49 protein-coding genes (2 of these 49 cut by a window edge) are annotated in these 57,671 nt (G+C 33.2%); 40 read left to right on the top strand and 9 right to left on the bottom strand.

Annotation, left to right across the window (positions count from 1 at the left end; all coding sequences use genetic code 11):
• From ACU68U_RS02425 to ACU68U_RS02380, 10 genes are all read left to right on the top strand, one after another.
• Positions 1–1,421: the 3' portion of a Tex family protein gene (locus tag ACU68U_RS02425; RefSeq protein ID WP_446762657.1), read on the top strand. Its footprint begins 673 nt before the window's first position; only the last 1,421 of its 2,094 coding nucleotides appear in the window; its start codon lies beyond the left edge, outside the window; the stop codon is at positions 1,419–1,421.
• Positions 1,422–1,508: 87 nt separating this feature from the next.
• A complete protein-coding gene (locus tag ACU68U_RS02420) occupies positions 1,509–1,871 on the top strand; it encodes a type II toxin-antitoxin system RelE/ParE family toxin (protein WP_316103135.1) in 363 nt (120 codons plus the stop codon).
• Positions 1,858–2,154: a helix-turn-helix domain-containing protein gene (locus ACU68U_RS02415; protein WP_316514446.1), complete on the top strand. Its 297-nt coding sequence runs from the start codon at positions 1,858–1,860 to the stop codon at positions 2,152–2,154. Before ACU68U_RS02420 ends, ACU68U_RS02415 begins: the two co-directional genes overlap by 14 nt.
• Positions 2,155–2,240: 86 nt before the next feature.
• A complete protein-coding gene (locus ACU68U_RS02410; protein WP_316514447.1) occupies positions 2,241–2,651 on the top strand; it encodes a GNAT family N-acetyltransferase in 411 nt (136 codons plus the stop codon).
• 135 nt (positions 2,652–2,786) lie between these two features.
• On the top strand, positions 2,787–3,410 hold the full coding sequence (locus ACU68U_RS02405; protein ID WP_110058408.1) for an ECF transporter S component: 624 nt from the start codon (positions 2,787–2,789) through the stop codon (positions 3,408–3,410).
• The gene (locus ACU68U_RS02400) at positions 3,407–4,138 is read left to right on the top strand and encodes an energy-coupling factor transporter transmembrane component T family protein (protein WP_446762656.1); all 732 of its coding nucleotides are present in this window, start codon (positions 3,407–3,409) and stop codon (positions 4,136–4,138) included. Before ACU68U_RS02405 ends, ACU68U_RS02400 begins: the two co-directional genes overlap by 4 nt.
• A complete protein-coding gene (locus tag ACU68U_RS02395; RefSeq protein WP_446762655.1) occupies positions 4,138–4,974 on the top strand; it encodes an energy-coupling factor ABC transporter ATP-binding protein in 837 nt (278 codons plus the stop codon). The genes ACU68U_RS02400 and ACU68U_RS02395 overlap by 1 nt, the downstream gene beginning before the upstream one ends.
• Complete coding sequence (locus ACU68U_RS02390) at positions 4,974–5,792, top strand: energy-coupling factor ABC transporter ATP-binding protein (protein ID WP_446762654.1); 819 nt, start codon at positions 4,974–4,976, stop codon at positions 5,790–5,792. Before ACU68U_RS02395 ends, ACU68U_RS02390 begins: the two co-directional genes overlap by 1 nt.
• Positions 5,785–6,687: a nucleoside hydrolase gene (locus tag ACU68U_RS02385; RefSeq protein ID WP_446762653.1), complete on the top strand. Its 903-nt coding sequence runs from the start codon at positions 5,785–5,787 to the stop codon at positions 6,685–6,687. The genes ACU68U_RS02390 and ACU68U_RS02385 overlap by 8 nt, the downstream gene beginning before the upstream one ends.
• A 203-nt stretch (positions 6,688–6,890) precedes the next feature.
• Positions 6,891–12,125 carry a Rib/alpha-like domain-containing protein gene (locus tag ACU68U_RS02380; protein WP_446762652.1) on the top strand — a complete coding sequence of 1,745 codons (5,235 nt, stop codon included), beginning with the start codon at positions 6,891–6,893 and terminating at the stop codon, positions 12,123–12,125.
• Between the two features lie 42 nt (positions 12,126–12,167).
• Here ACU68U_RS02380 and ACU68U_RS02375 read toward each other — a convergent pair whose 3' ends face one another.
• Together ACU68U_RS02375 and ACU68U_RS02370 are read right to left on the bottom strand one after the other, a co-directional pair.
• Positions 12,168–13,493 (bottom strand): Na+/H+ antiporter NhaC family protein, encoded by a 1,326-nt coding sequence (locus ACU68U_RS02375; RefSeq protein WP_316524752.1) that lies wholly within the window; start codon positions 13,491–13,493, stop codon positions 12,168–12,170.
• Entirely contained in the window at positions 13,480–14,553 is a 1,074-nt protein-coding gene (locus ACU68U_RS02370; protein ID WP_316524755.1) for a uroporphyrinogen decarboxylase family protein, read from the bottom strand. The genes ACU68U_RS02375 and ACU68U_RS02370 overlap by 14 nt, the downstream gene beginning before the upstream one ends.
• Before the next feature lie 381 nt (positions 14,554–14,934).
• On the opposite strand from ACU68U_RS02370, the gene ACU68U_RS02365 reads away from it, so the two are divergent.
• The 13 genes from ACU68U_RS02365 to ACU68U_RS02305 all read left to right on the top strand — a co-directional run bounded on the left by ACU68U_RS02365 (position 14,935) and on the right by ACU68U_RS02305 (position 27,608).
• Positions 14,935–15,813, top strand: coding sequence for a GTP-binding protein (locus ACU68U_RS02365; RefSeq protein ID WP_316524757.1), 879 nt, complete (start codon positions 14,935–14,937; stop codon positions 15,811–15,813).
• Complete coding sequence (locus ACU68U_RS02360; RefSeq protein ID WP_446762651.1) at positions 15,806–16,588, top strand: uroporphyrinogen decarboxylase family protein; 783 nt, start codon at positions 15,806–15,808, stop codon at positions 16,586–16,588. Before ACU68U_RS02365 ends, ACU68U_RS02360 begins: the two co-directional genes overlap by 8 nt.
• Position 16,589: 1 nt before the next feature.
• Positions 16,590–17,243, top strand: a complete 654-nt coding sequence (locus tag ACU68U_RS02355) for a corrinoid protein (protein WP_446762650.1) — start codon at positions 16,590–16,592, stop codon at positions 17,241–17,243.
• A 7-nt stretch (positions 17,244–17,250) separates the two neighbouring features.
• Positions 17,251–18,276 (top strand): MtaA/CmuA family methyltransferase, encoded by a 1,026-nt coding sequence (locus tag ACU68U_RS02350; protein WP_094208156.1) that lies wholly within the window; start codon positions 17,251–17,253, stop codon positions 18,274–18,276.
• Positions 18,260–19,837, top strand: coding sequence for an ASKHA domain-containing protein (locus ACU68U_RS02345; RefSeq protein ID WP_446762649.1), 1,578 nt, complete (start codon positions 18,260–18,262; stop codon positions 19,835–19,837). Before ACU68U_RS02350 ends, ACU68U_RS02345 begins: the two co-directional genes overlap by 17 nt.
• 2 nt (positions 19,838–19,839) lie before the next feature.
• Positions 19,840–20,286 carry a DUF4430 domain-containing protein gene (locus tag ACU68U_RS02340; RefSeq protein ID WP_225559912.1) on the top strand — a complete coding sequence of 149 codons (447 nt, stop codon included), beginning with the start codon at positions 19,840–19,842 and terminating at the stop codon, positions 20,284–20,286.
• Positions 20,286–20,795, top strand: a complete 510-nt coding sequence (locus ACU68U_RS02335; RefSeq protein ID WP_227904678.1) for a hypothetical protein — start codon at positions 20,286–20,288, stop codon at positions 20,793–20,795. Before ACU68U_RS02340 ends, ACU68U_RS02335 begins: the two co-directional genes overlap by 1 nt.
• A gap of 98 nt (positions 20,796–20,893) precedes the next feature.
• Positions 20,894–21,634, top strand: a complete 741-nt coding sequence (locus tag ACU68U_RS02330) for a YdjY domain-containing protein (RefSeq protein ID WP_446762648.1) — start codon at positions 20,894–20,896, stop codon at positions 21,632–21,634.
• Between the two features lie 12 nt (positions 21,635–21,646).
• Positions 21,647–22,831: a TVP38/TMEM64 family protein gene (locus tag ACU68U_RS02325; protein WP_394371392.1), complete on the top strand. Its 1,185-nt coding sequence runs from the start codon at positions 21,647–21,649 to the stop codon at positions 22,829–22,831.
• Positions 22,832–23,010: 179 nt separating this feature from the next.
• Complete coding sequence (gene brnQ, locus ACU68U_RS02320) at positions 23,011–24,306, top strand: branched-chain amino acid transport system II carrier protein (protein ID WP_154253926.1); 1,296 nt, start codon at positions 23,011–23,013, stop codon at positions 24,304–24,306.
• Positions 24,307–24,471: 165 nt separating this feature from the next.
• Positions 24,472–25,410, top strand: coding sequence for an ABC transporter ATP-binding protein (locus tag ACU68U_RS02315; protein ID WP_094207601.1), 939 nt, complete (start codon positions 24,472–24,474; stop codon positions 25,408–25,410).
• Between the two features lies 1 nt (position 25,411).
• Positions 25,412–26,509, top strand: coding sequence for an ABC transporter permease (locus tag ACU68U_RS02310; RefSeq protein ID WP_304112212.1), 1,098 nt, complete (start codon positions 25,412–25,414; stop codon positions 26,507–26,509).
• Positions 26,496–27,608 (top strand): ABC transporter permease, encoded by a 1,113-nt coding sequence (locus ACU68U_RS02305; protein WP_446762647.1) that lies wholly within the window; start codon positions 26,496–26,498, stop codon positions 27,606–27,608. The genes ACU68U_RS02310 and ACU68U_RS02305 overlap by 14 nt, the downstream gene beginning before the upstream one ends.
• Positions 27,609–27,656: 48 nt before the next feature.
• Here the strand turns inward: ACU68U_RS02305 and ACU68U_RS02300 are convergent, their stop codons facing one another.
• Positions 27,657–28,922, bottom strand: a complete 1,266-nt coding sequence (locus tag ACU68U_RS02300) for a GntP family permease (protein WP_094208166.1) — start codon at positions 28,920–28,922, stop codon at positions 27,657–27,659.
• 1 nt (position 28,923) lies between these two features.
• Positions 28,924–30,054, bottom strand: coding sequence for a glycerate kinase family protein (locus tag ACU68U_RS02295; RefSeq protein WP_278725219.1), 1,131 nt, complete (start codon positions 30,052–30,054; stop codon positions 28,924–28,926).
• Positions 30,055–30,157: 103 nt separating this feature from the next.
• On the opposite strand from ACU68U_RS02295, the gene ACU68U_RS02290 reads away from it, so the two are divergent.
• Entirely contained in the window at positions 30,158–31,240 is a 1,083-nt protein-coding gene (locus tag ACU68U_RS02290) for a CdaR family transcriptional regulator (RefSeq protein ID WP_446762646.1), read from the top strand.
• Between the two features lie 270 nt (positions 31,241–31,510).
• Here ACU68U_RS02290 and ACU68U_RS02285 read toward each other — a convergent pair whose 3' ends face one another.
• Both ACU68U_RS02285 and ACU68U_RS02280 read right to left on the bottom strand, forming a co-directional pair.
• Positions 31,511–32,365 carry a YihY/virulence factor BrkB family protein gene (locus ACU68U_RS02285; protein WP_446762645.1) on the bottom strand — a complete coding sequence of 285 codons (855 nt, stop codon included), beginning with the start codon at positions 32,363–32,365 and terminating at the stop codon, positions 31,511–31,513.
• Positions 32,366–32,368: 3 nt separating this feature from the next.
• Positions 32,369–34,264 carry an alpha/beta hydrolase family protein gene (locus ACU68U_RS02280; protein ID WP_446762644.1) on the bottom strand — a complete coding sequence of 632 codons (1,896 nt, stop codon included), beginning with the start codon at positions 34,262–34,264 and terminating at the stop codon, positions 32,369–32,371.
• 384 nt (positions 34,265–34,648) lie between these two features.
• On the opposite strand from ACU68U_RS02280, the gene ACU68U_RS02275 reads away from it, so the two are divergent.
• The 4 genes from ACU68U_RS02275 (at position 34,649) to ACU68U_RS02260 (ending at position 39,461) form a co-directional block, all read left to right on the top strand.
• Positions 34,649–35,248: a hypothetical protein gene (locus ACU68U_RS02275; protein ID WP_446762643.1), complete on the top strand. Its 600-nt coding sequence runs from the start codon at positions 34,649–34,651 to the stop codon at positions 35,246–35,248.
• A gap of 118 nt (positions 35,249–35,366) precedes the next feature.
• Entirely contained in the window at positions 35,367–37,115 is a 1,749-nt protein-coding gene (locus tag ACU68U_RS02270) for an ABC transporter ATP-binding protein (protein ID WP_446762642.1), read from the top strand.
• 104 nt (positions 37,116–37,219) lie between these two features.
• Positions 37,220–38,380, top strand: a complete 1,161-nt coding sequence (locus ACU68U_RS02265) for a GspE/PulE family protein (RefSeq protein ID WP_446762641.1) — start codon at positions 37,220–37,222, stop codon at positions 38,378–38,380.
• Positions 38,370–39,461 (top strand): type II secretion system F family protein, encoded by a 1,092-nt coding sequence (locus ACU68U_RS02260; protein ID WP_446762640.1) that lies wholly within the window; start codon positions 38,370–38,372, stop codon positions 39,459–39,461. Before ACU68U_RS02265 ends, ACU68U_RS02260 begins: the two co-directional genes overlap by 11 nt.
• Before the next feature lie 269 nt (positions 39,462–39,730).
• Here the strand turns inward: ACU68U_RS02260 and ACU68U_RS02255 are convergent, their stop codons facing one another.
• Positions 39,731–42,631 carry an insulinase family protein gene (locus ACU68U_RS02255; RefSeq protein WP_446762639.1) on the bottom strand — a complete coding sequence of 967 codons (2,901 nt, stop codon included), beginning with the start codon at positions 42,629–42,631 and terminating at the stop codon, positions 39,731–39,733.
• 173 nt (positions 42,632–42,804) lie between these two features.
• On the opposite strand from ACU68U_RS02255, the gene ACU68U_RS02250 reads away from it, so the two are divergent.
• From ACU68U_RS02250 to ACU68U_RS02235, 4 genes are all read left to right on the top strand, one after another.
• Positions 42,805–43,566 carry an exodeoxyribonuclease III gene (locus tag ACU68U_RS02250; protein WP_446762638.1) on the top strand — a complete coding sequence of 254 codons (762 nt, stop codon included), beginning with the start codon at positions 42,805–42,807 and terminating at the stop codon, positions 43,564–43,566.
• A 9-nt stretch (positions 43,567–43,575) separates the two neighbouring features.
• Positions 43,576–44,421: an SDR family oxidoreductase gene (locus tag ACU68U_RS02245; RefSeq protein WP_412970252.1), complete on the top strand. Its 846-nt coding sequence runs from the start codon at positions 43,576–43,578 to the stop codon at positions 44,419–44,421.
• Positions 44,422–44,455: 34 nt separating this feature from the next.
• The gene (locus ACU68U_RS02240; RefSeq protein ID WP_446762637.1) at positions 44,456–45,721 is read left to right on the top strand and encodes a dicarboxylate/amino acid:cation symporter; all 1,266 of its coding nucleotides are present in this window, start codon (positions 44,456–44,458) and stop codon (positions 45,719–45,721) included.
• Between the two features lie 86 nt (positions 45,722–45,807).
• The gene (locus tag ACU68U_RS02235) at positions 45,808–46,491 is read left to right on the top strand and encodes a TVP38/TMEM64 family protein (RefSeq protein WP_316524219.1); all 684 of its coding nucleotides are present in this window, start codon (positions 45,808–45,810) and stop codon (positions 46,489–46,491) included.
• Positions 46,492–46,586: 95 nt separating this feature from the next.
• On the opposite strand, the gene ACU68U_RS02230 is transcribed toward ACU68U_RS02235, so the two are convergent.
• Together ACU68U_RS02230 and ACU68U_RS02225 are read right to left on the bottom strand one after the other, a co-directional pair.
• The gene (locus ACU68U_RS02230) at positions 46,587–47,951 is read right to left on the bottom strand and encodes a UDP-N-acetylmuramoyl-tripeptide--D-alanyl-D-alanine ligase (RefSeq protein ID WP_094207582.1); all 1,365 of its coding nucleotides are present in this window, start codon (positions 47,949–47,951) and stop codon (positions 46,587–46,589) included.
• A gap of 2 nt (positions 47,952–47,953) precedes the next feature.
• Positions 47,954–49,006, bottom strand: coding sequence for a D-alanine--D-alanine ligase family protein (locus ACU68U_RS02225; protein ID WP_446762636.1), 1,053 nt, complete (start codon positions 49,004–49,006; stop codon positions 47,954–47,956).
• 172 nt (positions 49,007–49,178) lie between these two features.
• Between ACU68U_RS02225 and ACU68U_RS02220 the strand changes: the two genes are divergently transcribed.
• From ACU68U_RS02220 to ACU68U_RS02185, 8 genes are all read left to right on the top strand, one after another.
• A complete protein-coding gene (locus ACU68U_RS02220) occupies positions 49,179–51,557 on the top strand; it encodes a glycogen/starch/alpha-glucan phosphorylase (protein WP_446762635.1) in 2,379 nt (792 codons plus the stop codon).
• Complete coding sequence (locus ACU68U_RS02215; RefSeq protein WP_154271403.1) at positions 51,544–51,876, top strand: thioredoxin family protein; 333 nt, start codon at positions 51,544–51,546, stop codon at positions 51,874–51,876. Before ACU68U_RS02220 ends, ACU68U_RS02215 begins: the two co-directional genes overlap by 14 nt.
• Positions 51,877–51,888: 12 nt before the next feature.
• Positions 51,889–52,938, top strand: a complete 1,050-nt coding sequence (corA, locus tag ACU68U_RS02210) for a magnesium/cobalt transporter CorA (protein ID WP_446762634.1) — start codon at positions 51,889–51,891, stop codon at positions 52,936–52,938.
• Between the two features lie 15 nt (positions 52,939–52,953).
• Positions 52,954–53,508 carry a hypothetical protein gene (locus tag ACU68U_RS02205; RefSeq protein WP_446762633.1) on the top strand — a complete coding sequence of 185 codons (555 nt, stop codon included), beginning with the start codon at positions 52,954–52,956 and terminating at the stop codon, positions 53,506–53,508.
• A complete protein-coding gene (locus ACU68U_RS02200) occupies positions 53,508–53,996 on the top strand; it encodes a dihydrofolate reductase (protein ID WP_241673631.1) in 489 nt (162 codons plus the stop codon). Before ACU68U_RS02205 ends, ACU68U_RS02200 begins: the two co-directional genes overlap by 1 nt.
• A gap of 303 nt (positions 53,997–54,299) precedes the next feature.
• Positions 54,300–55,478 (top strand): zinc-ribbon domain-containing protein, encoded by a 1,179-nt coding sequence (locus ACU68U_RS02195; protein ID WP_446762632.1) that lies wholly within the window; start codon positions 54,300–54,302, stop codon positions 55,476–55,478.
• 8 nt (positions 55,479–55,486) lie between these two features.
• Positions 55,487–56,401: a 1-phosphofructokinase family hexose kinase gene (locus tag ACU68U_RS02190; RefSeq protein WP_446762631.1), complete on the top strand. Its 915-nt coding sequence runs from the start codon at positions 55,487–55,489 to the stop codon at positions 56,399–56,401.
• 547 nt (positions 56,402–56,948) lie between these two features.
• Positions 56,949–57,671, top strand: the 5' portion of a protein-coding gene (locus tag ACU68U_RS02185; protein ID WP_094207573.1) for an ABC transporter ATP-binding protein. 273 nt of this gene lie beyond the right edge of the window; the window shows 723 of its 996 coding nt (coding positions 1–723); it begins with the start codon at positions 56,949–56,951; its stop codon lies beyond the right edge, outside the window.

Raw genomic sequence — 57,671 nt, 5'->3', positions numbered from 1 at the left:
GAGAAAAAGAAGGATTCTTGAAAGTTTCATTCATTTTAAATGACGATTACAATATTTTCAAAATTATGAGAAAAATCGCAAGAACAAATGATTTTGAAACTTATGATTTGATCGAAAAAGCTGTCAAAGACAGTTACAAGAGATTAATCGTTCCATCAATCGAAACAGAAGTGCGTCAAGGAATGAAAGAAATGGCAGACGACGAATCAATCGGCGTATTCAAAAGCAATTTGAAACCATATTTGATGCAACCACCAATCAAAGAAACAGCGATTATTGGACTTGACCCGGGATTTAGAACTGGTTGCAAAGTTGCTGTAATTTCTGAATACGGAGATTTCTTGGATAGTGCTGTAATTTATGTAACTGATGCAAGAAAACAAATCCAAAGAGCAGACGAAACTTTGAAGGAATTTATCGACAAATACAACGTCAAACTAATCGCAATCGGTAATGGAACAGCTTCTCGTGAAACAGAAAAATACGTATCTGATTTGTTAGCGCAAATTGATGAAGAAATCTTCTATGCAATCGTAAATGAAGCGGGAGCAAGTATTTATTCTGCATCCAAGCTTGCGATTGAAGAATTCCCAGATTTAGATGTAACCATCAGAGGAGCAATCTCAATCGCACGTCGTATCCAAGACCCATTGGCAGAATTGGTCAAAATCTCTCCACAATCAATCGGAGTTGGACAATATCAACACGATGTCAACCAAAAGAAGTTAAAATCATCACTCGAAGAAGTAGTGGAAGATTGCGTTAACACAGTTGGTGTCAACATCAACACAGCAAGCTCTGCGCTTTTGAATTACGTATCTGGAATTACGAAAACAACAGCGAAAAACATCGTGGATTACAAAATAGAAAACGGACCATTCACTAATCGTCAAGAAATCTTGAAAGTAAAAGGAATTGGACCAAAAGCATTCGTACAATGTGCAGGATTTTTGAGAATTCCTGAAAGCGAAGAAATATTAGATAACACAGAGGTTCACCCAGAAAGTTACGAAATCGCAAAACAAATTATGAAATACGATTTGAACGATATAGATGTGAAAAAACTATCCGAAGAACTAGAAGTAGGAGAACCTACTTTGCGTGATATAATTGAAGAACTCAAAAAACCAGGAAGAGATCCACGTGATGAAATGCCAAAACCAGTTCTAAGACAAGATGTATTGTCAATCGACGATTTGGAAGAAGGAATGATAGTCACAGGAACTGTAAGAAATGTCGTGGACTTCGGAGCGTTCATAGACATCGGAATAAAAGAAGACGGACTTTGCCATATTTCTAAGATGAGCAATTCTTACATCAAAAACCCAAGAGAAGTGTGCGAAGTAAGTGACACTGTAAAAGTAAAAATAATTGGAATAGACAAAGAAAGAGGATTGGTTTCCTTGTCGATGAAATTATAAAATGGGCGCTATTATAGCGCTTATTTTTGTGAGAAATTTCAATTGACAATATGGGATATATAACATAAAATATAATCAGAGGAAAACATGAATGATTTTGAAGTAATATTATATGAAAAAGAAAATGGCGAAATACCAGTAGAAAATTTTTTGGATAACTTACCTATTAAAATGAAAGCAAAAGTAGTTGGATTGATTCAAATATTGCAAGAATTTGGTAATGATTTAAGACAACCATATAGCAGACACTTAGAAGATGGTATATTTGAACTCAGGGCAAAGCAAGGCAGAGATATTACAAGAGTATTGTATTTTTTTTATTTTGATAAAAAAGTTATATTAACTAATGGTTTTGTAAAGAAAACTCAAAAAACGCCAAAGTCTGAAATCCAAAAAGCAAAAAAATACAGAGATGATTTTATGGAAAGGACAAAAAATGAAGACTTTTGATAATTATTTAAAAGAACAATTAGAAAATAAAGAATTTGCAAATGAATATAAGAACATTCAACCAGATATGGATATTATAAGAGCTATAGTTTCTGCAAGAACATCTCAAAACTTAACACAAAAGCAATTATCAGAAAAAACTGGCATTGATCAATCAGACATTAGCAAATTAGAAAATGGAACCAGGAACCCAAGTATAAATCTTTTGAAAAGACTAGCAGATGGTTTGGGCATGGACTTAAAAATAGAATTTGTAAAAAAGAATCCACAAATATCAAAATAACCAACCAAGAGATATTGGCATTAAAGCTGATATCTATTTTTTTGTCAAAATTTCAAAAATACTAGATAATATTTGTGAGGTGAGTTATGAATACAAAATACGTTATAAAAAATACAGCGGTTAGTCCAGATGATTACAACGAATTGCGTGAAAAATCTGGTATTGGAAATAAAAAATCTAAAGAAAATGCGGAAACTGCAATAGAAAATTCTCTTTTCATTACATCGATTTATGATGGGGATAAGTTGATTGCGATGGCAAGGGTTGTCGGAGATGGGGCGATTAGTCTTGTGGTTACTGATGTGATGGTGGATTCACAGTATCAGAAAAATGGTTTGGGAAGAGTTTTAATGAATGAGATTAACAAATACTTGGACGAAAATTATGATGAGGATAGCTATATTATTTTGTTGGCGAACACTCCTTACGATGCATTTTACGAAAAATTTCATTTCAAACAATTTCCTAACAAGAAGGGTATGCTAAGAGTTTTGTAAACTTTGAATTAAATATTTTAGTAACACAAAATTTTTGTTAATATTTTTAACGAAAAATGATTTATTAATTGATCGTATTATGATAAAATTTATTCAACGCGAAAATTTTTTTCGTAAAATTTATAGGAGGAATTTATGAAATCTAAATCTAAGATGAGCTATAACTTGTCGGTAATTTTACTAATTCCACTTGGTATAGCTATCAATTTTGTTGGTGCAAATTTAACTGCAGCATTAAAATTACCGGTTTATTTGGATGTTATAGGAACTGTGTTCACAGGTGTATTGTGTGGACCTTGGATTGGTTTTCTTACAGGTGTTGTCACAAACATCGTGACATCTGTTACTAACCCTACGCAACTACCATATATGATTGTAAGTGGTGCGATTGGTTTGGTTGCAGGGGTTTGTGGGAAAAAGGCAATGTTCAAGACTCCAGCAAAAACATTTGTAGTAGCAGTTATTATTTGGCTTGTTGCAATGGTTACATCTGCGCCAATTACTGTTTTGGTCTTCGGTGGTGTTACTGGGGCGAGTGGTTCAAGTGCAATCACGACGTTTTTGGTTGCAACAGGAAAAGGATTATGGGAATCAGTTATAGGCTCAACTGTGCTTACAGAAACTTTGGATAAGTTTTTGACTTCGTTTGCAGTTTATTTCCTTATAAAATCCATCCCTAACAGAAATTTGTTGAGATATCCTAATGGAATTCAATACATAAAAGAAAAGAAGAACAAATACGTGAGAGGTGCAAAATGATATCTAAAATTTTCCCAACAACAAAACTTTTTATGGTTATAGTTACAGTTATTATTTCGTTGGTTTTGCCATGGCAATTCGCATACCTTTTTGTACTTCCATTAAGCTTGATATTAGCTTTATTGGATAATAAATTCAAACAATACGTGAAAAAATTGTGGATAGTTTTGTTATTAGTATTATTAATAATGTTTTTGTTCCAATTATTCTTGGACAAATCAACAGAATACGTGTATTTGAATTTAGGATTTATGAGAGTGACACTTAACGGAATATTAAATGGTTTGGAACAAACAAAATTCATTCTAACGCTTATAACTTTGTTTTTGTTATTCTTCGAAACAACGGACATTGAAGATTTGATGATAGCTCTTCAACAAAAAAATATAAGTCACGTTACAAGTTACGTTATAATGGCGACAATGACTATGATTCCAGAAATGATTAAGAAAAGTTCCAAAATCATAAAAGCACAAGAAGCGCGTGGAATTGAAACAACAGGCTCCATCAAAAACAGAGCTAAGGCGTTCTTCCCATCACTTGGACCTTTGATTATATCTTCACTTTCAGAAATCGATGAAAAGACAATTACACTTGAAGCACGTGGATTTGCATCTGAAAATGAAAAAACATGTCTCAAGGAAATCAAGAAAACAACTGCAGATAGAATATTTTTTTACGTTTTCATTGCATTGGTTGTGTTGGTATTGGTGTGGAGGTTTAAATAATGATAGAACTTAAAAATGTTTCGTTCAAATATGAACTTCAAGAAGAAAAAACTATAAAAAACTTGGATTTGTACGTTAAGCAAGGAGAGTTTGTGGGAATTATTGGAAAAAATGGTTCCGGCAAGACTACTTTGTGCAATATCATTAGAGGGATAATTCCAGACTTTGTTCAAGGAGAAATTACAGGAAGTATTTCTATCGACAATAAAAACATCAACGATATAGAACGAGGAGAAATGGCGGAATTAGTTGGATTTGTATTCCAAAATCCATTCAGTCAAATCTCTGGAATCAAGAAAACTGTATTCGAAGAAATAGCCTACGGACTTGAAAACTTGGGAGTTCCAAGAGGAGAAATCAGACAAAGAGTAACTGATGTCATTAAATTACTTAAAATAGAATATTTGCAAGACAAAAATCCGAATGAATTGTCTGGAGGACAATCGCAAAGAGTAGCGATAGCTTCAATCATCGTAATGAATCCAAAAGTATTGATATTTGATGAGCCTACAAGTCAGCTTGACCCATTAGGAACTGAAGAAATCTTCGATATTTTGAAACTTTTAAAAGCACAAAATAAAACAATAATACTGGTAGAACACAAGATTGATTTGATAGCAGAATACGCCGATAGAGTTGTGGTAATGGACGATGGAGAAATCATCTTCAACGGTGAAACTCACGAAGTTTTATCAAACGACAAAATCGAACAGCACAATGTATCTATGCCTATAGTTTCAAAACTTGCATACAGATTAAATGAAGAAAAGCCAGGATTTTTCAAAAACATCCCTATAACTTTAGATGAATGCAAGAAAGAATTGGAGGAAAACTAATGAGCAAATTAGAATTTAAAAATGTAAGCTTTACTTATCCTAACGGATTCAAAGCGATTAACGATTTGAATTTGGTCGTAAATTCTTCAGAAAAAGTTGCAATCGTGGGACAAAATGGAGCTGGCAAATCGACTTGTGCAAAACTAATGAACGGACTATTGAGACCTAATTCTGGGGAGATTTTGTTAGATGGAAAAAATACAAAAGACATGACCACGGCACAAATATCCAGAAAAGTAGGCTACGTCTTCCAAAATCCAAACGATCAAATCTTCAACTCCACAGTTTACGATGAAGTCGCTTTTTCGTTGAGAGCATTAAAAGTCGACGAAGATGAAATGGATAAACGTGTCAGACAAGCTTGTGAAATCTGTGAACTTTCAGAATATTTGGACGACCATCCTTATGATTTGCCATTTAGTACGAGAAAATTCATAACGATAGCAATTACAATCGCAAATGACTGCGACATTTTCATATTTGATGAACCGACAGCAGGACAAGATGCATATTCTATGGGTTGCTTGAAAAGAGTAATCGATCATTTGCACGATTTGAACAAAACAATCATAACGATAACTCACGATATGGAATTTGTAGTTGAAAATTTCGACAGAGTTGTCGTAATGTCCAACAAAGAAATCATCAAAGATGCTGATAAGAAGGAAGTTTTCGACGAAGATGAAATTCTTAAAAAAGCATACATTCAACCGCCAGTTATCAAAAGACTTTGCAATTCGATTAATTTGAACGAAAAATTATTGTCAGTGGATGATTTTGTAGATTACATCAAAAATTTTGGAGGTGCGAATGATTAACTGTATATTGGATTTTGATCCGGGAGTTGATGATGCAGCGGCGTTATTTGCAATTAAAAATGCAAAAAATTTGAATTTGTTGGCGCTATCATCAGTAAATGGCAACGTATCAATTGACCACACAACAAGAAATATGCAATGCTTGGCAAAACTTTTGGACATAAATGTACCTATGGGAAAAGGACAAGAAGTACCACTTGTTAGAGAGCCTTTCTTTGCGACAGTTCACGGAGATGATGGGATTGCAGGATTCAGATCAATGATAGAATCAGAAGATGTAGCTGATCTTACAAGCGACAATTCAGTTACAATGATGCACGAAATTATCCAAAACTCAACTGAAAAAATCACCATAATCGCAGTTGGCCCACTTACAAATATCGCGCTGTTGCTTCGAACTTTTCCAGAAGATAAGGAAAAAATCGAACAAATCAGCATAATGGGTGGCTCCATTACAAGAGGAAATGTAACAAGTCTTAGCGAATTTAATTTCTTCGTCGATCCAGAAGCAGCAAAAATCGTATTTGAAAGCGGCGTCAAACTCATAATGGCTGGACTAAACGTAACACAAAAAGCTAGCATACCTGATGAACAAATTCAATTTTTAGACACAATCGAAACAAAAAGAGCCAAATTTGCACACAGAATTTTGAAATACTACGCATCAAATGATGCAGGAATTCACGACCCTTGCTCAGTAATAGTATTGTATAACCCAGAAGTTTTCGAAACGGAAGACATGTACATCAAAATCGACACACAAAACGACGAAACAAGAGGAATGAGCTACAGAGATTTAATCAAAGAAGAAAATGGCGAATTCAATTGCAAAGTAATCACTGAAATTGACATCGATAAATTTAGAAAAATATTAATGCAAGCTCTTACAGAATAAAATTACTCCGGGAACTATCTCGGAGTTTTTTGTTTATGGAAGAAAATTTCTTGAGAAATTATTGCATTTAAAACTCAATATGCTACTATAGAAATAGTAGTGTGTGTTATAAACAATGTAAATATAAAAAAATTACAAAACGCTACTTTACAAAACAAATTTTGTTATAATTCAAGCGAAAATTCAAAAGGAGATGAAAAACGATGAGTAACAAGATTTTTGAAAAAGTGATCGTCGAAAAAAGAGCAAAATCTTCAAGCAGAAGACCTAGATATGCTCTTAGAAAACTTAGCATTGGGGTAGTGTCTTGTTTAATTGGATACGCATTTTTGATTGGTGGAAACGTTTCATTTGCAGAAACTGATGCACATCCTAGCGATCTAATAGCAGAAGTTGTAGAAAAATCAGAAATTTCAGAAGAAAAAGAAGAAAATACTCCAAATATTTCTGATGAAAAAACTGAAACAAAAAAAGTAGATGTAACTTCTGTTAGTTCCGAAGAAAAATCAAATTCTACTGAAAACAAAAAAGAAAAACAAGAAACTCCCGTACATAATGAACAATTTACAGTTATTTTCGATGCTAATGGTGGAAAATTCAACACAGAAAATAATACATTGACTGTAAATGCTGGGGAAAATGCGACTTTTTCTGGAATTCCATCTTTTTCTGGAAAAATATTTACAGGATGGGCAAGTAATCCGGATGCCACTGAAGCACAAACAGATATTCTACAAAACATATCTTCGAACAAAACTGTGTATGCTGTGTGGAAAGTTGATGAAACAGCAAATAATAAAGCAAAACAAAAACCAATTGTGACTTCGGAAAAACCAGAAGATTCTTCTGATTATGTGAGTCTCAATTTTAATGCAACATCTTTCACTGAAGATGATGGAACTTTGCACTATGGGAAATTATTAAATGAAAATAATGAAGAAGTAGAAACTAACAATGAAATAGAAGGCGTGAAAACAAGGACTTATTGGGTGCTTAAATCTGCAACTTGGAAAGACGTAAAAGATTTTACTTATAAAGACGGTAAAAATGTTTATCAAAATCTTACGGCTAACAGTGGAGATGAAAAGCACCCATTTTTAGGTTGGGTCGACAGCTCTAACTTGGAAACTATTGTAAATCTTGCAAATAGATTTGAAGATACATCTGTGATTGGAGAAAATTCTAATGATGAATTGAATTTCTACGCAAAGTATAGGACAAATGATGTGATTTATTACGGAAAAACTGATACTTCAAATCCTATGTACGATTCAGATGGATACAAGATTAATCTGGATAGTGATTACAACAAGGTAACTTTCAAATTGAAGGATGAAAAAATTGGAAAAGTGTATTTGAAAGAAGAACAAAAAAATCTGCTGGGAAAAGATGTTGCAACAAACGATGACGGATCCATTACACTTACAGATGCTGAAATTGGCGACAAGGAAATCACTGCATTCGTTCACAAATCAAAAGTAAAAACTACAGGATTTAGAGATATTAAAATTGAAACGGATTCCATCGACAAAAACTATCAATATTGGTTTTGGTACAGAGCAGAACTTGATGATGTAAGAAGACAAGACGACTGGGACTTTGTTTTTCCACCTAGCTTAAATGGTATAAAAAATCCTGAGGAAGTTTGTTTTGTTCCATTTTTTGTTACAAACGGTCAAGATGTCACAGAATTTAAAAGCAAACCTGCTCCTCCTAAAATGCCATTATTTGGTAATAATAGCAAGAGAACTAGATTTGAACTCGTAACTTTGAAAAAAGAAGAGCAAATAGATGATATTTTGAGAAAAGATGGGAAGTCATATTTTGACAGAACTTATGTGGTTTTTAGAGAATATAAAGCAGATTTTATTTTCGAAAAGCATCCGCCAGAAAATTCAGGACCTGTCTTACCAAAGCTTAAAGAAGAATTCAAGGACAATTACACAAATCCACATTGGTATGACAATCAAAAACGCACACACAGTTATTACGATGACGTAGATTTGTCTAATGAAATAATTTACAAATCCAAAATCTATACAGCTAAAGCTACAAAAATTCCGGTTATTAACGAAGTAGATGAAGCTTCTTCACTTATACAGGGAACAGCTGAAACAGGTGGAGTAGTTAATTTGTACGTGGATGGAAAATACAGTGGGGAAGCTGTAGTCGATAGTAAAGGGCAATGGAAGTTCAAAAAAACAGACAGATTCAGCCTAAAAGAAGGTAGCGAGATTGAAATAAAATACTCATCCTACAAAAGGACACTTCCAGCTAGTGCTAAAATCATTGTAAAAAAAGCGCCTTATAATATAAAATTTAATCCGATTTATACAGGCAGCGTTGCAAATCCAGGAGACAAAGCAACAGTTAGCGCACCGAAATTTATTAATGTATTAAACAAATCTGAAAAAGTAGATAACTCAATTGTGGAAAAGTTCGAACTTGTAGAAAGCACAATAGAGGGTGTTTCACTAAATGAAAAAACAGGGGAAATAACTTACAACACGAAAGAATCCGACGCAAACAAGACGATTAGTTTGAATGTAAAAGTTACTTATATGGATGATACAACAGAAAATGTAAACATAACTATAAAAATCAATCCACTTTCTGACATTATTAATCGTGAAGAAAATCCTAGCGCACAAATTCCTGACGGTTATGTCAGAGTTAGAATTATTGCAGGAGAAGGTGTCAGATTAAAGGAAGCTAATGAAAAAGTCTATGACATGAAAAAAGGATTGAGTTTGAGTGAAGCTTTGTATCCAGAAGTGGAAATAAATCCTGAAAACATAAACGACTACAAAGAGCCAATAAGTTGGACAATAAGTCCTGGAGAAGCAGTAGTAAATTCTGTTGAAATAGTTGCAAATGCAACAAAAACACAAGCATTTGTAAATAATCCTGAAGGAAAAGAAATCAAAATACTAGAGGGAGAAACTATAGAAGCAGTAAAACTAATAGATAATCTACAAAATTTGCCAGAGAACACAACATTTGAATTTAAAGAAAAACTAGACACAACAACAGCGGGAACAATAGATGCGACAATAATCGTAAAGTATTCTGACGGATCAGTGGACGAAGTAAAATCCAAAATAATAGTACAAAAACAAGCAGCCATCATCACGCCGATACCAGAAATAGAAGCGATCGATGAAATAGTGGAATTCAGCAAAACATACGATTTATCAGACAACATCAAAAACTTGCCAGAAAAAGCAGCAGTCGAAGACATCACTGAAAAAGGTTCGATTGACATACAAAAGTCTGGAAATTATATTGGCAAAGTCAAAGTCACATTTGAAAATGGAGCAACGAGAATTGTGAGAGTAAAAGTGGTCGTAAACAAATCACTTGCAGAAACAAACGAGCCAGTTGGAAAAGAAAACAAAATCCTCGAAGGAGAAAGTGTTGAAGCAAAAGATTTAGTTGAAAACTCAGATGATTTGCCTAATGACACAAAATTTGAAAACAAAGAAAAACCAAACACTAAAACTTCTGGAAAGTTTAACACAACAATAATAGTAAAATATTCAGATGGCTCGATTGACGAAGTAAAATCTACCATTATCGTTCAGAAACAAGCAGTCATCATCACACCAATACCAACAGTTGAAGCGATTGATGAAATTGTTGATTACGGCAAATCATATGACTTATCAGACAACATCAAAAGCTTGCCAGAAAAAGCAAAAGTCGAAGACATCACAGAAAAAGGTGCGATTGATACACAAAAATCTGGAAATTACATCGGTAAAGTCAAAGTAACATTTGAAAATGTTGCAACGAGAATTGTGAACATAAAAGTTGTCGTAAACAAATCACTTGCAGAAACAAACGAGCCAGTTGGAAAAGAAAACAAAATCCTCGAAGGAGAAAGTGTTGAAGCAAAAGATTTAGTTGAAAACTCAGATGATTTGCCTAATGACACAAAATTTGAATTCAAAGAAAAACCAAACACAAAAACAGCGGGAACAATAGATGCGACAATAATCGTAAAATATTCTGACGGATCAGTGGACGAAGTAAAATCCAAAATAATAGTACAAAAACAAGCAGCAATCATTACGCCAATACCAGAAGTAGAAGCAATCGATGAAATAGTGGACTTCGGAAAATCATACGACTTATCAGACAACATCAAAAACTTACCGGAAACAGCAAAAGTTGAAGATATCACAGAAAAAGGTACGATTGACACACAAAAATCTGGAAACTACATCGGAAAAGTCAAAGTAACATTTGAAAATGGCGAAGCGAGAATTGTTATAGTAAAAGTCTTTGTAAATAAATCTCTTGCAGAAACAAACAATCCTGCAGGAAAAGAAATCAAAATCCTAGAAGGAGAAACGATAGAAGCAGCAAAATTAATAGATAATCTACAAAATTTGCCAGCGAACACAACTTTTGAATTTAAAGAAAAACCAGACACAAAAACAGAGGGAACAATAGATGCGACAATAATCGTAAAGTATTCTGACGGCTCAGTGGACGAAGTAAAATCTACAATAATAGTGCAAAAACAGGCAGCAATCATCACGCCAATACCAGAAGTAGAAGCGATCGATGAAATAGTGGAATTCGGCAAATCATATGACTTATCAGACAACATCAAAAGCTTGCCAGAAAAAGCAAAAGTCGAAGACATCACAAAAAAAGGTACGATTGACACACAAAAATCTGGAAACTACATCGGAAAAGTCAAAGTAACATTCGAAAATGGTGCGACGAGAATTATCAACATAAAAGTTGTCGTAAACAAATCACTTGCAGAAAAATTTGTCCCAGAAGTAAAAGAAGTCGAAGTTGAATCGGAAGGAATATCTGCTGAAGTGCTTAGATCTGCGATTGTAAATTTGCCACGAGATTCTAAAATTGAAATCAAATCTAAATCTGAAGGAAAAATATTAGTAACCATAAAATTTTCAGATGGATCAGAAAAAGATGTAGAAATTTCTTATAAAATAAAACAAAATAATACTGATGGTGAAAATACTAGATCAAATGATGATGAGGAAAGCGACATAGAAGAAAATAAACCAGATAAAAAACCAAATCAAGAAGATAAGGATAATGAACAAAATACAGAAAATAATATAGATACGATAAAACCGACTGAAGAAAACATTGAAACAAAACCTCTAAATAATCACCAAACTTCAGATATTTTAGAAGAATCACCAATAAAACCAGAGAAATTAATACAAAATAAAAAGCCCGAATCTAATTCAAAAACAACACAGGATAAAAAATCAGTAGAAATAAAAGATGGTTTGAATAATGGTGATATCGCACACAACAAACCAGAAGTAAAAAAATCCAACCCTAAATCACAATTACCGAAAGCAGGAACTAACATAGAAATTACTAACCTAACACTTGCATCTTTTTCCTGCATAATAGGTGCGTATTATACGAAAAAGAAAAAATAATTACGCAATCAAAAAACACCTCATATGAGGTGTTTTGTTTTACTATTTAGCGTCTGGAACTTCTGTAGCAGGATCAGATTTTGTTCCAAATCTTGTGATAATTGTCAATATCATCATCGCCAATAATACGTATTGGTTAACCAAGAATGGAATTATATCTGTTGGCGCTACTTTTCCTGCAGAAAGTCCAGAAGCGATTAAGATTTGAGCTCCATAAGGGATAATTCCTTGTACAACACAGCTTGTTGTATCCAAAAGTGATGCAACACGTGATGGTTTTACGTCGTATTCTTTTGTCATTTCTGATGCAACTTGACCAGTTATCAAGATTGAAACTGTGTTGTTTGCTATGGCAACATTTGTAAGTCCAACTAATGTTGCGATTGCAGCTTCGGCACTTTTTGTTCCTTTAACTTTCTTTTTAACTTTCATTATAATCCAATCAATACCACCGTGTTTTCTAACCATGTAAGCAAGTCCACCTGTGAACATTGATAATAGGAATATGTCTAATACTCCTGTGAAGCCTTCGAAAATTTTTTGAGACAACATGATTGTGTCGAATTTTCCGTAAATCATTCCGATTATTCCTGCTAATAATGTACCAGAGAATAATACCAACAATACGTTCATTCCCATCAAAGCAGTTACGATAACTAATAAATAAGGAATTACATAAACTAAGTTGTAGCTTTCTTTTACCATTGTAATTGTCGTTTCTGGTCTTCCTATAATTGCGAAAATTATTGTAGAAATTATAATTGCAGGGAAACCGAATTTTGAGTTCATTACAAATTTTTGTTTCATTCCAATGTTTTGAGTTCTTGTAGCGGCTATTGTTGTATCGGAAATAAGTGACAAGTTATCTCCTGCCATTGCTCCACAAATCAAAGCTGCAAGCATAAGAGCAGGATTGATTCCTATTTTTACTGCTACACCGTAAACGATAGGTCCCAATGCTACTACAGATCCTACAGATGAACCTGTTGCAATGGATAAGAATGTAGATATCAAGAAAATTCCCGGTACAAGGAAGTTTACTGGAACAATCGACAAACTGAAGTTTACAACAGAATCTACCGCTCCACTTGCTTTAGTAACTTGAGCAAAAGCTCCAGCTAATAAGTAAATAATACACATTATAATTATGTTTTCATCGCCACAACCTTTTACAAAATCGTCGGCTTTTTCGTTAACAGTTCCTTCAAAAATAATGAATGCTACCACTACACCAATCATTATAGAAATAGGTGAAGGAATTTGATAAAATGGCATTTCAATTCCACGCATCGCAAGAACTACACCTGATAATACATAGAACAGCACGAACACTAATAGTGGAAGAAGTGCTTTTTTATTTGGTTTCATTTTTTAGCTCCTTTAATCTTTTATAATTTCCAAATTCACGTCCATATTCCATGAACGCATCGATATTTTCTAATTTTGTTCCTTTTGGAATTTGACAACCTGTAGATAACACATATCCGCATGGGGAATCGTAACCGATGTCGATACATTCTTTTACAGATTTTTTAACATCTTCAGTATTTCCCAAATACATAACATCTACTGGAGGAACATTTCCTGTGATAACAATGTCGTTACCAAGAATTTCCTTAGCTTCCAATAAACTTTCACAGTTATCAAGTGAGAAGTTACCAATTCCAGAATCTTTTAATAGTGGCCACAAATCTTTAGAATCACCACAAATATGCAAACCTGCAGAAGAACCGCAGTATTTTTTAACATCTGCAATATTTCTCTTCAAATATGGAAGTGAAAATTCTTCGAATTGTTTCTCACGAATCAAAGTAGTACTTGAAACTGGATCGGCAAATCCCATTCCAAAACCTCTACTACCAACTTCCTTAATGTATTCTCCGTTATTGATTGTTATGATATCCATAATTTTATGAACGGCATCCTTTTTCTTAACCATCCAACGAAGTAAAGTTTCAGTACCCAAAACACTTGCGGCTACAGAGAATGGTCCAGTCATTGCAGCACCGATTGATGCAACATCTCCGACTTGATCTCTGATTTTTTCCAGTGCTTCGATTAACACTGGTAGCTTTCCATCTTTTAATGGATTGATGATTTTTAATTTTTCGATATCTTCGACCTTTTTCACAACTGGATCTTTTAATTGTGAAATACTATCTTCTGGATACCAAATTTCAGTTCCCATGGCTTCTGCCATTCCTCTTAAAGTAGTGGACACACTGATGGAATCGTGGTAGAACCTTTTGAACAAAGCTACTTCCGTATCGGCGATTACATCAGAATTTGAATAATAATCCCAAGTTTTATATCCCAAATAGTCACTCATAGTAACACCCATATCAGGAACAACTGGGATTCTGTCCATTTCTTCACCTTTTGAGAAGGCCTCCATTCTCTCCTTTGGAGTCATCTCATCTTTGAACATATAAATCCTCCTTTTTTAAATTTTAAAAATAATTTAATGAATTTGTTGCTATAAATTTCATTATAATTCTATCATAGAAAAATTCAGTCATTTATTGAAATATTTTATAAGTTGTAGTTTTTATTCATTAAAATTAAATAAAAACTTAATAAAATTGATTTGTAGATTAAAAACTTTTAATTTCACACAAAAATATTTTTGTGATAATGATTTCTTAATTGACAAAAAGGAATATAAGATAAAAATAATCATAAAAATTTATCATAGCAAAGTAGATGCTTTATCAAAATCGGAAAGTTGATTTATTTAATTATCCAATAAGTAATTATTATTTAGATAATATTCAATATATAATATGATAAAATTAGAGTGGGTGATAATATGAAAACAATAATAGTGTCGGGATTTTTAGGTTCAGGCAAGACAACTTTTATCAATCACATTTTGGGTTTTTCCAAAAATACTTTGGTATTGGAGAATGAATTTGGTGATGTGAGTATTGATTCAATGTTGATTAAAAACGACGATATAATTGAAATCAATTCGGGATGTATTTGCTGTGGATTGAAGAGCGATTTTAAGGAAATTATTCACAAAATCGACAAAGACCAATTTGAGTACATCATAATTGAGCCGACAGGAGTTGCGAAGCTAACGGATATATTGGAAGTTTTGAAAGACGAAGAAAATTTGCAAATACAAAAATGCGTGACAATTGTCGATTGCGACAGCTACATTTGCTTTCATGATGATTTCGGAGAATTTTTCAATGATCAAATAAAAAACGCTGATATTATATACATAACGAACATTGAAAACTTGGAAGAAGAAAAAATCGACGAAGTGAAGAAGTCAATCGAACAATTTAACAATCATGCAATTATTCACAAGGATGATTTTAGAAAGATGAATCCAGAAGATATTGTGAGTGAATTTGCTGACAACAAGAAAGAAGACAAGCACAAATGTTGTTGTCACGGTCACGGTCACAAATGCTGTGGCAAACATCATCATCACGACCACGGTGAACATTCTCACGAAGATTCCAAATTTAAGACCAATGTTCAAAAAAATTTGAAATTCAATTCAAAAGAAGATTTGGAAAAGTTTTTGGATTCAAAAAGTATCGTGAGAGCCAAGGGAAATGTAGAGATTGCAGATAAGAAAGTTTTCGTTAGCAAAACTTTGAGTGGATTAGAAGTATCAGATTCGTTATCTGATAGTGATGATTTTGTAATAATCGAGGTGAATAATGGCTAAAGTTGGAACTTATGATTGTATTATAATGGAGACGACACCCATAACTGATCCGGGATTATTTGAAGATGCAGACTGTTTGGTAGAACATTTCAAGGATAAGGACTATGCGAGTATTCCTATGTCTTCTACATTAGAATCAGAAGCCATGGGTGCTGTTGCAGAACTTGGCAAAGTTAGTAAATACAAATATAATAATGTTGATGATATTGTGATTGGTTTCGATTACAATCAAAAACATGTCAAAGCTTTGTTTGAAGCAATTGACAAAATGAAAGATGAGAAGAGAATTATCGTTGAGGTTGCTGGTCCATTGGTTATATTAGACAACTTGGCAAGTTCTGAGGTGGTTTTCAGATCATTCAGGAAAAGACACGATAAAATCGTTGAACTTTACGATGAAATCAGAAAAGCTTTGGTTGAATATATCGAAAAATTGGTTGACAGTGGAATACAATTGATTAGTTTTTCCGATAGTTTGGCGGGTGCTGATATTATTGGTCCTAAGCAAATGCAGTTATATGTGGACGAGTTTTTGATGAAATTTTTGGAAGATATTCAAAATATCGACAAGCCATTTAATTTTCACTTATGCCCAAAATCAACGATGGCGTTGATAAGCTTGGATAAAGCAGAGTTCAGACCAATTGAAAAAGACGAAGAACAAAGATATGTAGACTTTTTATTTGAAGGAAATCAAAAGATTTTCGGCGATAGATGTATGAATTTGTCAGATAAGAAATTTAAGAAGATAAATGAGATTATAATTAGGAGGTAACATGGAAACTCAACAAGAATATTTAGATAAAATGGCAGAAATGGTAGTAGAAATGGAAGATGAAGACATCGCTGAGGTGTGCCAAGAATATATAGACAAGGGATTTGATGCTAAACAAGGTATCTTCGACGGACTTATTAAAGGTATGCAACAAGCAAGTAAGCTATTTGATGAAGAAGAATATTTTATCACAGATATTTTGCTTTGCAGTGATGCAATGTATGCTGGTTTGGACGTTTTACAAAAATATGTAGAAATGAATGAAGACGACATACTTGGCGTTGGAGTTATCGGAGTTGTTGAAGGAGATACTCATGATATCGGAAAAAACTTGGTAAAATTGATGATGCAAACTGCAGGATTTAAGATGATTGATTTGGGTCGTGATGTTAAATTACAAAACTTCATCGATGCAGCAGTCGAAAACGATGCTGATTTGATTTGTATGTCAACTTTAATGACAACTACTATGGACAACATGGGTAAAGTTATCGAAATGTTAAAAGAACAAGGTCTTAGAGACAGATTCAAGGTTATGATTGGTGGAGGACCTATATCTCAAACTTTTGCTGATAAAATCGGTGCGGATTCTTACACTGAAAATGCTGTAGAAGCTGTGGAAGCTGCTAAGAAATTAGTTGGAAAAGATAAGTAGGATAGAAATGATTAACGAAAAAGATAGATTGAAGAATGCTTTAAATCATATTTTCATCGACAGAATTCCTGTGATTTGTCCGGGTGGAATGATGAATATGATATCCAAAGAGCTAATGGAATTGAAAGATATCTATCTTCCAGAAGCTCATTTGGATGCTAGGAAAATGGCTGATTTGGCAAAAGCTATCTACGACGAGAAAATTTTTGAGAATATCGGAGTTCCATTCTGCATGACGATTGAAGCTGAAGATATGGGTTCTGTTGTCGATTTTGGAAATGAAATTTATGAACCACACGTTATTGAATACGCATTCGATAACATCAAAGATTGGGAAAAGATAAAAGATTTCAAGAAGGAAGATTCCAGAAGTGATATCGTGATTGAGGCTATTAAAATCTTGAAGGACGAAGAAAAAAACGCCCCAATTATTGGAAATATCACAGGACCTGTTAGCACTGCATCATCAATAATGGATTCTGTAAAATACTACAAGGCTCTTAGAAAAGACCCACAAAGAGTTCACGAATTTATGGATTATGTGACAGATCATTTAATAGAATTTGCGAATAGACAAATAGACGCAGGAGCAGATGTTATCGCAGTTTCAGATCCTTCTGGTACTGGTGAAATTATGGGACCTAAATTCTTCAAAGAATTCACTGTACAATATTTGAATAAGTTTTTAGATGGAATCAAAGACGTTCCAAAAATTGTTCATATTTGTGGAAGAATGACTCCTGTACTTGATTTGTGCAACGACATTCACTCTGATTGTTTGAGCTTCGACTCAATCGTATCTTTGAAAGATGCGAAGAAAGTTTTGAAGCATCACGTGTTGATGGGCAATGTGTCGACTTATGCGCTTGAATATTCAGACAGTGAAAAAATTCAAAAACTAGCTAAAATATCAGTAAACAACGGATCAAATATCCTGTCTCCAGCTTGTGGAATAGGTATGAGATCGCCACTTGAAAATTTGAAATCAATAATAACAGCATCTAAGAATTACGATTATGAAGATAAGAATTAATAATTTAAACAGAACAATTGAATTAGAAGACGACAAAAGCTACAATTTGATGAATGCATTGCTTGAAAACGACATCTACATCGACAACTCATGCAATGGTAAGTTAACTTGCGGAAAGTGTAAGATAAAAGTTGTAGAAGGAAATGTCAACGAAATAACTGATACCGAAAAAAGACTTCTTAAAAAAGAAGAAATCGAAAACGGAGTTAGGCTTTCTTGTGCAGTTATAATGAGTGGAGATGTCGTCGTGGAAACTTTAAGCGAAAACAGCTCTATTGATGTGCTTGATTCAGGTGATATGCCAGAATTTGAGAAAGAATTCAGAGATGGTTATGGAATTTGCGTGGACATTGGGACTACAACTGTGTGCATGAATTTAGTGGATTTGAAAACTGGAGATATCATTGCGAAAAACTCAGCACTCAATGCCCAAACAAAGTACGGATTGGATGTTCTTACGAGAATTACGTTTGAGTTTGAAAATGAAAATGCAGCGAAAATTCTCCAACACAGCATCGTTAGTTCTATGAATAAATTGATAGACAAGATGATTATCGAATCAAAAATCGACAGAAAAGACATCAAAGAAGTTGACATTGCGGCGAACACTACAATGGTTCATATGCTTTTGGGAGTGGATGCAAGAAGCTTGGGGAAATTCCCGTACAAACCAGTGTTCACTGAAGCAAAGAGTGTGATGTGCGAAAATATTGGACTGAATTTGGACGCAAAGCTGTACACTTTACCAAATGTTTCTGCATATATAGGAGCAGATATTGTAGCAGGAGCTTATGTTACTGATATGAGAAACAGAGAAAATACACTGTTTATAGATATCGGTACAAACGGCGAAATAGTTTTGAAGACTAATGACAAATTGTATTGTTGTTCTTGTGCAGCTGGTCCTGCACTTGAAGGTATGAATATAAAATGTGGAATGAGAGCAGAACAAGGAGCCATCGAAGATGTTGTAATTGACGGGTCAAACGTCAAATTACAAACGATTGGCGACAAACCTGCAAAAGGGATTTGTGGTAGTGGTATTCTTGCTGTAATCAGCGAAATTGTTAGAAATAAAATCGTCAATAAGAGAGGTAGGATTATCGATCCAAACTCTGTCGATGATTTTAGAAAAGATTTGGTTAGAATTGTGGATAATAAAAGAGAGTTCATGATGAATGATGAACTTGTTATCACACAATCAGATATCAGACAAGTACAGCTAGCAAAAGGAGCGATACTTTCTGGTTTTATAAAACTTTTGGATGAAGAGGGATTGGATATTTCCGATTTGAACGAATGTATTGTCGCAGGACAATTCGGAAGTCATTTGAAACCATCTTCAATCGTAGGGGTAGGTATTCTGCCTTACGAAATCGAATCCAAAATAAGTTATGTAGGTAATTCATCTTTAATAGGGGCGTACATGTGTTTAATGAACGATAAAATAAAAGAAGAAATGTCCACTCTTGCTGAAGATATGAATTATATAGAATTATCAATGACAAAGGACTATGAAAAAATATTCGCTAAGGCGATGGAATTTCCAAAGGAGAGATGATTATGAAGAAAAAATTATTGGTATTGATGATGCTTGTGTTCTCATTGACAGCTTGTAACGCTGACAAAGATAAGGCCCAAGAGCCACAAAAAACAGAACAAACACAAGAACAAGCAAAAACAGACGAAAACAAAACAGAAGAAAAAGCTTCTGAGAGTGAAGCTACTAAGGTTTCAATCGTTGTAATGGATGAAGTTAACAACAAAGAAATCTTAAAAGAAGATGCAGAAATCAAAAAAGATGAAAACTTGCAATCTTACCTTGAAAAAAATCACAAAGCAGTTTTTGAAAAAGGTATGATGACTGAATTAGAAGGCGTAAAACAAGATCCAGCTAAGAAACAATACTGGATGTATTATGTTAACGATAAAATGGCAGAAGTTGGAATCGGCGATTACAAAGTTAACGAAAACGACAAGATAGAATTCAAATTTCAAGAAATGAAATAATGAAAACTAGTGATTTGACTAGAATTGCAATATTATCAGCAGTATGCATCCTGACAAGAATTTATTTGAATATAATTCCGAATGTAAAAATCTTGTCGGATGTCATACTGATACTTGCAATTGAAAAAAACCTAAAAGAGTCACTATTTGTAAATGCAGTCACGATGGTAGTCACAAGTTTTGTGCTTGGATTTGGAATATGGGTTTTGTTCCAAGTGGTAGACTTTTTCATCTTGGCTGTATTTAATTATACGATTTTCAATGTATTTAAATTGAAAAAAACATTGGTAACGAAAACTATCGCATTGTCTGTGTCGGGATTTTTGTATGGACTTATAATCACGTTGATGGAATGCATGACTGTCATGGGGATGAATGTATTCATTGCAAGATACATGACATCAATTCCGTTTGATATCAACCATATGATAGGAAATGCTGTGATATATATTTTTCTGATATACAAATTAGAAGACTATATTACCGGCAAGAAAAAAATCATGAATTAAAAATCTTAAAAAATATTTCATTGAGTTTAATTTGTATACAGTATTAAACTTATATGACATATTAAAATCAAATCAAATTGATAATGGAGGGATTATTTATGAATTTAAGAAAAAAATTATTGGCTGGATTTTTATGTCTAGCAATAGTAGGATTAGCTGGCTGTTCACAAAAAGCAGACGATAAAAAAGAAGAATCTAACAAAACTGAAACAACTGAACAAGCGAAAGATGATTCTAACAAAGAAGAAAAGAAAGAAGAAAAGAAAGCTGACGAAGTAAACGGTGTTTCTTTGGATAACCCAATCAAAGTTGACAAAGAAGCTAAGAAAATTACAGTATTATCTTCAGTTAACGGAAAATACTTCACAGAAAACACAAGACATGCTTCTGTAAATACTGACGGTAGTAACGGAGCAAAATCAGTTCTTACTGCTTATGCTACTCCAGAAGATTTCTACAACGCATTAATCGAAATTGGTGCAAAACCTGGTGAAAATATGACTCCAGATAATGCAGCTGAAACTCACGTTGAAGGATCTAAAATAGGTGCTACTGTAACTTGGGAAGGCGCTGGAAAAGATTATGACATTAACGAAGTAATCACAGATAGCAATGGAAAGAAAATTGATTTTAGATTTGGTGGAAACTTAGAAAGAGCAAAAAACAAAAAAACAGGTTGCTTAACTTGCTTGGACTCTTGTCCAGTAGGAATTATTTCTAATACAACTTACACTAATGGAGCTGTAGAAAAGAGAAACGAAGTTAAATTTACTGGTAACCCTGATGTACTTCCAGAAGATGGAACTTATGTAGCTGTAACTTATACTCTAGAAGATTAATAGAGGTATCAAGTGAAAAAGTTAAGGGCGATATTTTATTATTTAACTACGGGCGTAGCCATCGGGGTTTTATGTTGTCTACTTCTGTTATTCAACGTAAATTTTGAGATGATGGTTAGCCAGCAGCTAGTAATGTTTATCTTTACAGCTTTTGGATTGATACTAGGAATTGCTTATACAAATATCAACAGATATGTATTCTTTGCTTTGGAAGCGACGATATTCTTAATTGCACTAATAGGTGGGAAAACTCAAAGTCTAATCTACATTGTAAAAGAGTTTATAATGTATCATGGACCAGTTAAGAATATTTTCATTCCTACAATCGCAGTTATCGTAATTGTTAACTTAATCAACCTCTATATAGTTCTTACTCAGAAGAAATATCAAAAGTATTATAGTAGAGAAGAACGTAAAGCTATGAGAGAAGAAGAAGTTAAACTTAGCGATTTAAGAGAAGAAAAAACACCAGAAGAAATAGCTGAACTTAAACACAAGAGAAAAATCCAAAGGATTATCGCTTTGGCAATCATTGGAATTTTATTGGGATTGTATTTCTTTGTACCTTCAGTTAAAGCTAAAACTAATGAGGCTTTCTCTACGATTTCAAAATTAGACACTGATGTAGTTGTAGCATATTTGAGATCTTACGGAAAACAAGCAGCAGTTGTATCATTTATTTTGATGGTTCTTCAATCAATTGCGGCCCCTATTCCAGCATTCTTGATTACTTTATCAAATGCTGCAATATTTGGATGGGTTAAGGGAGCTATACTTTCTTGGTCATCAGCGATGGCAGGAGCTGCACTTTGCTTTTTCTTAGCGAGAGCTTTAGGAAGAGATGCTGTTGAAAGACTAACAAGCAAAGGTGCTATGGAAAGTGTTGACGTATTTTTTGAAAGATACGGAAAATATGCAATATTAATTTGTAGACTTTTACCATTTGTTTCATTCGACTTTGTAAGTTATGGTGCAGGTCTCACTAACATGGGATTCTGGTCATTTTTCATAGCGACTGGAATTGGGCAATTACCTGCAACAATTGTTTATTCATACGTTGGAGGAACATTGACTGGTGGAGCTCAAAAACTTTTCTTGGGTCTTTTGACATTGTTTGCATTATCAATCATGATTGGTATAGCTAAGAAAGTTTACAACGACAAACAAAAGAAAAAGGGCGGAAAAGTAGTAGAATAAAATTATAATCATAGGTCATTGATGTGGCCTATGATTTTTTTTGCAAAATTTTATTTGTAAAAATCTTACGCTTTATCTTGATAATGGAATAAATAAATTTGACAATAAAACTTTTTAGAATTAAAATTTAATTATGAAATCATTTTCTATAAAGATATAGAAATACATAGGAGGATATTTTGAATAAGAAATTTAAGGACGTCATTATCGTAGGATTTGCATTATTTGCAATATTCTTTGGCGCAGGAAACCTGATTTTTCCACCTTATTTAGGTGTGCTTTCGGGAACTGAGTACAAAAAGGCAATGCTAGGATTTTTGTTGACAGACCCTGTACTACCTATACTTGGGGTAATCATCACCGCTAAGCTAGGTGGAGGAGCAGAAGATCTTGGAAAAAGAGTTGGGAATAAATTTGCTAAGATTCTTGGAACCGTTACCATATTGACCATTGGACCTCTTTTTGCAATTCCTAGAACTGCAGCGACAACTCACGAAGTTTTCGTGTCTAAAGTTTTTCCGGGAACTCCAGAATGGGTAACAGCGTTAATATTTTTCATGTTAACGGCGATTTTCGTATTCAACGAAACAGGTGTTATCGATAAAATCGGTAAGTATTTGACGCCTGGATTGGTAATTATTTTATTAGTTATTATAGGTAAGTGTATCGTAGATCCTATTGGTGTTATGAATATTGCAACCGAAAATCAGATATTTTTGAAAGGATTTGCAGAAGGATATCAAACCATGGATGCTCTTGGAGCAGCGCTTATGACAGGGATTGTAGTTTCTGATTTGAAAAGAAAGGGATATGTAAACGATGAAGAAAGACTAAAATTAGTTAAGTGGGTCGGACTTGTGGCATTTGTTTTATTGGCGATTATTTACGGTGGATTGATTTATGTTGGAGCGACTGCATCCAAGATTTACACAGTTCAAAACACAAGAGTAGACATACTACTTGGAACGGTTCAAAATATTTTAGGTTCAGCTGGGAAAATAGCCATAGGAATTGCGGTGTCATTGGCATGTTTGACTACTTCTGTTGGGCTCAGTGCGATTGCCGGAGATTTCTTCTCGAATATTACAAAAGACAAATTGGGATACAAACCAATTGTTTTGGCAACAGTTGTGATTTCTGGTGTGCTTTCACTTGTTGGGGTTGAAGCGCTTATTAAAGCAGCAGTTCCAATACTGTCGACAGTTTATCCTATAATTATGGTACTTATATTTTTAGGAATTTTCGAAAAATATATAAAATACGATTTGATATACACAGGGGCAGTGCTTGCGACATTTGTTGTGAGTTTCGTGGAAGTTTTGAATCAAAATTTTAAAATTTTACAAGGTTTTACAGATGCAATCAAAACTCTTCCTCTAAGTTCTGTTGGATTTGAGTGGCTGTTGCCAGCGATTGTTATGGGGGCAGTGTTTGGAGTAATTGCTTATATCCAAGATAAAAAGAAATTAGCATAGACGAAAAAATTCAGCATAAAGTTTTTCTTTGTGCTGACTTTTTTGGCAAATTTAAGGAATTTAGTGGTTTTATAATTAATTTTGCACTTTGTTTACAAACTTTTTACACAATAATGATTGATTAATTATATAATAAAGATAGAAATAAAATTTATGGAGGATTTTATGGAAAACCTTATTGAGGTCAGAGGTCTTGTAAAAAAATACAAGGAACTTACTGCGGTCGACAATTTGGATTTGGACGTGAAAAAAGGAGAAATTCTGGGACTACTTGGTCCAAACGGTAGTGGGAAATCTACAACTATCAATTGCATGTTGTCGCTTTTGAAAAAAGATTCTGGAAGTGTGAAGATTTTCGGAAAGGAAATGTCTGCTGATGCTTATGATATCAAAAAAAGAATTGGCGTGGTGTTTCAAGATGTCGCAGTGTATGATGAGTTGACTGTCTACGAAAATATCGACTACTTCTGCGGATTGTATATAAAAGACAAATCTGAAAGAAGTAAGCTTGTGAAAAGGGCGTTGGATTTGGTAAGTCTGAATGATTTTGTGAAGTTTAAACCGAAAAAATTATCGGGAGGTTTACTAAGAAGACTTAACATAGCTTGTGGAATTGCACATAAACCTGAGCTAATTATCCTAGATGAGCCGACTGTTGCTGTTGATCCGCAATCTAGAAATAGTATTTTGGAAGGCATAAAAAAACTAAACGAAGATGGATCAACGATAATTTATACATCGCATTATATGGATGAAGTTGATTTCTTATGTGATAATATCGTGATAATTGACAAGGGCAAAGTCATTGCAAAGGGCTCATCGGAACAACTCAAAAATATGATTGAAATGAACGAGAAGATAAGCTTCACAGCGAAAGAATTAAATGAAGATGTGATATCTCAAATCAAAACTCTTCCACACTTGATGAATTTTGAAAATAAGGACGGCAATGTTAAGTTGAATTTTTCTCATGGAGATGGGTATTTAATGAAGTTGATTAAACTTCTCGATGAAGAAAATGTTCAGTACAGCTCGTTAAATGTCGAAAAGCCAAGTCTTAACGATGTTTTCTTGGAATTAACGGGCAAAGATTTGAGGGATTGATATGTTTCTACATTCATTTAAAAATACTTTTAAGTTACTTTTGAGACAAAAAGCGATGCTTTTTTGGGCGTTGTTGTTTCCGATTGTTCTGGGGATTTTCTTCAAATTAGCATTTGGAAATATCAATGAAAATAGTAAATTCAAAACCATTGATGTAGCTGTTAATGAAACTCTTATGCAAGACGACAATTTCAAAAACTTCATGAATGAGATGGAAGATGAGAAATATTTCAAGGTTGTAGAATCAAAAAACGAAGATATATTGAATACTAACGAAGATGTAAAAGCGTACATTGATTCGATGGATAAAATCTACACAAAAAAATCTGGGATTTCTGAGACAATCGTCGAAACTATTATGAATTCATATTCACAAAAAGTATCCATGATAACTAAGATAATGCAGAAAAATCCGACTGCTGATATCGGAAAAATTTTAAATGTAGACGATCACATCAAAGACGTTTCAAGAAAAAACATGAATCCTGTGAATGTGTTTTTCTACACGCTTTTAGGGATGACGACGATTTACGGATACATGTGGGGACTTTTCGTTAGCTTCCAATATGAAGCGAACTTGTCTACAAATGCGAAGCGTAACGCAGTTTCTCCAACTAAAAAAAGCGTAATGCTTTCTGCATCGGTTCTTGTCAGTTGGATTATCAATTTTGCAATAACAGTACTGTTTATCGCATATTTGAAATACGCACTTGGAGTTGGATTCGGAGATAGAATTGGGGCGATAATAGGACTTGCAAGTATTTCATCTTTTTGTGGAGTTGCGTTTGGAATCTTAATTGGAGTATCCAACAAAAAAAGTCTAGATACAAAAACCGGAATGGGAATCGCTATTACGATGCTGATGTCTTTTTTAGCGGGAATGATGGTTCCAGAAATAAAAGTAGTTATCGCAGAGAAACTTCCCATTATCAACAAAATAAATCCTGTTGCTGTCGTTACAGACGCGGTATATTCGTTGTATTATTACGATTCGATGGCACGATTTAACAAAGATATCATAAATCTTTTGATAATTACAGTTGTATTTGTCGTAGCGTCACTATTTTTCATGAGAGGTAAAGAGTATGAGAGTCTTTAAAAATTATTTTAAAATCACATGGGCACACAAAACTCCTATACTTTTGTACACGATAATATTTTTCGTATTGATGAGCTTTGCGACAAAAAACACGACACAAACTTCCTACAAACCCGTTGATGTAAATATTTATGTGCAAGACAAAGCGAACACCAAACTTTCCAAGTCTCTGTACGATTATTTGGACAAGAACGCCAAGATAAAAACGATGGATGAAACAATTGTAGACGACAAACTTTTCTACGATATTATCAACGCAGCTGTAATAATTCCAGAGGATTTTGATAAAACAAAGGAAGTTTTATATAAAATCGCTCCTAATAATGCTTACGCGATGGATATTAAAGAAAAGATAAATATTTATCTGAGCCAAGTAAGTTCCTACGAAAAAAGTGGATTTACTGAAGATGAGGCTATAAAAAACGCGAATGAGGATTTGGACAAAAAAATTAATGTTAGCATTAAAGAGGGAAGTGTAAATTCCAAAAAAGATAAATCTAAATTCTACTTCAACTTTTTAAATTATCTGCTACTTGCACAAGTGATATTAGTCGTATCAAATATCGCTTTGGTCTACAAAAAACATCCGATTCTTATGAGAAACAACGTATCACCATGTCCAAGAACTAGAATTAATATGGAGTTGATGCTGGGTCATATCGTCACAGGACTTGTGTTCTGGTTAATTTACATGATATTGTTCTGCGTTTTGTACAAATACGATTTTACAAAGACTCACGTCAATCTTATGATGCTTAATTCGTTTGTATTCACGATATCTGTGGTGTCGATGGCTGTGATGATATCAAATGTAATCAAAAATTCTAACACAGTTCAAGGAGTAATGAACATCGTTTCACTTGGATCGTCGTTTTTGTGTGGGGCATTTGTTCCGCAAGAATTACTAGGGAAAACAGCTCTTACAATAGGTAGAATTTTCCCAGGATTTTACTATATTAAAAACAATGAAATTTTAGAAGAATTTCCTGAAATTTCAAAAATATTGCCGAATCTTTTGATAATATTAGGATTTAGCGTAGTATTTATAGTGATTTCTGTTTTAGCAAAACCAAAAGGTAACGATAATATCAACAAATAAAAATAAGGCTATGAGTTGTGTGCTCATAGCCTTTACTTTTGAGAAGAATTATTTTGTAATTAAATATACTAATACTGATGCGATTGTAGTCGTCAAACCTACGGCTGCTTCGTAAGGAATGATTTTTAATCTGTCAGCGATAGACATTTTTACAGATCCACCAGTTGCGTGGAAGAATGATCCGTGAGGAAGTGAGTCGATAACTGTAGCACCTGCATGAACCATAGCACCAGCATTTAGTGCAGTTACATTTGCATCGATTAATGATTTGGCGAATGTTTGAGATGCTATTGTACTTCCAGCAGTTGTACTTGCTGTTGCACCTCCCATTAAAATACCCGCTACTGGAGCAAGTATAAATGCAGGAAGATTAAATGCAGTAATCAAATTAATCATATCAGTTTGTAGTGTTGAATTTTTGATAATTCCTGCTATTGTTCCCGTACCGATTAAAAGTGCACAAACTCCGATTATTTTTGAGAAACCGTAGTTGACATATTCTTTGGTATTCTTAGTTTCTTTTGTAGCTAGTAAGCACACAAATCCTCCCAAAGGAAGTGCGATCAACGGGTCGATTGTGATTTTGGCAAGTGGTCTAAGTGCCAATAAAACAATTACAGTAACAGGACCTATAATTGATGCGAAGAAACTTGGCAAGTTTGTTCTTTCAGAAGATTCCAAATCACTTGAATCTATGACATCAGTTTTTTTCTTTGCTAAAGCCATTGCAATAATAATCGTTACGATTAATGCGCAAATTGCAGGAATAATATTCACATACATCAAAGATGTAAGATTTAGTTTGAATCCTTCAGCAGTTGCAATAGTGTTTGGGTTAGGGCTGATTACATTACCAGCTTTTCCTCCACCAATCATAGCCAATAAAATGCTTGATTTGGAAAGATTTGATTTCTTACCAACAGCAAGGGCGATAGGTGCACAAGTGATAACTGAAATGTCAATGAAGACACCGACAGCACAGATAATCATCGTAGAAATCGCGATAGCAATTAAAGCTTTTTGTTCGCCTAATTTTTTGATAATCGTGTCTGCGATTTTTTCTGCAGCACCCGTTTTAACCAAACAGCCTGCCAAAATACCACTTGTCATAATTCTTAGAACTGAACTCATCATTGATTCAGAACCTTTTACCATGGCAGACACAGTTCCCACAAGTCCGCCTCCACCGATAAGTCCACCAACCAAAGCGCCTATGATAAGTGCGTAAGTTGCGTGGAAGTTTTTGATGATTAGAAAAATTGATAACGCTAAGCCAATCAATGCTCCAATCGTTGAAAATGTTACGTTGTCCATACTACCTCCATAAATTTATTAATTTCATTATTTGGTCAACACTTCTGTACAAGTTTTCTTCTGAAACTTTTTTATCCATAGCTTCATTTGTTTGCATACATTTATTTAGAATAGGGAAGAAAGCATCGATTCCTCTATCGTTAACAGAGACTGCATCGTTATCGCAAACGCCGCAAAAAGCGATGACTTTTTTGTTGTATTTCTTTGCGAGCTTTGCAATTCCAACAGGAGTTTTTCCCATGGAAGTTTGGAAATCCATCTTGCCTTCGCCTGTGATAACCAAATCAGAATTTTTGATTAACTCATCTGCACCAAGCATTTCCAGAATTATTTCAATTCCTGGTTTTAATTCTGCATTTAAATAATTTTTGAAGGCATATCCCAAACCACCAGCAGCACCAGCTCCCTCAATCGTATCATTTGCACCAGGAATAACTTTTTTTGTAACTTCGTGATATTTGCCCAAAAGTTTATCCAACTCTTCAACTTGTTTTGGAGTTGCGCCTTTTTGTGGTGCAAATACTCTTGCCGATCCACGTTGTCCACATAATGGATTATCGACATCACAAGCTATTTGGAATGTGCATTCCTTAAGTCTTTCGTCGAAATTATCCAAATCAATTGTTTCCAAATCTATAATTCCTATTGGACCGTTTGATATTTCGGTTCCATTTTTGTCAAAAAATAGCGCTCCCAAACTTCTTAGCATTCCCATGCCGCCATCTGTAGTTGCAGAGCCACCGATTCCAACGATAAATTCTCTGATATTTTTATCCAAAGCGTCCATGATCATATCTCCAACTCCGAAAGTCGTAGCATTCATTGGATCCAAGTTATCTTTTATAAGCGTAAGTCCGCTGGATTCGCTCATTTCCATAATCGCAAGTTTATCATCTACTATCAAATATCTAGCTGTGTGATGTTCCATCAAAGGATTATGTACATCAACGTCAACTATTTTAGCGTTTTTAATATCCTTTAATGAATCAATAGTTCCTTCTCCACCATCAGCAACAGGTTTTACGATTACTTTGTTTGAAGGATTTTTTTCACAAGCTTTTTTTATGATTTCTCCTGCTTCCAAAGAACTCAAACTGCCTTTAAAAGAGTCTATCAATACTAATATATTCATAACAACCTCCTATCTCAATTTTATAACAAACGATTGCACAAATGTATGTTTTATGTAATAATAATGTTAAATGAACAAATAAATTTATTATTATGGAGAACAAATGAGAATTTCTGATCACACCGCAAAAATGATAGTCGAAAAATTAAAAGATGTTATTGATTACGATTTGAACTTTTTTGACCAAGAAGGATATATTATTTATTCCACAAATTCAAATAGAATTGGCACTTATCACGAAGCTGCTAAGGAATGTGTAAAGCAAAACAAAACAATTTTTGTTGATAATGAAAAAGAATACGTTGGAGCAAAGAAGGGAATTAATATCCCAGTTACAATCGACGGAGAAATCATCGCCGTTATCGGCATCACTGGAAACAAAGATGAAGTTATGAAATATGGAAACATCATCAAAAAAATGACCGAAATACTCGTCAAAGAACAACTCGTTGAGAAGAACAAACTCAAGAAAAAGGACATGAACAAGTATTTGTTTGAGAGCTTGATAAATGAGTTGGACGATTACGGATTGTACAGATATTTGGAAAGTGAAGACGAAAAATACGTTATAGTCGGGAAAAATTCCGAAAATAGATTTTTGTTGAAAGACTCCGATAAAATTTACAAAGTCTTGGAGAATAATTTGTCCAATAATTTCGTATATAGCGTTTTTTACGGAGAAATTGTAATTCTTTCAAACAACGTAGATAAGATTATCATAAAGAAAAAACTGGAGAAAATTAGAAACCAAATTCACGATGCAATAGACAGTAGGGTGTATTTTGGCATCAGCGGGTCATTCAAAATGATTAGCCAATTTAAGAAAAACTATGACAATTGCATGGTTGCGTTGGATTGGTTGGATAATTTGCAAAGAAAAGACTGCGTTGTGGATTATTCCACATTGGATTTGGGAATTTTGCTTGGAAGTATCAAAAAAGACAGAATCAAAAAATTCAAGCAAGTCGTATTGAAAGATATTTCCGACGAAGATTACAATATTTACAAAGATTTGATAAAAATTTATGCGACAAATAATCAAAGCATAACAAAATGCGCGGAGGATTTGTTTGTACACAAAAATACCGTTCAGTACAGACTGAATAAACTTAGAGATATCACAGGACTTGACCCTAGAAATGTAGAAGATTTTATCAGGTTGTATTTGGCTTTTATATTGAATTAGAAAAAAGTTGAAAGAGTAGTAAAAGTCAAAAAAGTAGTAAAAGTAGAAAACTCTCATGTTAAGAACATCATACGGAAAAAATTGATATAATTTCAAATCGAACAAATCCGTCCAAAATCGCACCGCGTAAGCGTTAGCGTGCTTGCGATTTTAGGATTTTGAGATTAAGAAATTAACAATTTTTGTAGTCTAGATGTTCGTGCATGAGAGTTTTGCTACGTATTTTTTTCATCTTAGCATGATGGTTTTCTACTTTACGAGTAATTTATTCTAAGTTGAATATATAACGCCTCTTTTAACTTGGTCGTAGTTTGCGGTTATTTCTGCTGAAATCAAGATTATTTGCGAAGATAAATTAATCCACACAAAAAGTGCGAACACGCCTACCAATGGACCGTAGGTCAAGGACATATTCGAAATGTTGGATACGTAGAACGAATACAACACTGTAATTAAAAGCCATCCGATGGTTGCGATAGTTCCTCCTAGCATTGCGGATTTCCATTTGATACTTCTCGTTGAATCAAAATCAGGTGCGAATTTGTATAGCAATGTGAATCCAAAAATCATGGATACGATAGGGATTAAATATCTGAATAATTGTGCGAAGTATGGTATTCGTATTTTCATATATTGTTCAATTAGATTTAAAATCAAACCACCAAATGCGATAAATACCAATGTCACCATCAACAATAAAAGGAGTACTACTGTGAACAGAATGCTTTTAAGTTGTGTTTTCAAAAATCCGTTTTCGCTTCTCACATCAAATGCTTTGTTCATAGCTTTGATTAAAGATTTCAAAGCTTTAGAACTAGACCACAACGCCACCAACAAAGAGATGGAAAGTACAGATGAGGATCTGTTACTTATAATCGTGTTGATTAATGTCATTAGTATATTTCTCGTTTCAGAGGGAATTACTTCCATCCATTTGAAAATCAAATCAAGTTTACTAGCAGCAACCATCAACACAATATTTAATAAAACTATTAGAAATGGCACCAAGCTCATTATAAAATGATAGGTTGTCTGTGCGCTTAATAATGGGATTTGGTCTTCTTTTATTGATTGCAGTAATTTTTTGAAGAACAAATTCTTTTTTTCTTTTTTCTGTTTTTTCATCATCTACCTCAAATATTCATCGAACCAATCGCAGATTTCTTTTAATCTTCTGATTCTGTTTTTAGGTTTTCCAGAACGTGAAAGTTCGTGGTTTTCTCCGTAAAACATCACAAACCTTGTTTGTGTGTTGTTAAGTTTCAAAGCTTGAAACATTTGCATTCCTTCAGACACCGGACATCTGTAATCATTTGTGGAATGAATAAAAAGAGTTGGAGTGTGTGCATTCTTTGCGTATTTTAGCGGAGATTTATCCCACAATTTATCATAATCATCTAACACTGTTTCAGTGTGGTTTTGATCTGTTCCAAAATAATATCCAATATCTGAAATCAAACTGAAAGAAATCCAATTTGAAATCGAACGTTGACTTACAAAACAATCGAATCTGTTAGTGTGAGTCATCATCCAATTTGCCATGAATCCTCCGTAAGATCCTCCGGTGTAGCCAAGTTTGTCGATAGGGTATTTGTCCATAACAATATCTGTGAATTTCATCAAATCTGAATAATCTACATCTCCGTATTTTCCTCTTATATCCATAAATTCATTTCCATATCCGTCACTTCCACGTGGATTTGTATAGAAAACAAAATATCCTTTAGAAGACAGTAATTCCATTTCGTGAAACAAAACTTCTCCGAAAACAGTTTTAGGTCCTCCGTGAACAGACAAAACGCCTGGATATTTTTTATTTTTATCGTAGTCTTTTGGATAAATTACCCAGCCTGTGAATGAATTACCATCATTTTCAAAAGTAAACTTGTCTTTTTTGCTTATATGATATTTGTCATTATTCAAATGAGTTAGTTGTTCTCCATTTAATTTGTAAACTTCTTGTCCGTGATTTTCAGTTATCAAGACATAGTAAACATCATCGTTTTTTACAGAAATCATATTGATAGAATTATTTGTGGAGAAAATCTTATCGAATTTGTAATTCTTATCCATTCTCAAAATCGCACTGCCATATCCTTCCAAAATTACAAAATACATGAAGTCGTCAGTTTTTTCGATTTGACTACCAGAAGAATATTTCAAATCGCAGCCTATGGAATTGTACAAGCAGTAGTGTTCTTCGTTTAGTTTTATAGCTTTGTTATCTACAATTTTGTAGATTTCACAGTCTTGGTTTAGTCCGTGTTCTTTTCCATCTGTGGCGAGAATCACAATATCGTCATTGAAATATTTCGCAGACATTATCATAAAACCTTGTAAAATCACAGACTCTTTTCCAGATTTCAAATCGTATTCAACTAATTCATCTTTGATTTTCATTACGTTTTCGTAGGAATTTCTCACGAAAATAAGTTTTGATTTGTCATCATTGAGATTGACTGATGAGATATTCGAAAATTCGTCTGTCAGTATATCTGTTTTGTCAATGCTTGGGAAATATCTTGCAAGTCTAGTTCTTTTTTTGTCGGTAAATCCAACTGCATTTTCAAAATAGGGAAGTTCTGTGAGTATTTCGACATCTTCGTTTTTTTCTTCTTCTGTGATTTTATTCATTTCGTGATGTCTGTCGAATTCGTATTTTACAATAAAAGAATCTTCCAATTCAAAAAGAATCTCCACACTTTTCAAATCTATGTCAAATTCTTTTACAGCCTCTCCACCATCGACAGGAAGTCTGTAAAAAGATGATGTGTCAGAATTTTCTTCTTTTTCTGAATTTCTCATAATTAATAAATCTCCATCATTCAATTCAAAAAATGAAGAGTCCTTGTTGGAACTTGTGAAGTTTTTATTGTCTCCTACTTTGTGTATGTTAGAATCGTATTTGTTTTCTTCTATATTAGCTGTGGTTGTAACACAGAAAATATCGTCTGAGTTTTTTAAAGCTTTTAACTTTGAAATAAATGTAAAGTCTTTAAATGAATCGTAATCGAAATATTTCATATAACTCTCCTTCATTTATATATTAAGATAATTATAACATAATCCACTGCTACGATATACTTTAGGAAAAGTAATACATTGAAAATGAATTGAATTTTAATGTAAGTATTTTGAAAGTTCGATTATATTTATTAAACGAGTGTTAAATAAATGTAGTGAAAATGCATTTCAAATAAGTTATACAAATTTTTTCCACAAAAATTGACGATAATTTGTGGAGAAAATTTGGCTTATTTCAAGATATCCACAAAGTTATCCACATTATCCACATTTATCCACAAAAACTTACCAACAATTTGGGATAAAATATTGTGAATAATTTTTGAATATCAACTGAATAATTTATAGTTTTTTTATGGTATTATATATGAGAGGTGAAAACGAATGAAATTGGACGAAGATTTTTCAGATATAAAACAAAGAATTATGATAAATTTGAAGACTAGAAACCTGTATTTTAAGACGTTAAGTGAATGTGAGAAACTTTTGGATATTGATTTGATGCAGTTACAAAAAAAGGGCGCATTTCCTACAGAAGAATTGTACAAATCGGAACTTCGAAAGGTCAACAACTACATTGAAGATTTTTCTAATGTGAGTATAGCGAATAAATTAATAGAATTTGTGTATTACTTTTTGTTGATAACTTCTGTTGGACTTTTTACCAATCTAGTTAGAAATTTTTTAGGATTGGAATTTAAACAAATTTCAGTGTCTGCAGTTATACTTTATTTGACGATGTTTGCAGCTGTAATTGCAACTCCGATTATAATTTCCAGAAAAGAAAAGAGATTTCATGACAGTAAATTCAGATACATTTTGATTGCTATATCAGCGATTGGAATTGTTTTGTTTTCATATTTTTCGATTTTTTCAGGACCTGTGAAGCAAAACTTGTTCACGCTGAATATTATTATTTACATTTTAATATTGGTAGGATTTTTCGCGATTACAATATTAATGAAGAAATTATCCACACAATAAATTGGCCGCCGAGTTTGAAATCAGATTGATTTTGAATTTGGCGGTTTTTGTATTATGTAAAATAATTTAATGTGCTATAATTGTTGTATTGGTTAATTTTAAAAGAAAGGATACAAGTATGAAAAGAAATCTCAATCTGATAAAAAGGGTTATGCCTTATTTTAAAAAATACAAATTCATTTTGATGTTTGATTTGTTCTGTGCTGCTCTTACTACACTGACAGATATGGTGTTGCCGATGATTTTGAGAAGACTAACAAACGCAGGGCTTGGAACATATTCTTTGACAAGAGAAATGATTTACAGAATGGCGGCTTTGCTTTTGGTCATCAAAATAATTGATTTGTTAGCAGGATACTACATGACAAAAACTGGTCATATAATGGGAGCAAAGATTGAAACGGACATGAGATACGATGTGTTCCAACATTTGCAAAAACTTTCTGATTCGTATTTTAACGAAACAAAAGTCGGACAAATTATGGCTAGAATCACATCGGATTTGTTCGATATAACTGAATTTTCGCATCACTGTCCAGAAGAATATTTTATTGGACTTATCAAAATAATAGTTTCATTTGTAATTTTAGTTAGATTGAATGCATTGTTGACGGTAATTTTGTTCTTATCAATTCCACTTATGATTGTGTTTGCATCCAAATACAACAGAAGAATGAGAAAAGGATTCAAAGAACAAAAACGTCATATCGGAGTGTTGAATGCAGACATCGAGGACAGTTTGCTAGGAGTTAAAGTTGTAAAATCATTCGCAAATGAAGATGTCGAAATCGAAAAATTCCAAAAAGGTAACAAGAAATTCTTGGATATAAAATCAGAAACGTACGCATCTATGGCTGGATTTAACACGATAACAAAAGCGTTTGATGGAATAATGTACATTATCGTAGTTTTATTCGGTGGGCTTTTCCTAGTAGAAGGGAAGATGAGTAGTGGGGACATTGTGGCATTTATCCTATACGTGCAAACGCTACTTACAACGGTGAGAAGAATTGTAGAATTTACGGAACAATTCCAACGTGGAATGACTGGTATCGAAAGATTTACGGAAATAATGGATCAAGATATCGAGATTTTCGACGACGAAGACGCTGTGGATTTGGAAAACGTCAAAGGTAAAATCGAAATAAAAGATGTCAGTTTTAAATACAATAACAATAATGAAAATGTGTTAAACAATATTTCATTCACAATAAATCCTGGACAAAAAGTTGCATTGGTTGGGCCTTCTGGTGGAGGAAAAACGACGTTGTGCAATTTGATTCCTAGATTTTACGATGTAGAAGACGGAGAAATCTTGGTGGAAGGAATTGACGTTCGAAAAATCAAACTTCAATCACTTCGTTCAAACATTGGAATGGTTCAACAAGATGTGTATTTGTTCAGTGGAACTGTCAGAGAAAATATTTTGTACGGAAAACCAGATGCGACAGAACAAGAAGTAATCGATGCAGCAAAAGCAGCAGGAGCGTACGATTTTATAATGAACTTGGAAAATGGATTTGACACTTATGTTGGAGAGCGTGGAGTAATGCTATCAGGTGGTCAAAAACAAAGAATTTCAATTGCGAGAGTTTTCTTGAAAAATCCACCGATATTGATATTAGACGAAGCTACATCAGCACTTGACAACAAGAGCGAATTTATCGTGCAAGAATCATTGGAAAACTTGGCAAAAGGAAGAAGTTCACTTACAATCGCCCACAGACTTACAACTGTTCAAAACGCAGATTTGATTTTGGTGTTGACCGAAGAAGGAATAATCGAACGTGGAACGCACCAACAATTAATGGAACAAAAAGGATATTATTATAATTTGTACACACAAGGTGGCAGATTATTAGTGTAAATACGAAAGATATCAACTGCAATGCAGTTGGTGTTTTTTTATTTGTTGATTGATTTAATTATTTTAATGATATAATTAAATTAGATATATACAAGGAGATAACAATGGAAATCAACGATAATATTTTATTTGTAAATTCTATAATTGATGATGCGATTAAGAAAAACGCAAGCGATATTCACATTGAACCATTTGAAGAAAATGTCAGGATTAGATTCAGAATTAATGGGAGTTTGGTAGAATACAAAACTGTGGACAAGAGTATGCATTCAAAAATAATTACTAGAATTAAAATAATGAGTGAGCTTGATATTGCAGAAAAAAGACTTCCACAAGATGGAAGGATTACATATACTTACGAAAATTCGAAGATTGATCTTAGAATTAGCATTATCAACACAATTCACGGGCAAAAATGCGTTATTAGAATTTTGAATCCAGAATCTTTTAAAATCGGTATGCAAAATCTTGGGATTTCTGAAAGTGAACAACAAATGATAGAAGGATTTACGAAATTTGAAAACGGAATGGTACTGATTTGTGGGCCAACTGGAAGCGGGAAAACAACAACGCTTTACACAATGCTAGAACGAGAAAATACAATCGATAAAAATATTATCACGATTGAAAATCCAGTTGAGTACAATATTTTTGGAATCAATCAAATTCAAATCAACGAAAAAATTGGCTTGAGATTTGATAATACGTTGAAGTTTGTACTTAGACAAGACCCTTCTGTAATAATGGTCGGAGAAATTAGAGACTTGGAAACTGCGAAGCTTGCGATTAGAGCATCTATCACAGGCCACAAAGTTTATTCAACAATTCACACAGACGATTGCTATCAATCCATAATCAGACTTATGGATATGGGGATTGAAGATTATATGATAAGAGCATCTCTTAAAGTTGTTATCGCGCAAAGATTAGTGAGAAAATTGTGCCCTCATTGTAAGAAAAAGATCACCCCATCTCCTGAACAAATGGAAGTTTTCAGATCGAACGGATTAAATCCAACAGAAATTTACGAGCCAGGAAATTGCGATGAATGTAGTTCTGGTTACGAGGGAAGAATGGCTGTCATGCAAATACTAAAAATCGACGATGATTTGAGAAGTTTGATAAAGAAAGATATGAACTTGAAATCTTTGAAAAAGTACGGTGAAGAAAATAAAATAGACAGTTTGTTCAAAAAAGCTTTGATACAAGTAGCCCTTGGCAACACTTCATTTGACGAAGCTATGAGGTTGTACAATGAAGATTGACAGTTTATTAAAAGAAGATAGCATCTTAAAAAAAGAAATAAATCTCAAAGTATCGAAGAAAAAACTGTTTTTGTTTTTGAGACAGTTTTCAATTCTTCTGAACGCTAAGATTCCAATCATCGAAATCATTAATCTACTTAAAGAACAAAAAGAATTCAAACAACTTAAACCGAGTTTGGACAAAGTATCTGAGAATTTGAATAATGGAATGAGCGTGTCGGAAAGTTTTTCAAATGACAAAAACTTCGATATGTTTTTTACATCAATGATGAAACTCGGAGAAGAAAGCGGGAGGCTCGACAAAGTAGTCTACGATTTGAGCAAATACTATGAGAGAACTTACGATATCAACAAAAAAGTTCAAAACGCGATGATTTATCCGATAATTTTGACAGTCACGGGAATTGTAATGCTGATATTTATGCTTAAAAATGTCATTCCAACATTCGTGGATTTGTTTGAAAGCTCTGACATGGTGCTGCCACTGTCTACAAGAATTTTAATTTCATTATCAAATGCAATAAACGAGAACGGATTATTACTACTCATTATTTTACTTTTAATAACAGCAGGAGGTATTATAGCTTATCGAAGAACAAAATTTGGATATTATCTGGACAAATTCAAAACTACAAATCCTATTTTTGGAAAACAAAGACAAATCGTAATCTCATCTGAAATTGCGAGAAGTTTAAGCATAACTCACAAAAACTCCATGACAATTCTTGATGGACTCATCATAATTCAAAAATCCATGAAAAACAAATACTATAAACAAGAACTTTCCGATATTTTCAGAGAAATAGAATCTGGAGAGTTTACACTTGAAGAAGCATTTAATAAAAGAAAAATCACTCCGCAAGTGTTCAACTCCATGCTAAAAGTTGCAGAAAATACTGGGGAATTGGGAGATATTTTCGAAAAACTGTCAGAATTCTACGACGGGGAAGTGGAATATGCAATCAAATCATTTATAAGCATATTAGAACCAATGCTTATAATCTTCATGGCAATAATCGTTGGATTTATAGTAATTTCCATCACTATTCCTATGTTTGACGTTATAAATTCGTTTAATTAAAAAACTGTGATGTAACATACTAAAGCTCATGCACGAATATCTAGACTACAAAAATTGTTGATTTCTAAATCTTAAAATCCTAAAATCGTAAGCACGCTTCGCTTACGCGGTACGATTTTAGCCGGATTTTTTCGATTTGAAATCAAGTCAATTTTTTCCGTATAATATTCTTAGCATGAGCGTTGAATATTTTTTTAAAAAAGCATTGAATATTATCATCAAAAAAAAGAGGGCTACACAGCCCTCAAATTCTTTGGTTAGTGGATATTTTATTCTACATTGATTATTTTGTCGAAAAGATTTGCATCTTCATCTATTTTTGTGTCGTTACCTACAACTACTAAGTGATTTTCTTTCATTGCTTTTTTGATTATTCCAGCAAATTGCTTCAAGTCATCTACTGTTGTGTGTAGCATATTTTCAAGATAATTTTCATAATCTTCTATCGTTCTTCCAGACAAATACATGTTAATCGAACGACTTCCTTTTGTGAATGTAGTCATTGGTGGGTTGAATTGGTTCACAGTTCCAATGATGAATTGTTTCATTTCTTTTTCATCAAAGCTCATGTTTTCAACAAATTTATCGATTTGATCATAGATGTCGATTGTGTTTTTGATGTTAGGATCTCTGTAGGAATACACATATAATATTCCATTTAAGCTTACGCTCATTCCAACTCCGTAAGCACCGCCTTTTGCTCTGACTTCGTTGTACAAGAATGAAGTGTTCAATATATTTGTCAACACAGTTATTTTGGAATTGTATTCAAACCCGTATTTTTTCAAATCGGCTGATTTTACGACGTAATTAACATTTGAAGAAGTCTTGTATGCTTCTTTTAATTTGAAGAATTTTGTAGGAGAAGATTTGATGTCGATTTCTTCTGTGTTCATTTTAGAAATCAATGATTTTTGCAATTTATCGAAGAATTTATTTGCGGATTCTTGTTCGTTGATTATGCTTACAATCATATCGTTTGAATTTACGATTTTTTCGTAGTAATCTTTTAATTTATTCAAAGTGATGTCTGCTTTTTCATCGAAATCATTCAACACGTCGCACAATTTTTCGTAGTAGCTAATTCCTGAACATTCATCCTCCAATACGCTTTTTTCTGAGAATGATGCCATGGATCTTGTCAATGCGAATTGGTTTCCTGCTTCAAGAATTCTCGTTTTATATTCTTGTTTTAGGTTTTGAAGTATATTTTTGAATCTATTTTTGTCTTCAAATTTTACATTAAACAAGTATTCTTCCAATATTTTAATACATTCGTCTTCTGTTTTTTCTATTGTTTTGAAGCTGAACATAAATTTGGATTTTAAATCTTGACCGTTTTTTGTATTGTTCAAATGAATTGCCGTGAATATTCCACCTGATGCAAGATATGTTTGAGTGTATAATTTTTTGTAGTCGTAATTTGTAGTATCGCTTAGTCCGATATAATCAGACAAAAGTGACAAATAGAAGTAATCTTTTTGCGAGAATTTCGACAAATCAAACATAAATGATGCGTAGTGAATGTTTGATGTGAACAGATTTGGATTTAAGAATGTGTAATTGTCGATTTTCTTTTCGATTCTTTCTACATCTTCAAGTTTTGCGTCAATATCGGAAAGTTCCAATGTTGGAATAGTGTCTTTTTGTTCTTTTGTGTCTTCTTCTGATTGGAATTGTTCCAAGTTTTTGTTCAAATCTACTAATTCATTCAATTCTTCATCAGACAAGCTTTCCTTGTATTGTTTTAATTTTTTCTTAACTTCGTTGTCTTTTTTCAAATTAAGACCTGGTGTTGCTTTCAAAGATAAAATTAATTTGAAATTGTTGTTCAACAATTTTTCTTCGATGAATTTTTCGTAGTAATCTGTGTCGATTAATTTTCTGCATTCTGCGAGTGTTTCTGAGAATTGTAATTGGTCGTAGTAGCTATCTGAGTACATGAAACTTAAAGCAGATTTTAAGAAATAGATAACTCCTTTTGTGTGGAAACTTCCAGCCTCTTTCAAATCATATTCTAATTTGTTAAGAGTAGAAGTAAGTTCATCCTTGTCGATTCCGTTTTTCACGATGTTTTCTAATTCTCGTTTAATTAATGATTCAAATTTTTCGGTGTTTTTTACATCTGAGTTCTCAGCGATAACACCCATTGTGATTTCTTGGCCGTAAGATGATACGCTCTCTACAGATTCACAGATGTTTTCTTGCAACAATTTTTCCTTGATTATTGCGGATTCGTTGGAGAACAACACATCACTTAAAATAGTTGAAACAAATGCATCTTTTACATTTGTGATGTGTCCGACATTTGTCGCGTAAACCAATACATCTTTTCCGTCAGGCTTTTCGTCTTTTGATATATTGTATTCGACTTGGACTTTTTTAGCTTTCTCAAATGGTTTTTGGTAAGGAATTTCTGAGTCGATTTTTTTGTAATCATATTCATCTAAATATTCTGACAAATGATCCAATTCTTCTTCGATATTTCCATTTCCGTAAAAATAAATAAACGAATTTGATGGGTGGTAGTATTTGTCGTGGAATTCCAAGAATTTTTCGTAATTTAAATCTGGAATGTTGTAAGGATTACCGCCCGATGAATGTGCATAAGTTGTGTCTGGGTACAAATATTTGAACAATTCATCGAAAATAATCGTGTAAATTGAACTGTAAGAACCCTTCATTTCGTTGTATACTACACCATTGTATTTGATATCATCATCGACATTTTTTATTTCGTAATGCCATCCTTCTTGATAGAAAATATTTTTCTTTTCGTAAACAATTGGATTGAAAACTGCATCCAAATAAACGTCCACAAGATTTTTGAAATCCTTGGCGTTACGACTTGCTACAGGATAGCAAGTTTTATCTGGATAAGTTATCGCGTTCAAAAATGTTTGTAGCGAAGACTTTACCAAGTCCATAAATGGTTCACGAGTTGTGTATTTTTTGGATCCATTAAGAACTGAATGCTCCATTATGTGAGCGACACCTGTACTATCTTGGGGAATTGTCTTAAATGCAATTGAAAATACTTTGTTTTCGTCATCGTTAGAAAGCTTCAAAACTTTCGCTTTGGTTTTTTCGTGTTCGAAAAGAAATGCAGTAGAATTGATGTCTGACAATTCTCTTGTATCTATTAATTTAAAGTTTTTATAATCTTGCATAAAAATCTCCTTTTTTCTTTTTAATATATTATATCAAATTGCGAAAACTTAACAAAATCATAAATTTATTAAAATTTCGTTTATTTGGGTATAAATAATTGTTATCTACATTCACAAATATCAGTTTTTAAAACTGTATATGATATAATAAATAACAAATAAGAGGTGAGAATATGAAATTAATATCATGGAATGTTAACGGATACAGAGCCGTTATGAAAAAAGGCTTTAAGGAAGCATTTGATAATTTGAATGCGGATATTTTTTGTTTACAAGAAATCAAAATGAAAGAAAATCAAATGACTGACGAAATGGAATTTGAAGGTTATCATAGATATTCCTATTCAGCTAACAAGGCTGGTTATTCTGGAACTTTGGTGTACACAAGAGTTGAACCAATTGGTGTAAGTTTCGGGATTGGAATTGATGAACACGACACTGAAGGTCGTGTGATTACTTGCGAATATGAGGACTTCTTCTTGGTGAATGTCTACACTCCAAACTCTAAACAGAAACTAGAACGCTTGGATTATAGAATGGTGTGGGAAGATGAATTCCACAATTATTTGAATATTTTAAGAGATAAAAAACCTGTAATTGTGTGCGGAGATTTGAATGTAGCCCACAATGAAATTGATTTGAAAAATCCACAATCAAATAGACGTTCAGCAGGATTTACTGACGAAGAAAGAAATAAAATGTCACTTTTATTAAATGATGGATATATCGACACTTTCAGATATTTTTATCCAGACAAAACAGATGAGTATTCTTATTGGTCGTACTTTGCAAAAGCGAGAGAAAGAAATGCTGGCTGGAGAATTGATTATTTCATAGTAAGTGATGATTTGGAGGACAATCTTGTGGATGCGAAAATTCACCAAAGTATAATGGGCTCAGACCATTGTCCAGTTGAATTGGAGATTAATTTTTAAGGAGATATTATGACTAGAAATAGAATTTGGATAAGTGGAGCAGATGGAAAAATCGGGAAAGTATTACAGAAATATTTGGATCCTTTGGAAGACGAAGTCTTAGCAACGGATAAATACATTGTAGACATTGTGAATTCCGATGAAACTTCAATATTTGCCAGAAGAAACAGACCGAATATAATCATAAATTGTTCCGCACTTACAGACCCTGTAGCTTGCCAAGAAAATCCAGACGAGGCTTTCAGGGTAAATGCGTTGGGCGCAAGAAACATGGCGGTTGCAGCGAACACTGTGGATGCAAAAATAATTCACATGTCAGCAGATGATGTGTTTAGTGGACAATCCAGAAGTGCATACAGAGAATACGACACTCCACATCCTACGACAATGTATGGAAAAAGCAAATTGATGGGAGAAAATTTCGTAAGAGAATTCAGTGTGAAACATTTTATTTTGAGAACTAGCTGGTTATTCTCTCCAGTAAATCACAGGGTTGAAGATATTATAAAAGAAGCAATTCAAACGGGAAAAGTTTACGTTCCTAAAGCACAATATTCTTCTCCGACAAGCGCATATCAATTGGCAGAATTTATCGTGAAATTGATGGATACGTACGATTACGGAATTTATCATGCATCATGTGAAGGAGTCGCTAGTAGAAAAGATTTTGCAGAAGAAATTTTGAAGATAAAAGGAATTGATGCAGAAGTTATCGAAGATGAAAACTTGAGAATAGAAGGTCACAGACCAGATTTTACAGCTTTGGAAAACTTCTTATTGAACACTTCTCAAATTTACAAATTCACAGATTGGCAAACTTCTCTTCAAAAATATATCGAAAAAAATAATTTATAATTTTAAAAATGAATTTATAAAAAGGAAGATGTTTATGAAAAAAAAGAAAAAAAGAGGACTGACAACTCAAATATTCATTGGATTATTTCTGGGGTTGTTGGTAGGAATAGTTTTTAATCTATTTGTCCCTTCATCATATATAAAAGATACCATTTTAGTTAATGGGATATTCGACGTATTGGGGCAAGGATTTATCAGATTAATGCAAATGCTCGTTGTTCCATTGGTGTTTTTCTCATTAGTAACTGGTGCGATGAGCATGGGGGATACTAAAAAATTAGGAAAAATCGGAGTCAAAACACTTGTGTTTTATTTGTTCACTACGGCTTTGGCGATAACTTTGGCGCTATTATTGGCATCATTTATAAAGCCTGGAGTTGGAATTGATCTTAGCAAAGTGAGCCAGGCTGCCCAAGCAGACCCTGCGAAGGCAGTTTCAATAAAAGATACTGTGCTGAATTTAATTCCTACAAATCCAATTCAAGCTATGGCTGAAGGAAATATGTTGCAAATAATTTTCTTCGCATTGTTAGTTGGAATTATTTTGGCGAATTTGGGAGAAAAAGCACACAACGTAGCAAATATTTTCGAAGAGTTCAACGACATAATGATGGATATGACTATGATTGTAATGAAGTTTGCTCCAATAGGTGTATTTGCTCTTATCACAAAGACGTTTGCAACTTTAGGATTATCTGCAATATTCTCTATGTTAAAATACATGCTCACAGTAGTTTTAGGATTGATATTGCAACTTTTCTTAGTTTATATGGTTTTATTGACTATTTTTGCAAAAGCAAATCCATTCAAATTCTTGAAGAAATTCTTCCCAGTTTTGGGATTTGCGTTCTCCACATCATCTTCAAATGCAACAGTGCCAATGAACATCAACAAATTGGAAGAACTTGGAGTTAGCAGGAAAATTTCTTCATTTACTATTCCACTTGGAGCAACTATCAACATGGACGGAACAGCAATTATGCAAGGAGTTGCAGTAGTATTTGCAGCGAACGCTTACGGAATGCAATTGACACCACAAAATTTCTTGACAGTAATTGCTGCAGCGACACTTGCATCAGTAGGTACTGCGGGAATTCCATCTGTTGGATTGATAACTTTATCCATGGTATTTAATTCAATCGGACTTCCAATATCTGCGATTGCAATGATAATGGGAATAGACAGAATTTTGGATATGATTAGAACTGCGATAAATATCACAGGAGATGCTGTGTGCACAGTTATCGTCGCTAACAGTTCTGGCGAAGAATATTTTGATAAAGAAAAATTTAATTCGTAAATTATAATAAATGATAAACACTTATAGAATATTTCAATAAGTGTTTATTTTTTTATCTGATATAATGAATATAAGGAGGGATAATTTTGAAATTAGAAAATAAACATATTAAAAAAATTGTCGTAATTCTAGTTGTGGTTTTAGCATTTGTATTTATCAAACCACTAAGAGAAGGAATAACGAACATGTCAAAATCATTTCAAGACCTTGAAAGTGTAAAAGCGTACATCAGATCTTTCGGGAAAACTGCGGTTGTAATTTCATTCTTGATGATGATTCTTCAATCAGTTGCAGCACCAATCCCAGCCTTTTTCATTACATTTTCAAACGCCGCTATTTGGGGATGGGTTAAGGGAAGTATATTGTCTTGGACATCTGCAATGGCTGGAGCAGCGCTTTGTTTTGGTATTGCGAGATTTTTGGGAAGAGATATTGCAGAAAAATTTGCTACAAAAGGAGCATTGAAGGAAGTAGAAGGATTTTTCGACAAATACGGTAAGAACGCAATTTTGGTTGCAAGATTATTGCCTTTTGTTCCATTTGATCCGATAAGTTATGCAGCGGGATTGACTCCGATGGGATTTTGGGAATTTTTCATCGCGACAGGAATTGGTCAACTTCCAGCGACTTTGATTTATTCTTATGCAGCAAGTAAGTCGACAAATCCATCTACATGGGTAAAAGGACTTATTATTTTATTCGGAGTGTTTGCACTTGGAATGTTGATGAAGAGAATTTATAACGATAAACAAGCAAAGAAAAATATATAAAAAAGAAAGCCTCAAACTTTCCTAGAAATAAACAAGCCCTTATGCAAATTTTTACATAAGGGCTTGTTGTTTTTATATTATTTAATATTTTGATGTTAAATTTCTTTTATTTGTTCGACTAATTTATCGAATTGCATTGCATGAGATGCTTTTACTAAAATCAATGTGTTGTCCACGATTAATTCTTGCAATTTTTCTAGCAATTCTTCTTTTGTTTCAAAGTAGAACACTTTGTCTTCTGCAAAGTTTGTGCGTGCTCCTTTGATTATGTTTTCTGCTAATGGTCCAGTTGCTAATACGTAGTCGATTTTTTCGGGATTGATTGATTTACCGATATTTTTGTGAAGAGTTATTTCGTTGTCTCCAAGTTCTAGCATATCACCTAATACGGCGATTTTTCTAGAATAGCCGTGCAATCCGTAAGCTGTTTCTAGGCAGCTTGTAAGTGATTGTGGATTTGATTTGTAGCTGTCGTTTAAAATATGGAATTTATCTAGTAGTATAAGTTCGTTTCTCATTCCAGTTAATTCGATATTTTTAAGTCCTTTTGCAACATCTGAATAATCCAATCCCATAAGTTCAGCTACTATTATTGACATTGTAGCGTTGTACATTTGATGATGTCCCAACAATTCTATGTTGAACACGTGATCGTTGATTGAAAATGTCGATCCTGTTTCATCAGCTTTAATCATTTCCATTCTATAATCGCTGTCTGGTTTTATTCCAAAACTTATAGTCTTTTCTGGTAATTTGTATTCTTGTTTTACTTCTCTGAGAACTGGATCGTCGTTATTTAAAATAAATATTCCGTCTTCTTTTAATCCTTCAAGGATTTCGAATTTAGCTCTGGCAATATTTTCTTTTGTTTTCAAATTTAAAAGATGACTGTCGCCGATGTTTGTAATCATTGCGATATCAGGATGAGCGATATTAGTAAGTTGACTGATTTCTCCAAAATTTTCTGTTCCCATTTCAAGAACTGCAACTTCTGTGTCATCATCTATGTCAAATATCGTCTTGGATAATCCGATTTCGTTGTTGTAATTTTTTTGTGTTTTAACGACTTTGTATTTTTCTTTTAATAAAGAACTCATTATATCTTTTGTAGTTGTTTTGCCATTGGATCCTGTGATGGCGATTACTTTACAGTTTAAACTGTTGATGTATCCTCTAGCTAAATCCATCATAAATTCTTTTGTATCATCTACTTCGATTACTGGATAATCGTTGATGTTTCTGTAATCCCTGTTAACTACACAACAAGATGCGCCCTTTTCAAAAGCCATCTCTATGTAATTTTGTCCATCGAAATTATCTCCTCTAAGAGCGATGAACATGTTGTCTTTTTGAATAGTTCTTGTATCTGTGGAGATACCTTTTACCATTACATCATGGTATTTTTCATTTATAATCGTGTTAGTAAGTTCTGTTATTGTTTTTAAATTTCTTGTTAACATATTTACCTCTCTAACTTATATGCTTTATTTTTTTCGTATTCTTCAACAGCCAAATCAATCAAGTTGTCGAATACTTCTGAAACACTCATATCGTTAGTGCATTTCCACAAAACTGGAAACATTGAATGTGGAGTTAGTCCTGGAACTGTGTTGATTTCATTCACCCAAAGCTCGTTGTCTTTTACGAACATATCAACTCTTGAAAATCCTGACAAACTCATTAATTTGTACACTTTTTCTGCCAAATGTCTTGCTTTTAATTCTAAATCTTCATCCATTGGAAATGGTGTAAGCATTTCTGTTTTTGAATCGTTATATTTTGCATCGTAATCGAAAAACTCTACATCGTGTATTTGGTATACACCCGGACGTGATGCAACTGGATTGTCATTGCCCATAACTGCTATCTGAAGTTCTGGTCCAATGATTTCTTCTTCAACTAAAATTCTTCTGTCGTATTGGAATGCGTTTTGGATTGCTTGGTCCAATTCTTCTTCTGTTTCTGCTCTCATAACACCAACAGATGAACCAGCGTTACATGGTTTTACATAAACTGCCTTGGATGTTTTGTCGAAAATTTCCTTCAAATTGTATTCATCGTTTTTGCAAAGCACGACGTATTTTGCTTGAGGAATTTTGTTCAATTCGAAAATATCGTTAGTGTATCCTTTGTCCATGCAAAGTGCAGAACCCAAAACGTTACATCCTACAAATGGCAAATCCAAAACTTTTATGAAACCTTGGATTGTTCCATCTTCACCGTAACTTCCGTGAATTGCAGGAAATATTACAGTGTTTTCAGGATTGATCTTACTGATACAATCGCTGACAGATTCTATTACAGAAAGCTCAGTGTCAAGCACCAATTCGTCGTCGGATTTTATTTCTTCAGTTATGTTTTCTTTCATAATGAATTTTTTATCGCGGCGAACGAAAATCGCGCTTACGTTGTATTTTTCTTTTGATAAATTATTTATTAATGTTCTAGCACTTGTGATACTTACTTCGTGTTCAGTACTAGGACCGCCATATAATACATATATATTTTTTTGCATAATTTTTGTCCTTTCTTGTGACTCATTAATATATTACTATAACTAAATCATTATATCAATAAAATAGAAAAATGTATCCTTTTTGTTGATTTTAATAAAAAACAATACAAATTTAATAGGACTATTTTACAAATGTGGTAAAATATAGTTGAGCTAAGAATAGGAGGATTTTATGAAAAAGGAAGAATTTTTGTTGCAATTTGAAAAAAACTTATTTAATATGTTTGGAAAAGATTTACAAACTTCAACTGAAAAAGAAAAATATATAGCTTTTTCTAAAATAATAATGAACGAATTGGCAGAAGATTGGAAGAAAACTTCTGACAAACACAAAAATTCACGCAATGCCTACTATTTTAGCGCGGAATTTTTGATAGGAAGATCTTTGGGAAATAATTTGTTGAATATGGGTTTGGACGAAGAATATTCACAAGTTTTAAAAGAATTGGACATCGACATCAATGATTTGGAAATTCAAGAAGAAGATGCAGCCTTGGGAAACGGAGGTTTAGGAAGACTTGCGGCATGTTTTATGGAAAGTGCGGCGAGCTTGGATTATCCGTTGACAGGCTATGGCGTGAGATATCGCCAAGGACTTTTCAAACAATATTTTCACAACGGATTTCAGATGGAAGTCGGAGATAATTGGACATTGGACAAGGATCCTTGGTCAAGACGTGTAGAATCTGAATCCAAAATCATTAGATACAAAAACCAAGTCGTAAAAGCAGTTCCTTATGATATGCCAGTTGTAGGCTACAAAAATCATGTTGTTAATACTTTGAGGTTGTGGCAGGCGGAATGTGATGACGGATTTGATTTTCAAAAATTCAATAATTTTCAATACGACGATTCAGTAAAAGAAAAAAATAGAGCAGAAGATATCACGAGAGTTTTGTATCCGAATGATATACAAAGACCGGGAAAAGTTTTAAGGCTTAAACAACAGTATTTTTTCAGTAGCGCATCTATTCAAGATATAATCGAAAAATACGAGAAGAATTTCCCAAATGATGAGGATTTTGAAGATTTTGCAAAATACAATACTATCCAATTAAACGACACACATCCTGTTATGGCTATTCCAGAAATGATGAGAGTGTTGATGGATGACAAAAAACTTTCTTGGAAACAAGCTTGGAATGTTACAAGCAATGTGTTCAACTACACTAATCACACGATTTTACAAGAAGCGATGGAAAAATGGAGCGTTGATGTTGTAGAGGAAGTAAGTCCTAGAATTATGGATATTATCACTGAAATCGACAAGAGATTTGTCAGTGATTTGGTGGGATTGTATTATTCTGTGGATAGAATCGACAATCTCAGAATAGTGAAGGACAATACTGTTAATATGGCACATTTGGCGATATTAACTGCCGTAAAAATTAACGGCGTTGCAAAAATTCACACAGAAATTTTGAAAAACGAGACACTGAAACCATGGCACGATTTGTATCCAGATAAATTCGTCAACAAAACAAATGGAATTACTCCAAGACGTTGGCTATTTTATTCAAATCCAGAGCTAACGAATTTTATAACAGAACTTTTGGGAGAAGATTGGAAAACTGATCTAACAAAATTAAAAGAGCTTGAAAAATTCCAAGACGATGAGAGTGTTTTGGAAAAATTAATGGAAATCAAACTTCACAACAAAATCAGACTGAAAAAATACATCAAAGAACATGAAAACATCGATGTAGATGAGAACTCTATTTTTGATATACAAGTGAAGAGACTTCATGAATACAAGAGACAATTGTTGAATGCTTTTCACATTTTGAATTTGTATTATAAAATCAAAAACAATGAAATATCCGACATTCCAAAACAAACATATATTTTCGGGGCGAAGGCAGCGCCAGGTTATTTCAGAGCAAAAGCTATTATAAAATTCATAAATGAGGTTAAAAATCTCGTTAACAACGACGATGTTGTCAACAAATACATTAAGGTTGTGTTCTTGGAAAACTTCAACGTATCCATCGGAGAATTGGTGTATCCTGCAGCAGATGTGAGTGAACAGATTTCAACTGCGGGAAAAGAAGCTTCGGGAACTGGTAACATGAAGTTTATGTTAAATGGAGCATTGACTGTGGGAACTTACGACGGCGCGAACATTGAGATTTTCAATCACGCAGGTGAGGACAACAACTTCCCATTTGGAGCGACTGTTGATGTATTAAACTCCATCAGAGACAGTTACAATCCAGTTGAGTATTATTATAAGGATGAAAATATTAAACGCGTTGTGGATACTTTGCTAAGCGATTTGATCAACGATAGTGGATCGTTTATGTTTTTGGACATTTACAACTCACTTGTAAACAGAGATTCGTCATTTAAATTAGACGAATATTTTGTGTTAAAAGATTTCAACGATTATGAACAAATTCACGAAAAGATTTTACAAACTTACGCCGACAAGAAAAAATGGGCGAAGATGAGTTTGATGAACATCGCTAATTTCGGAGAATTTTCATCGGATAGAACTATAAAAGAATATGCAGAAGAGATTTGGAGGATAGTACCAAATGAAAAAATTTAAAAAGAGTGACATTAACTCTAAGATATTTAACAAAGGAAACAAGATTTTATTTTTCCACGCCGACGGGATTTGTCCATGTATTCCGGCGAAAAATGATTTGGAAGATATCGAAAAATCATTTCAAGGAGAAATAGAATTTTACGAATATTTAGCTAAAAAAGTTAGAGAAATTGATAAGGACGAGATAATTACACATTACGAAGCGTTGCCTCTACCTACGACTTTATTTATAAAAGATGGCAAAATTATCGACAGACTTGTAGGGGATAACTCAAAATCGACATACAGAAATTACGCGAACAAATTATTGGATGAATAATAGGAGATAATATTGGCTAATATATTATTTGAGGAAAGAATCAACGAAATATTAGATACTCTTAGGCTTGAGAACGATCTTGAAAACACCAAAATTACTTTTTGTACTTTTGATGAACATCATTTCGACAAACATCAAACCACAGACATCGATGATATAGAATTGAGAGATGACAGGATAAATTGGATATATATCACAGGATTATCAGATACAAATAATTTCATAAAAATGAAAGAAAAATTCAAAATCCATCCTCTTATAATAGAAGACATGTTGGATGTGGAACAAAGGACGAAACTGGAAGCTTATGATGATTATTTGTTCGTGGTAACGGATACTGTCGATTATGATATGTTCAACAGCGTAAAAGAATTGTCGTTTAACCAAGTTTCTTTTGTTTTGAAAGAAAATCTGTTAGTGACTGTAGAGCAAAACAAAACCACATCATTTGACAGAGTTTTGGACAAGTTAGAAAAAATTCCTGTTTTTAGGCCGAAAACTACAGATGGACTATTGCTTTTGTTAATGGATGCATTCATCGACAACTACTATCAAATTTTTGATATTTTGGGAGAATACATAGATGATTTGGAAGACGCTATGATGACTAATCATGATGACGATATTCTCAGAGAACTTTACACCATGAAGAAAAACCTGATATTTTTGAGAAAAACTTTGTGGCCTTTGCGTTCAGTTATCAATGAAATTTCGAAGTTCAGAGTAAATTTGGTAAGTCACAACACATCTATTTACATGAGAGATTTGTACGATCACATAATCCAAATGCTTGAATTCATAGAAGTATATCGCGATATGATTAACTCTATGATAGATGCATTTGACACTAATATCTCCAACAGAACTAACGAAGTAATGATGGTATTGACTGTGTGGTCGACGATATTTTTGCCGCTGACATTCTTAACAGGAGTCTATGGAATGAACTTTAAATATATGCCGGAACTTCAAGGAAAATACGGATATATTTTGTTCTGGGTTACGGCTGTTGTGATTACTAGTGTTATGATTTATTATTTTAAAAAGAAAAAATGGATGTAATATAAAGGAGATTTTATGGAAAACAGTACTTTTTTGGCATCTGATTATGAAAAAGAACAAATTGATGCTATTAAAAAAATACTGCGAGTGTATTTTAGTGGAGATATTGAATTTAGCAAGAATTTTTCTGAATTGAAACCAAACATAGACAACCAAAATTTGAAAAAAGTTTTGAATGAACTAGATGAAAACATAAACAGAGATGATTTGATAAGATATGTCAATGATATCAACATAATGGCATATAATGAGGAAAATAAGCTTTGTTTTATGTATGATGCTGACAGGAAATTTACAAAAGAAAGAAAGATTGCGCTTGAGAATTATCCACTAGATAAAAATTATGGTTTTTGTATTGAAAAATGGATAAACAAATGCGATAACATACTTTCCAATTCGTCATCTGATTTGCAAAATGCAATCTATAGCACTATGCTTGATATTTGCTGTGAGGAAATGGGTATACTTGTCGTAAGGATATGTGAAGGTGATTTTGATTGGACTGCCAATCATGCAATGGAAAAATTGAGCGAAATTGTAAGTAATATAAGGAAGGGAGATTTTTGTTAATGAAAGTTATATTAGCAGTAGATAGAAATTTTGCGATAGGAAAAGATGGAGATATGCTTTTTTCAATTCCTGAAGATATGCAAAGATTTAAGGAATTAACAACTGGAAATATCGTTATAATGGGAAGAAAAACATTGGAATCTTTGCCGGATTCAAAACCTCTACCAAATAGAACCAACATAATAATTACAAGCAAAGACTTAGACGGTATGCTTTGCGTAAAAAACGAAGAAGAATTGCTACGCACTCTCAAAGAAATCAACCCAGACCACAAAATGACAGAGTATTTGATAGGTGGAGCAAACACGATTGAATCATTGATACATTTAGTTGATGAATTCGTAATCACTTATGTTGACGCAGAATTTGAATATGATGCAAAAATCAGAAACTTATTTGAAGACCAAGATTATTATGTAGCGGAAGAATCAGACATCAAAACTTACGAAGGTATGGATTATAGATATATGGTGTTTAAAAGAAAATAAAAAATAAAGCAAACAAACTTCATGCACGAATATCTAGACTACAAAAATTGTTGATTTCTGAATCTTAAAATCCTAAAATCGTAAGCACGCTTCGCTTACGCGGTACGATTTTGGACGGATTTTTTCGATTTGAAATCAAAGCAATTTTTTTTCGTATGATATTCTTAGCATGAAGATGTGTTACTCTTTTAAAATAAACTGGGGATAATTAACCCGGTTTTTTATTGCCCAAATATTAAGATTTGGCAAAGTTATAATTGAGTATAATGTATTGTGATATAATACGGTTACGGAGGTGAGTAAATGCGTTGTCCTAATTGCAATGAAAAAGTGTTAGATACGGTGAATTTTTGTCACAATTGTGGGTTTAATTTGAAAGAATACCGTGAAAGTTTGAATGAACAAAAGGATATAAAAGAACAACCAGAAGATAATCACGCATCTACAGACAAAGATTATTCATATTCAGATGATGTTATGAACATTTTTAATATAAAAAATCGTGAAAAATCAGCTGAAGAACAAAAGGCTGAAGATATCATAAATAAAAATAAAACGGAACACAAGCCTAAAAGGATTGAAGATATTTTTCAAGTGATTAACAAAAACAAATCTCAATATGGAAAGTTCAATCCCGACAAAGAAGTTGAGAAGAAAATAAACCACGAGGAAGAAAAAGAACCTGAAGAAAATTATGAAAACACGATTTTTATTACCAAAGGTTATGACGAAAAACAAGAAAAAATTAAAAGAGATGAGTCAATAAGATTCACTTCGGCAAATGAGTTTACTATTCATAAGTTTGAAGACGAAGATGAAGATGATGACCAATTTATGGATACTTTTGAGGTTAAAAGTAAACAAGTTTTTGACAAAATCAATTTGTTCTTTATTAAAATATTGAAGAAAATGATGGGAGGCACACAACCTTACAGGTTCTCAATGAGACTTGCGGTTGTAGTGTTATCTGCGTTGCCGCTTTTATTCTTTTACATGAATTCTACAAATCACTGGACATTTACTCAAAAATCAAAGGCAATCGTAGTTATGGTTTCAGTGTTGGTTTTGGATATTTTCCAAAAACTTTTATCCTATAGTCTGGGACTTAAACTAGCAGGAACGAAATTATATCAACCAATTGATAAGGAGTTGAGAAACAATATCTCAGTTTTACTTTCGGTTATAGAATCTCTCATTTTTAGCTTATTTGGAGTGTTAACCGAAGGAGGACTTGTCGGTTTTAGTTCGTCAGTTTTCACGTTTACATTTTTGGGTGCACACGCTTTTATATATCTAATTTCATTAGTAATATTGATATTATTTGCAACGATTATTTTAGTAGATAGATTTGATTACAAAAATTTGTGGAAAGTTTACGGACTTAATGCAGCTGGAATTGTGATAACAAGACTTGTTGTGTTTATGGTCGTTATGACACTTCTTCAAAAAATATTTTTTGGACTTGCTCCGGGATTAATGTAGGTGATTAAATGATTTACACAGTTACTATGAATCCAGCACTTGAATTTGTAAGTGAAGTTTCGGATTTTGAATTTGACAAGAACAATATATCGGATTTTGATTTGATGCTTCCAGCTGGAAAAGGAATCAATGTTTCGAGAGTTTTAAAACAACTTGGACTTCCGACTGTTGCAACTGGATTTGCAGGAGGTTTTACTGGAGAATTTGTAGAAGATTGGCTAAGAAGAGAAGATATCAAATCTGAGTTCATAAGAATTGATGATAATACTAGAATTAATATCAAAATCACAGGCTCTTCGAAAACCGTAATCGAATCAAAAGGACCTAGCATTTCTCATCAAGAACTACAGGAATTGTTATACTATCTATCAAGAGTTAAAGAAGGAGATACTGTGTTTTTGTCCACAGCTTTTCCGAAAAATATAACAGAAACTGTAATCGAAAGAATGATTGCAATTTGCAAAGCCAACAAAGCACACTTCGTACTTGATATAGATGAGTATTATTTGGAGAGATTTGCTAACGAGGGATCATTACTTGAAAAAATAAGTGTAAAATGCTTGGAGCATTTATTTAAAACAAAAATAAATTCAGAATCAGATTTGCTTAAATGGAAAAATGAAATATCTGGTTTGAATTCTAAATTTGTAATAGTGCCCTTTGTAGATAATAAAGTATATTTGTTCCAAAAGAATTCAATCTATGCTTTTGACATAGAACAGATGCTAAACCAAAAAAGAGATTTTGTTATTGACTCAATAATCGCGGGATTTATCGCGACATTTATCAGAACTTCAGACTATGAAAAGTCTTTTGAAATGGCAAATGCCTGTGCACTAGCTTCGTTGAAGACCAAGGATTTGCCGAAAAAATTCCAAATAGATGATTGCTTTAAAGATATTAATATAATAAAAATAGACTAACATAAAAAAACAAGGTGTTGAATTTAATTCATACCTTGTTTTTTTATGTTGTAATAAATTAAGAAATGGAGATTTAATTGAAAATGAAAAAGTTTTCAATAATTAAATATATTTTACCATTTCAATATAACGAATGCAAGCTTTTTGTTACATTTTTTAAAAATTAATAAATTTGTAAATTTGCTCATGATTATCATTACTTTACCATAATAAAGAGATTGTGTCAAGTCATTTTTATGCAAAAACACAATTTATTTTATTATTAGAACAAATTTAAAAAATGAATAAAAATAATTTAATTTTATTTTCATAATTAATTTTAAACGGCAGAATTATAACAGGAAAACAAAATCATAAATTTTATTATTGTAGCTAAAAAGTGTAATTTAATTCGAAAAAGCATGGAAAAACTGTATTTTATACTGAAATTTTAAATTAAAAAATAAATAATAATTGACAAATTCCTTTTATGTCACTATAATGAGATAAAGTATTATTTATTATTCATACATAAATCATACAAAAAATAAACTGAAAGGAGAATAAGATGTCTGCTAATAAGAAAATATTGGAAGTTAATAATATGCATACAGCTTTTAGAATAAAAGACGATTATTATGACGCCGTAGACGATGTTTCATTTGAATTGTATGAAAATGAAGTGTTAGCTATGGTTGGCGAATCTGGTTGTGGCAAATCTACACTTGCTACTACAATTATGGGTTTACATAATATGAATTACACTCAAATTAGCGGTGAAGTTATATATAACGGCGAAAATATTTTGAATTATACAGAAGCTCAATTCAATGAGTTGAGAGGTGGAGAAATTGGTATGATATTCCAAGATCCATTGGCATCACTTAACCCATTAATGAGAATTGGCGAACAAATTGAAGAAGCTTTGTTGTATCACACTGATTTGGACAAGAAACAACGTCAAGCAAAAGCTGTTGATCTTCTAAAAAAAGTAGGGATTGAAAATGCTGAAGTTATAGCAAGACAATTTCCTCATCAATTATCAGGAGGTATGAGACAAAGAGTAATTATTGCGATTGCTTTGAGTTGTAAGCCTCATGTTTTGATAGCTGATGAGCCAACTACTGCACTTGATGTTACAATTCAAGCACAAATTCTAGATTTAATAAAAGAATTACAAAATCAAATGAATTCAGGAATTATATTGATAACCCATGATTTAGGAGTTGTAGCACAGACCGCTGATAGAGTTTGCGTAATGTATGCAGGTCAGATCGTTGAGATTGCACCT

The sequence above is a fragment of the Finegoldia sp. P3-F-LR genome, from assembly GCF_052932165.1.
This window is presented reverse-complemented; position numbering and strand designations above follow the sequence as displayed.

Coding starts and splice junctions, on each gene's coding strand:
- ACU68U_RS02395 (WP_446762655.1), top strand. CDS start 4,138: ATGATAGAACTTAAAAATGTTTCGTTCAAATATGAACTTCAAGAAGAA.
- ACU68U_RS02375 (WP_316524752.1), bottom strand. CDS start 13,493: ATGAAACCAAATAAAAAAGCACTTCTTCCACTATTAGTGTTCGTGCTG.
- ACU68U_RS02190 (WP_446762631.1), top strand. CDS start 55,487: ATGATTTACACAGTTACTATGAATCCAGCACTTGAATTTGTAAGTGAA.
- ACU68U_RS02220 (WP_446762635.1), top strand. CDS start 49,179: ATGAAAAAGGAAGAATTTTTGTTGCAATTTGAAAAAAACTTATTTAAT.
- ACU68U_RS02265 (WP_446762641.1), top strand. CDS start 37,220: ATGGAAATCAACGATAATATTTTATTTGTAAATTCTATAATTGATGAT.
- ACU68U_RS02385 (WP_446762653.1), top strand. CDS start 5,785: ATGATTAACTGTATATTGGATTTTGATCCGGGAGTTGATGATGCAGCG.
- ACU68U_RS02300 (WP_094208166.1), bottom strand. CDS start 28,922: ATGGACAACGTAACATTTTCAACGATTGGAGCATTGATTGGCTTAGCG.
- ACU68U_RS02305 (WP_446762647.1), top strand. CDS start 26,496: ATGAGAGTCTTTAAAAATTATTTTAAAATCACATGGGCACACAAAACT.
- ACU68U_RS02400 (WP_446762656.1), top strand. CDS start 3,407: ATGATATCTAAAATTTTCCCAACAACAAAACTTTTTATGGTTATAGTT.
- ACU68U_RS02360 (WP_446762651.1), top strand. CDS start 15,806: ATGGCTAAAGTTGGAACTTATGATTGTATTATAATGGAGACGACACCC.
- ACU68U_RS02250 (WP_446762638.1), top strand. CDS start 42,805: ATGAAATTAATATCATGGAATGTTAACGGATACAGAGCCGTTATGAAA.
- ACU68U_RS02280 (WP_446762644.1), bottom strand. CDS start 34,264: ATGAAATATTTCGATTACGATTCATTTAAAGACTTTACATTTATTTCA.
- ACU68U_RS02415 (WP_316514446.1), top strand. CDS start 1,858: ATGAAGACTTTTGATAATTATTTAAAAGAACAATTAGAAAATAAAGAA.
- ACU68U_RS02240 (WP_446762637.1), top strand. CDS start 44,456: ATGAAAAAAAAGAAAAAAAGAGGACTGACAACTCAAATATTCATTGGA.
- ACU68U_RS02390 (WP_446762654.1), top strand. CDS start 4,974: ATGAGCAAATTAGAATTTAAAAATGTAAGCTTTACTTATCCTAACGGA.
- ACU68U_RS02275 (WP_446762643.1), top strand. CDS start 34,649: ATGAAATTGGACGAAGATTTTTCAGATATAAAACAAAGAATTATGATA.
- ACU68U_RS02410 (WP_316514447.1), top strand. CDS start 2,241: ATGAATACAAAATACGTTATAAAAAATACAGCGGTTAGTCCAGATGAT.
- ACU68U_RS02420 (WP_316103135.1), top strand. CDS start 1,509: ATGAATGATTTTGAAGTAATATTATATGAAAAAGAAAATGGCGAAATA.
- ACU68U_RS02370 (WP_316524755.1), bottom strand. CDS start 14,553: ATGTTCAAAGATGAGATGACTCCAAAGGAGAGAATGGAGGCCTTCTCA.
- ACU68U_RS02290 (WP_446762646.1), top strand. CDS start 30,158: ATGAGAATTTCTGATCACACCGCAAAAATGATAGTCGAAAAATTAAAA.
- ACU68U_RS02270 (WP_446762642.1), top strand. CDS start 35,367: ATGAAAAGAAATCTCAATCTGATAAAAAGGGTTATGCCTTATTTTAAA.
- ACU68U_RS02230 (WP_094207582.1), bottom strand. CDS start 47,951: ATGTTAACAAGAAATTTAAAAACAATAACAGAACTTACTAACACGATT.
- ACU68U_RS02330 (WP_446762648.1), top strand. CDS start 20,894: ATGAATTTAAGAAAAAAATTATTGGCTGGATTTTTATGTCTAGCAATA.
- ACU68U_RS02205 (WP_446762633.1), top strand. CDS start 52,954: ATGGAAAACAGTACTTTTTTGGCATCTGATTATGAAAAAGAACAAATT.
- ACU68U_RS02245 (WP_412970252.1), top strand. CDS start 43,576: ATGACTAGAAATAGAATTTGGATAAGTGGAGCAGATGGAAAAATCGGG.
- ACU68U_RS02355 (WP_446762650.1), top strand. CDS start 16,590: ATGGAAACTCAACAAGAATATTTAGATAAAATGGCAGAAATGGTAGTA.
- ACU68U_RS02200 (WP_241673631.1), top strand. CDS start 53,508: ATGAAAGTTATATTAGCAGTAGATAGAAATTTTGCGATAGGAAAAGAT.
- ACU68U_RS02310 (WP_304112212.1), top strand. CDS start 25,412: ATGTTTCTACATTCATTTAAAAATACTTTTAAGTTACTTTTGAGACAA.
- ACU68U_RS02405 (WP_110058408.1), top strand. CDS start 2,787: ATGAAATCTAAATCTAAGATGAGCTATAACTTGTCGGTAATTTTACTA.
- ACU68U_RS02295 (WP_278725219.1), bottom strand. CDS start 30,054: ATGAATATATTAGTATTGATAGACTCTTTTAAAGGCAGTTTGAGTTCT.
- ACU68U_RS02255 (WP_446762639.1), bottom strand. CDS start 42,631: ATGCAAGATTATAAAAACTTTAAATTAATAGATACAAGAGAATTGTCA.
- ACU68U_RS02285 (WP_446762645.1), bottom strand. CDS start 32,365: ATGAAAAAACAGAAAAAAGAAAAAAAGAATTTGTTCTTCAAAAAATTA.
- ACU68U_RS02225 (WP_446762636.1), bottom strand. CDS start 49,006: ATGCAAAAAAATATATATGTATTATATGGCGGTCCTAGTACTGAACAC.
- ACU68U_RS02195 (WP_446762632.1), top strand. CDS start 54,300: ATGCGTTGTCCTAATTGCAATGAAAAAGTGTTAGATACGGTGAATTTT.
- ACU68U_RS02260 (WP_446762640.1), top strand. CDS start 38,370: ATGAAGATTGACAGTTTATTAAAAGAAGATAGCATCTTAAAAAAAGAA.
- ACU68U_RS02315 (WP_094207601.1), top strand. CDS start 24,472: ATGGAAAACCTTATTGAGGTCAGAGGTCTTGTAAAAAAATACAAGGAA.
- ACU68U_RS02335 (WP_227904678.1), top strand. CDS start 20,286: ATGAAAACTAGTGATTTGACTAGAATTGCAATATTATCAGCAGTATGC.
- ACU68U_RS02345 (WP_446762649.1), top strand. CDS start 18,260: ATGAAGATAAGAATTAATAATTTAAACAGAACAATTGAATTAGAAGAC.
- ACU68U_RS02380 (WP_446762652.1), top strand. CDS start 6,891: ATGAGTAACAAGATTTTTGAAAAAGTGATCGTCGAAAAAAGAGCAAAA.
- ACU68U_RS02350 (WP_094208156.1), top strand. CDS start 17,251: ATGATTAACGAAAAAGATAGATTGAAGAATGCTTTAAATCATATTTTC.
- ACU68U_RS02340 (WP_225559912.1), top strand. CDS start 19,840: ATGAAGAAAAAATTATTGGTATTGATGATGCTTGTGTTCTCATTGACA.
- ACU68U_RS02215 (WP_154271403.1), top strand. CDS start 51,544: ATGAAAAAATTTAAAAAGAGTGACATTAACTCTAAGATATTTAACAAA.
- ACU68U_RS02365 (WP_316524757.1), top strand. CDS start 14,935: ATGAAAACAATAATAGTGTCGGGATTTTTAGGTTCAGGCAAGACAACT.